Origin of the sequence: Streptomyces gamaensis, assembly GCF_042656465.1 — a bacterium.
In the GTDB taxonomy this organism is placed as follows: Bacteria; Actinomycetota; Actinomycetes; order Streptomycetales; family Streptomycetaceae; genus Streptomyces; species Streptomyces gamaensis.
The window spans coordinates 341,971-399,178 of the sequence record NZ_JBHSPB010000005.1; the positions used below are offsets into that span (position 1 = coordinate 341,971).

Sequence of the window (57,208 nt, forward strand, 5' to 3'; positions counted from 1 at the left end):
CCCCCGGCTGGTACCCCCTGTGGGGCCGCACCTACCTGCGGTTCTGGCTCTACGGCAAGGTCCTCGCGCTGTCACCCGCCGCCCTCCTCGCCGGCTCCCCGCTGCTCCCTCCCTACCTGCGGCTCCTCGGCGCCCGCATCGGACACGGCTGCCACCTCGCCGTCCCGCCCGCCGTACCCGCCCTGGTCGAACTCGGCGACGGCGCGAGCACCGGCTACGGCGCCCGCCTCCAGCCCTTCACCGTCGACAGCGGATGGCTGCGGCTGGCCACCGTCCGCCTCGGCGCCGGGAGTTACCTCGGCACCAACAGCCTTGTCCTGCCCGGCGCCCGGCTGGGCGACGGGGCCGCCGTCGGCGACCAGTCGCTCGTACCGGCCGACCGCACCGTCCCCGACGGCGCCTACTGGGCCGGCTCCCCCGCCGCCCCCGCCGGCGGCAGGCCCGCGCTGCTCACCGAGCTGGAGGCCGCACCCGACGAAGGCCGTTGGCCCGCCCACGTCCTGGCCGGCTACGCGCTCGGCGCGCTGTTCCTCACCCTCGCCCCCGCGCTCGTCCTCGTCCCCGGCACCGTCCTGACCGCCTGGGCCGCCGCGACCGGCGGACTGTGGTGGGCCGTCGCCGCGACCGCGGTGGCCGGACCGCTCGTCCCCTTGAGCACCTGCCTGCTCGTCCTCCTCGTCAAGCGCGCACTGCTGCCCCGCGCCCGCGCCGGCATCCACCGCGAACGCAGCGGCTTCGGCGCGGCCAAGTGGCTCGCCGACGGCATGATGACGCTCAGCCTGACCGTCACCCACGCGCTGTACTCGACCCTCTACCTCGTACCGTTCCTGCGCGCGCTCGGCGCCCGCACCGGCCGCTGGGCGGAAGTCGCCACCGTCAGCTTCGTCGACCCCGACCTGCTCGAAGTCGGCGAACGCAGCTTCCTCGCCGACATCTGCGTCGTCGCCCCCGCCGTCTTCCACCGCGGCCGCATCGCCCTGGCCACCGCCACCGTCGGCGCCCGCGGCTTCGTCGGCAACGGGGCACTCGTCCCCGGCTCCGCCCGGCTCGGCGACAACAGCCTCCTCGGCGTGCACTCCCTCGCCCCCGCCACGCCGATCGAGGCCGAGACCACCTGGCTCGGCTCACCCGCGCTGTTCCTGCCGCGCCGCGAGGAGAGCCGGGCGTTCCCCGCCAAGTACACCTTCGACCCGAGCCGCGGACTGATCGCCGCCCGGCTGGCCGTCGAGTACTTCCGCGTCACCCTGCCCGCGACGCTCGGCGGGCTCTCCCTGATCGCCCTGCTCTACGCGATGGCGAGCCTCGCCGAACGCGTGCCGCCCACCGCCGTGTTCGCGCTCGCGCCCGCGCTGCTGCTCGGCTCCGCGCTCGCTGCGACCCTCGTGGTCGTCGCCCTGAAGTGGCTCGTCATCGGCCGCTACCGGCCGCGCACCGAGCCACTGTGGGGGATCTGGGTGCGCCGCACCGAGCTCATCACCGGCCTCTTCGAGAACCTCGTCGTACCGTCGCTCCTCAACTCCCTCACCGGCACCCCGTGGATCGCCCCCGTACTGCGTCTGTTCGGCGCCCGGATCGGGAAGCGGACCTGGCTGTCGACCACGTACCTCACCGAGTTCGACCTGGTCGAGGTCGGCGACGACGCCGCCGTCGGCGAGGCCACCTCGCTGCAGACCCACCTGTTCGAGGACCGCGTCATGAAGATGTCCCGCGTCCGCGTCGAGGACCGGGCCACGGTCGGCACCCGCTGCGTCGTCCTCTACGACGCGCGCGTGGGCGCCGACGCCACGCTCGACGCGCTCTCCCTGGTCATGAAGGGGGAGGGACTGCCGCCCGGCAGCGACTGGCGGGGGATCCCGGCCCGCCCGGTGCGGTTGCGCTCGCCGCGCGGGTGAGGGGGTGCGGTGCGGCTGAGCCGCTTGTGGATGTGCGTTTCGGGCTCCCGCCCGTGCGGATCGGCCCGCGCCCCGCCCAGTTGCCCCGTGCCAAGCGCCCCCACGCCCGTACCCCTTCACCCATCAGAACACCAAGTACCGCCAACCGAAACGCAGGAGAGCGAGCCCCAATGAGCGCACAGACCATCACCCCCACCGTCCCCTCCTGGGCCTCGGCGCCTGTCGTCAGCGGTGAGCTGCCCGGGCCCCGGTCCGCCGCGTTGCTGGAGCGGCAGGAGCGCCGCGAGTCCAACGCCCGTACGTATCCGCGCCGTCTGCCCATCGCCATCGCCGAGGCCTCCGGGCCCTGGGTCCGTGACCTGGACGGCAACGTCTTCATCGACTTCCTCTCCGGCGCCGGCGTGCTCTCCCTGGGGCACAACCACCCCGCCCTCGTCGACGCCGTCACCCGGCAACTCGCCAGCCTCACCCACGGACTGGACTTCCCGACCCCCGCCAAGGACGCCTTCGTCGAAGCCCAGCTGTCGATGCTGCCGCCCTCCATGCGGGACCGCACGAAAGTGCACCTGTGCGGGCCCACCGGCGCCAACGCCGTCGACGCGGCCGTCAAACTCTGCAAGACCGCCACCGGACGCGGCGACATCGTCGCCTTCCAGGGCGCCTTCCACGGCAGCAGCCACGCCGCCATGGCCCTCACCGGGCTCGTCGCCCAGAAACAGCCGGTCCCGGGCGGCATGCCCGGCGTCCACTTCTTCCCCTACTCCTACTGCTCCCGCTGCCCGCTGGCCCTCACCCCCGAGACGTGCGAGACCAACTGCGTCGCGTTCCTCGAACGCGCCCTGCGCGACGGCAACGGCGGAGTGCCCCGGCCCGCCGCCGTCGTCCTCGAACTCGTCCAGGGCGAGGGCGGCGTCATCCCCGCCCGGCCCGCGTTCGTCACCCGCGTCCGCGAACTGACCCGGGAACTCGGCGTCCCGCTCGTCGTCGACGAGGTGCAGACCGGCTGCGGCCGCACCGGCACCTGGTTCGCCTTCGAGCAGTACGGCATCGAACCCGACGTCGTCGTCGCCTCCAAGGCGCTCAGCGGTATCGGCACCCCCGTCGCCATGATCTTCTACGACCGGCGGCTCGACGTCTGGGCCCCCGGCGCCCACACCGGCACCTTCCGCGGCAACCAACTCGCCTTCGCCGCCGGCACCGAGGCCGTGCGCCTCGTCCGCGACGAGGACGTCCTCGGCAACGTCCGGGCCCGCGCCGCCCAGATCGAGGACCGCCTCGCCGAGCTCAAGAACTTCCCCCACGTCCGCGAGGTACGCGGCCTCGGCATGATGTGGGGCGTCGAGCTCGCCGGCCCCGAGGACGGCCGGCCCGCCGCCGGACTCGCCCGCGCCGTCCAGTCCCACGCCCTGCGGCACGGCCTCATCGTCGAACTCGGCGGCCGCGAGGACTGCGTCGTACGCATGCTGCCGCCCCTGAACACCACCGCCGACGTCGTCGACGCCGCCTGCGGCATCCTCCTCGACGCCGTCGAGGCTGCCGAGGCCGCCGAGGCTGCCGAGACCGCCCGGATATCCTGAAGGAGCACACGTCACGTGACCCTCATCGTCCAGAAGTACGGCGGATCCTCCGTCGCCGACGCCGACCGCCTCCAGCGCGTCGCCGCCCGCGTCGCCGGCACCCGCGAGGACGGGCACGACGTCGTCGTCGTGGTCTCCGCGATGGGCCGTTCCACCGACGAACTCCTCGGCCTCGCCGCCCGGATCAGCCCCTCGCCCCCGGCCCGCGAGACCGACATGCTGCTCAGCGCCGGCGAACGCGTCTCCAGCGCCCTCCTCGCGATGGCCTTGGACGCGCTGGGCATCCCCGCCCGCTCCCTCACCGGGGCCCAGGCCGGGGTCCGTACGACACCCGAGTACGGCCGGGCCCGCGTCGTCGGCGTCACCCCCGACCGCGTCCGCGCCGCGCTCGCCGCCGGAGTCGTCCCCGTCGTCGCCGGATTCCAGGGGCGGGCCGGGGACGCCGAGATCACCACGCTCGGCCGGGGCGGCAGCGACACCACGGCCGTCGCCCTGGCCGCCGCGCTCGACGCCGACCTGTGCGAGATCTGCACCGACGTCGACGGCGTCTACACCGCCGACCCGCGCCTGGTCCCCGGCGCGCGTCGCTACGAGCGCATCGGCTACACGGCGATGCGCCGTCTCGCGGCCGGCGGCGCCCAGGTCCTCGCGGCCGGCTCCGTCGAGTACGCGCAGCGCCACCGGGTGCCCGTGCGCGTACGGGCCTCGCACGGTGCCGGGGACGGGACGCTGGTGTGCGACGACGCGGAGGCCGCGGTACGCGGCGTGCCGCGGGAGCCGGCGAGCCCGCCGGCCGTTAATTCGGTGGCCGGGGCTCCGGGCGCCGACTAGGGTGCCGATCATGCACTTTCTCCAGATCTACGGCTGACGGGCCGGGGACCTTCGCGTCCCCGCCTCCCGCGCGTGTGCGCTGCCCGCGACCGGCACCGGATGCCGTCGTGGCGGCCGTGCGCACCCGCGCGCCGTGCCCGTAACTCTCGCGCGGCCGCGTCCGGCCGCAGATCTGAAACGAGTCCGCTGTCATGACCGCACGCACCACCCGCCGCCGCCCCGCGCACATCGCGATGGTGGCCGGCCCCATCATCAGCCACGTCCTGCCGAGCCTGGAGATCATCCGCGAGCTCGTGGCACGCGGCCACCGGGTGACGTACGCCAACGCGCCCGCCATGGCCGACGTCGTCGAGGCGGCCGGCGCCGAACTCGTCCCGTACACCTCCGTGCTGCCCGCCGACAACATCTGGCCGGACGACCCCATCGCCGCGATGGACATCTTCCTCGACGACGCGATCCAGTCGCTGCCGCAGCTGCGCGCCGCCTACGACCGCGACCCCGCCGATCTGTACCTGTACGACATAGGCGGCTACGCGGCGCGCGCCCTCGCCGAGTCGCAGGGCCGCCCCGAGCTGCAGCTCTCCCCGACCTTCGTGCGCTGGGAGGGCGCCGAGAAGGAGTTCCTGGGGCAGCTGCTGGAGCTGCCCGGCGCCGACGCCCACCGCGCCAAGTTCGCCTCCTGGCTGGCCCGTTGCGGGGCGACCACGCTGGACGTGGACGACTTCAGCGGGCGGCCCCGGCGGGCCCTCGCCCTCATCCCCACCGCGATGCAGCCGCACGCCGACCGCGTCGACACCGACGCCGTCACCTTCGTCGGCCCGTGCCTGGGCGCGCGCACCGACCAGGGCGGCTGGAGCCGGCCCGCCGGCGCCGAGAAGGTGCTGCTCGTCTCCCTGGGCTCCGCCTACACCCGGCAGCCCGACTTCTACCGGCACTGCCTGGCCGCCTTCGGGGACCTGCCCGGCTGGCACGTCGTCCTCCAGATCGGCAGGCACGTCGACGCGAGCGAGCTCGGCGACATCCCGGCGAACGTCGAAGTGCGGTCCTGGGTGCCCCAGTTGGCGATCCTGGAACAGGCCGACGCCTTCGTCACCCACGCCGGCATGGGCGGCAGCAACGAGGGCCTGTACTGCGGCGTCCCCATGATCACCGTGCCGCAGGGTGCCGAGCAGTTCATGAACGCCGACCGGCTCGTCGAACTCGGCGTGGCCCGCCGCATCGACACGGACGAGGCGGACGCGCGGAATCTGCGGGCCGCGCTGCTGGAGCTCACCGGTGACCCCGAGGTCGCCCGGCGCTGCGCGCAACTGCGCGCGCAGGTAAGGGGGCTGGGCGGCACCGGGCGGGCCGTGGAGATCATCGAGAGTATGCTGCCGTCGTGCCGACGCCGTGCTGACGGGGCGCCGTAGCCCTTTCAGGCCTTTCAGGCCTTTCAGGCCTTTCAGTCCGTCGAGACGACGGCCCTGACGTCGGCCTTCATCTCCGGGTGAATGCTGCAGTGGTACGGGAAGACACCGACGGTCCCGAAACCGATCGGGGAGGAGGTCTGCCCCGGGTCGATGGGGCCGGTGTCCCACACCGGCGGGTTGGCGTCGGAGGTGGACGTGTGCGCGACGTCGTCCTGGTTCGTCCAGACGACGGTGTCGCCGACGTTGATGACCAGGTCGTTCGGGTTGAAGGCGAAGTTCTGGATCAGCACGGTGTGCTGGATTGACATGGCCGGCCCCTTTCGCCGAGTGCGATTACTTATGCCCGGAGTTGTTCGGGCAAACCCGGAATCACTCGAACCAGCTATCGGGCGGGGGGTGTTGAGCAGGGTGGGGTGAGGGAGGGGGACTGGTGGGCTGTCGGGTGCGGGTCCGGGACGCCTGCGGCGGGCTTCTTCCCCAGCCCCGCCCCTTCCCTCCCCCAGCTACCGCTGGGAGGTGCCCCCAGGGGGCTCCGCCCCCAGACCCCCGGTCCTCAATCGCCGGACGGGCTCATTTTTCTACCTCTGCGACTTCAGCGTTACCTCCGTGCTGGTGTCCGTCGGCAGCTTCTCGTTCGGGCAGGAGTCCAGGACGCGGCCCATGGCGTCCTTCTCCTCGGCCGTCACCCACAGCTTGTACTTCTTCTTCACCGCTATCTGCCGCGCCACATAAGGGCATTGGAAGCTCTTGTTCCCCGGCAGCCACTGGGAGGCGTCGCGGTCCGACTTCTGGCCGTTGGCCGGGCCGTCGGCCGCGATGAGGTTGAGCGGGTCGTTGGCCAGGGCCTCGCGGTCGCTCTGGCTCAGCTTCTGGGCGCCCGTCACCCACGCGTTGCCGAGGGCGATGACGTGGTCGATCTGCACGGCCGAGGACGTGCTGCGGCCGCGCTGGAAGTCGATGTCCTTGCCCGTGTACGGGTCCTTGAGCCTGCCGGAGCCGATGACGCAGGAGGAGGCCCCGTCGAAGTGCACGTCCTTGAGGTCACGGTTCAGGATGTCGTTGCGGGTGTCGCACTTGTTGCCGGAGCCGGGCGCGTTCGTGGAGTCCGACCACGCGCGCCCGAACTTCGCCTCCCGGTCGTACCCGTCCTTCGACGCCGCCTTCTTCACCGGCAGTTCGCCCAGCATCGCCCGGGCGGTGCCCGAAGCGGCCTTGCCGCCCTTGTCGGCCTTGTCGGAGGAGCCGCCCGAGGACGAGCCGGAGCAGCCGGTCAGTACGGCGGTGGCGGCGAGCAGCGTGGCAAGGACGGCGGTGCGGCGAGTGCGGGGCTTCAACGGGACCTCGGAGTGCTCGGGCTCGTACGTACGCGAAAGGGTACGGCCCTGCACGGCACCGCACCCGGACAAAGAACCGGCCCCGCACCGAAGTTCGGTGCGGGGCCGGTCCGTCTCGTGCGCCACCAGGGACTCGAACCCCGGACCTACTGATTAAGAGTCAGTCGCTCTGACCAACTGAGCTAGCGGCGCGGAAGGAATACTACCTGATCACGGCCGGTGCTCTCGTCCGGGGCGGCCCGCTTCCGGCCGCTACGGCGAGCCCCGCTCGTTCTGCAGCAGCCACAGTTCACGGAACAGGCCGGGCACCGCGACCAGTTCGTCGAAGCCGCCCTGCTGCACCACCCGCCCGTGGTCGAGCACGACGATACGGTCCGCGACGGCCACGTTCGCGAGCCGGTGCGTCACCAGCACCACGGCCCGGTCCCCGGCGAGCGTGCGCAGGCCCGCGAAGATGCGGTGCTCCGCCCGCGCGTCCAGGGCGCTCGTCGGCTCGTCCATGACCAGCAGCCCGGCCCGGCGGTAGAAGGCGCGGGCGATGGCGATCCGCTGCCACTGCCCGCCCGACAGATCCACCCCGCCGAACCACTCGCGGGCCAGCAGGGTGTCCAGGCCGTTGCGCAGCCGGGCCAGCACCTCGTCCGCGCCCGCCTGCGCTGCGGCCCGCAGGACCGGGCCGTCGCCCTGGCCGTGCGGGCGGCCGAGCGTGATGTTCTCGCGGGCCGACATCGGCCAGCGGGCGAACTCCTGCGGGACGACGGCCGTCCGCTGCCACATCGCGTACGGGTCGAGGTCGGCGGTGTCCACGCCGTTCCAGGTGACCGTGCCGTCCGTGGGCAGGTACAGGCCCGTCAGCAGCCTGCCGAGTGTGGTCTTGCCCGAGCCGTTCTCGCCCACCAGCGCCAGCACCTCCCCGCAGCGCACCTCCAGGCACACCTTCTCCAGCGCCGGCCGGTCCGCGCCCGGGTAGTGGTAGGTGAGCGCCTCCGCCTTCACCGTCAGTGGCGCGCGCGGTACGAGCCGGCCGCGCCGCAGCCCGTGCCCGCCCGCCTCCTCGATGAACTCCGCCCAGTCGTCCAGGTACAGGCCCGTGCGGAACATGCGCGTGCCGTAGCCGACGAAGCCGCGCAGCGAGGAGCCGACCGTGCGCAGCGCGAAGACCGCGGTGCCCGCCGAGGCCACCGACAGATGCCCCGTCGCCAGCAACATGACGAGCGCCGCCCACACCAGCCCCGAGGCCAGCCCGCCGGCCAGCGCGCCCAGCAGCCCGTAGCAGGCGACGCGGCGCACGGCCGCGTCCGTCGCCGTGTCGATGCGGTCGCCGATCGCCCGGTAACGGCCCAGCAGAAAAGCGGACATGGTGCCCGCGCGCAGCTGGTCGGCGTGCCCCTTGTCGGTCGCGTACCAGCGCAGATGGCTCAGCACCCGGCGGTCGGCGCTCAGCGCGCGCGAGGTCCGGTACTGCACCAGCGCGCCCTTCATGCTCGCGATGCCCTGCGGGAGCGTGGCCAGGACCAGCAGGGGCAGCAGCACCGGGTGCAGCAGTGCCACGACACCCGCCGCCGCGACGAGCGACGCCGCGCACGCCATCAGGTCCTGCGACTCCGTCAGCAGGTCCTGCGCGACGTCCGCGCCCCGGTCGGCGGCCTCGCGCTTGTCGTTGAACCCCGGGTGGTCGTAGGCCGCGAGCTCCGTGCCGAGCGCCGCCTGGAGCATGCGCACCTCGGCCTCCCGGGAGACGCGCGGCCCGAGCCGGCCGGTGATCGCGCGTACGGCGATGGCCAGCAGCGCCCGTACGCCCGCCGCGCCCGCGAGCAGCGCGATCGACGGCAGGGCTTCCAGCAGCCGGCCCTGGACCCGGCCCGAGGCGATCAGCGCGGTGATCGTACGCGTCGTCGCCAGCAGCCCGAACGCCTCGACAGCGCCTGCCAGCAGTTGGCACGTCAGGAGCGCCACGACGGCCCGCCGGTCCACACCCCAGGCCAGACCCAGCGCCTTGCGGACGAGCTGCGGCAGCCTCCTGCACATGCTGCGGGCGGTCAGCGGGGAACGGTCGAAGACGGTCAGGGAAGGGGAGCGGTAGCGTAATTCCTCGTCGGACGACTCCTTCGTCACGGCGGTCACAGGGGCATCAGCAGTCAACTCACACTCCTTCACACAGGGTTGAGGACGGCGCGGAATCGCAGGTGCCGGGGCCGCACGATGCTCCCCGGCCCGGACGGGCCGGCGGCGAACAGCACCGGACCACCCGGACGTGGGACGGCAGCGGGGTGCGCGATGCCCTACCGGTGCGCGGGAGGCGCCAGCGCGATGCGTACGAAGCGCGGGCGGTAGATGCTCGCGTCGCGGATGACGTCGTCCGGAGCGAGGCTGTTGACGTTGTACGAGACGACCAGCTCGCCGGGGCGGGCGAGTTCGGGGTGCTCGTGCGCGTTGTAGGCGAAGACGTTCCGGTCGCGGTACGAGCCGGTGGGGCCGGCCTCGGGCGCCCGGTACACCCCGACCGGGCGGGTGAAGGGACCGCCGGGCGCACGGGACCAGGCCAGTTGCAGCTCCGCGCTGAACGGCTCGTCCGCGCGCTGGGTGACCAGCGCGTACCAGCCGCCGTGCCGGACCACGCTCACCTCGTCCGCCGTGCGCAGCGCCCGCCCGTCGGCGCCCGTCAGCCGGGCCGCGCGGGACTCGTCCGGTGACCAGGAGCCGTCGGCGGTGCGGTACTGCCAGGCGGCGCGCAGGTCGATGCCGGTGACGCGGGCCAGCCGCAGGTAGTGGCCGCCGCCGGACGGGGCGGGTTCGGTGCCGTAGACGTACGTACCGCCCGGCCCCCGCTCCAGCCAGGCGCCCCAGGCGGTGCGCGTCGCCGAGGGCAGCGGCGTGAGCGACTCCGGGCGCGTGAAGTCCCCCCGCCGGAACCGGGCCAGGGCGTTGCCGCGCCGGACGACGTCCAGCGGGCCGGGGCCGGTACGGGCGTAGCGGGCGTAGACGACGTCCGTACCGCCGTCGGCGGGGCGGGGGAGGGCGGCACGGGCCCAGTACCAGTCACGGTCGTCGGTGACGACGGCGGTGGGGCGGCCGGAGGGGGAGCGGCCGGTGACGGTGCGGGGGCCGTGGCCTCGGGCTGCGCTCCAGAGGACAAAGCTGTTGTGGACGAAGGGGGTTGTGTCCCCGGTGCCGCCGCCCGTGACGGGGGCACGGGAGCCGTCGGGCCGTACCGTGCCGAGGAAGGTGTCCGAGAAGATCCACAGCTCTCCGGCGGGAGTCCGCGCGGAGTACGTACTGTCGCCGCCGGTCCAGTGACTCGCGGGGCCGCCGTGGCCGCCGTGGGCGGCGTACTCCGCGAAGTCCCCGGTGAGGGAAGGCAACGGGCGGACGGCGGTGACGCGTGGCGGGGCTTCCCGGTCGAAGGCCGCTGAGCCTTGGGGGAGGAGGACGGCTACGGCGGTGAGGGCGGCCAGTACGGCACGGATCGCCTGCGCGGCGGGCGGTCGGGTTCCGTGCCGGACCGGTTCCGGGCTGCTCGCGGCCGTCGTGTGCGTCCTCATGTCAGCCGGGGCAACGAGCTTCGGCGGCAAGGGTTGCGGTCCCGCCGGGACGCCGGGCGCGCCGATCGCCCCCGCGGTCAGGGCGAGACGAGCTTGTCCAGGTCGAGGTCGATCTCGAAGGGGACGGTCCGGTGGAGCGTGTTGCGGAAGATGCCCGTCGGCACGTACGCCCTGGTCGGCTCGTCCAGCTCGTAGACGTGGACGACGGGCGAGCCGTCCTCCTCTTCGATCCGCCAGTAGTGCGGGATGCCGGCCTCGGCGTACTTGCGCAGCTTGACCGTGCGGTCGCGGTGCGCGGACTCGGGGGAGACGACCTCGACGACGAGCCGGATGTCCTCGGCCGGGAACCAGGTGAGACCGGGGTCGTAGGGCGTCGTCGTCACCAGGACGTCGGGTTCGAGACGGTTGCGCTCGTCGAGCCGGACCGTCATGCGCTGCGCCACCTCGCAGTCACCGGGCGCGTGGCGTTCGAGGGCGGCGGTGAGCGCCGTGCCGAGGCGGCTGTGCCACGACGTCTGCGGCAGCAGCATGAACACCAGCGCGCCGTCGAGAAGTTCCGTGCGGCGCGGCGCCTCGGGCAAGTGGTCCAGGTCTTCCGCGTACCAGCCCTCGGGGCGGGGCGGGGTCATCCAGTCGGGCAGGGAGTCCACGGCGCCACCGTAGTGGTGGCGTGCGCGTGCCGCTGTCGCTCCGCGAAAATCCGTGGCCCCTTCCCACGCGCCGATGTCACACTTCCCGCCGGTACGACCCCGAGGAGCAGTGGGACCACTGGAACTGCACGAGTACGCGCGGCTGGACGCCGTGGGGCTGCGGGAATTGCTGCGGGCCGGAGACGTCGGTGCGGCCGAGGTCGAGGAAGTCGCGCGGCGGGCCTTGGTCAAGGCGCACGCCGAGCTCAACGCCCTGGCGCAGCCGGTGTTCGAGGAGGGGCTCGCGCACGATCCCGGCGGGGTCTTCGCGGGGGTGCCGTTCGTCGTCAAGGACAGCGGGCCGTTCGCGCGCGGGGTGACGTTCTCGCTGGGGAGCCGGGCCGTCAGGGGCGCGGTCGCGGGCGGGGACCACGAGCTGATGCGGCGGTTCCGGGCGGCCGGGCTCGTCGCGTTGGGGCAGAGTACCCAGCCGGAGCTGGGGCTGAGTTTCGCCACCGAGTCGCGGCGGTACGGGCCGACCCGTAATCCCTGGGATCCCGCGCGCGGTGCCGGCGGGTCCAGCGGGGGCGCGGCGGCGCTCGTCGCGGCGGGGGCGGTGCCGTTCGCGCACGGCAGTGACGCCGGCGGCTCGCTGCGGATCCCGGCCGCGTGCTGCGGGCTCGTCGGGCTCAAGCCGGGCCGGGGCCGTACGCCGTGCGGGCCGCTCGCCGGGGAGGTCGCGTTCGGGCAGTACGTGGACTTCGGGCTCACCCGGACCGTACGGGATGCCGCGCACCTCCTGGACGCCGTGTGCGCGCCCGCCGTGGGGGAGAAGTACCAGGCTCCGCCCCCGTCCCGCCCGTACGCGCGCGAACTGCGCGCCGACCCCGGCGCGTTGCGTATCGCGCTCACCACCCGGCCGTGGTCGGGCGTGCCCGTCGACCCGCAGGTCGCGGAGGTCACCGTCTCGGCCGGGAAGGTGCTGGAGTGGATCGGGCACACCGTCACCGAGGCGCGCCCCGCGATCGACGCGGAGGCGCTCGTCGAGGCGACGGCGCTGGTGTTCGCCGCGAGCGGGGGAGCCGTCCTCGCCGCGAACCGCCGTATCGACCGGTCGCTGCTGGAGGCCGTCTCCCGGCGGGTTCTCGCCGAGACCGAGGAGTGCACGGCGCTGGACCTCTTCGCCGGGATGGAGGCGCAGCACCGTGTGACGCGTTCCGTCGGGCTCTTCCTTGAGGAGTACGACCTGTTGGTCACGCCCACGCTCGCGCGGCTGCCCGCGCCGCACGGCACGCTCGACTACGACAATCCCTCTCACACGGTCCGTTCCTGGATCCGGCGCATCGACGCGTACGGGCCGTTCACCGGCGCGTTCAACATCTCGGGGAATCCCGCGATCAGTCTGCCGCTGGGGCAGAGCCGGGAGGGGCTGCCGGTCGGTGTGCAGCTCGTCGCCGCGCACGGCCGGGAGGATCTGCTGATCCGGGTCGCCGCGCAGCTGGAGCAGGCGGTGCCGTGGGCGGACCGGGAGCCGCCGGTCCACGTCGGCTGACATTTGCATGGCGGGCCGGTGACGGGTTACGGGACGCTGTCAACTTGTTGTCGAAAGCGACGAGTTGGAGGCGTCACCATGACCGATCCGGACTTCGACGCGCAGCCCGTCCCCGTGCCCGGTGTCTACCGCGTCGACCCGCAGGCGTCCACGGTCCGCTTCGCGATACGGGCCTTCTGGCTGTTCCCCGTCCGTGGCACCTTCGCGGTCGACAACGGCGAGATCGTGATCGCGGAGGACGTCGCCGAGTCCTCGGTGACCGCCGTGCTCCGCGCGGACAGCTTCGTCAGCGGGCACGCGCGCCGCGACGAGCACGTCCGCTCCGCGGACTACCTCGACGTCGCCGCCTATCCGGAGATCGGCTTCCACAGCCACCGCGTCGAGCAGCCGGCGGACGGACCGGCCGTGGTCCACGGCGAGTTGACGGTGCACGGCGCGACCCGGCCTGCCACGCTGCACCTCGACACCGTCGTGGCCGAGGAGCGGCGGCTGGTGGTACGGGCCACGGCGGCCGTCGACCGCTACGCCTTCGGCGTCACCCACGCCAAGGGGTTCACCGGGCGGCGGCTCGCGGTCGTCCTCGACGTGGTCGCCACGCGCTGAGCGGTCGCGGATCGTCAACATCTGGTCGCTGTACGCACACGTACCGAAGCTTTGCGCTCACGCCCGGTCAAATAGTTCGGACACCGACGTAATCTGGAGGCGATGGATCCGGACCCCCGCAGTCGACCACGCGGCACCCGGGAGGCAGCATGACCGGCCCCGCGACCACCCCCGTACGGCGCCACCGCTGGCCCGCCGCCCTCACCAGGGAGCGGCCCCGCCCCGACCTCGTACGCGGCCATCCCCGCGCCTGGTGGCTCGCGGTCGCCACGGTGTGCTTCGGCGCGTTCATGGGACAGCTCGACGCGAGCATCGTGACCCTGACCTACGGCAGCCTGCGCACCGGCTTCGCCGCCTCCCTCGCCGCCGTCGAGTGGGTCTCGCTCGCCTACCTCCTCGCGCTCGTCGCGCTGCTCGTGCCCGTCGGCAGACTCTCCGACACCTACGGGCGCAAGCTGTTCTACCTCTACGGGTTCGTCGTCTTCACCGTCGCGTCGGCGGCCTGCGGGCTCGCCTTCTCCCTCGCCGTACTGATCGTCTTCCGGGTCGTACAGGCCGCCGGAGCCGCGATGATGCAGGCCAACAGCGTGGCCCTGGTGGCCACCAGCGCACCCCGCGCCAAACTGCGCGTCGCCCTCGGCGTCCAGGCCGCCGCCCAGGCACTCGGCCTGGCCCTGGGACCCACGGTCGGCGGCGCCCTCGTGGAAACCCTCGGCTGGCGCTGGGTGTTCGGCATCAACGTCCCCATAGGCGTCCTCGCCCTCGTCGCCGGGCACTACCTGCTGCCGCGCACCCGCAGCCGTACCCCCGCCGCCGGCTTCGACTGGCCGGGCCTGGCCCTGCTCACCACCGCGACCACCGGACTCCTGCTGGCCCTCTCCGCCGCCTCCGGACTGCACGTCCCCCTGTGGAGCGCTGGCGCGCTCCTCGCGGTCGCTGCCGCCGCCGGCTGGTGCTTCGTGCGCCGGCAGCGCCGCGCCGCGCACCCGCTCGTCGACCTGACGCTGCTGCGCGTACGGCCCGTACCCCAGGGGCTGTTGGGAGCGCTGTGCGGCTACCTCGTCCTGTTCGGACCGCTCGTGCTCGTCCCCCTCGTCCTCACCCTGCGCGGGGCGTCCACGCTCACCGCCGGGCTCGTCCTGACCGCCCTGCCCGCCGGGTTCGCGCTCGCCGCGACCTGCGAGGACAAGGTGCTGCCCCGCGCGCTGCCCGAACGCGCCCGCTGTCTGGCCGGGGCCCTCGGCTGCGCCGGGGCGCTCGCCGCGATGCTCGCCGCACCGCTCACCGCCGCCTGGACCGCCCCGCTGCTGGCGCTCCTCGGCCTGGGGCTGGGCCTGTTCACCCCCGCCAACAACGCCCTGGTCATGGGCGCGATGCCGGCCGGCGCCGCCGGCACCGGAGGCAGCCTCGTCAACATGGCCCGCGGCCTGGGCACCGCGCTCGGCGTCGCCCTCGTCGCTCTCGCCCTCTACCTGGGCGGCGCGCACGGCGACCGGCTCGCGGTGCTCACGCTGCTGGGCGCGGCGCTCCTGGCGGCGGGTACGACCCTGCGGCGGCCGGGACGACGGGCCGCGCGTACCCGTACCTGACGTACCTGACGCACCGGACGCACCTGACGGCCGGCGCGGCGCTCAGCACGCGCCGTCCGGCGCCCCCGTCTCCAGCAGCCGGCCCTCGGCGAGACGGAGCCTGCGGTCCACCCCGATCTCCCGGAGGAAGCGCTCGTCGTGGCTGACGACGACGAACGCCCCCTGATAGGCGTTGAGAGCACTCTCCAACTGGCCGACGCTCGTCAGATCCAGGTTGTTGGTCGGCTCGTCCAGCAGCAGCAACTGCGGCGCGGGCTCCACGGACAGCACGCACGCCAGCGTGGCCCGCAGCCGCTCCCCGCCCGACAGCGCCCGCACGGGCAACCGCGTCCGCTCCCCGCGGAAGAGGAACCGGGCCAGCAGGTTCATCCGCTCCTCCCGCGGCAGGTGCGGGGCGAACGCCGCCAGGTTCTCCGCCACGGTGCGGTCCGTCTCCAGCAGGTCCAGCCGCTGTGAGAGGTACGCGACGCGGCCGTCGGCCCGCCTGACCACTCCGCCGTCCGGCTCGGCCTGCCCGCACACCACCCGCAACAGCGTGGACTTGCCCGCCCCGTTGGGGCCGGTCAGCGCGACGCGCTGCGGACCGCGCACCAGCAGATCGACACCCTCGCCCGCGAACAGCGGCCGCCCGCCGTGGCGCACCTGGATCCCCTCGCCGAGGAACAGGGTGCGCCCGGCCGGAACAGCCGTCTCCGGCAACGTCAGCGCGATCCGGTCGTCGTCCCGCAGGGCACGGCTCGCCGCGTCGAGCCTGGCCCTGGCCTCACCGACCCGCTTGCCGTGCGTGTCGTCGGCACGGCCCGCCGACTCCTGGGCACGCCGCTTGAGCGTACCCATCACGATCTTGGGCAGGCCCGCGTCCTTCGCGTTGCGGGCAGCGGTCCCGGCGCGCCGGGCCGCGCGCTCGCGGGCCTGCTGCATCTCCCGCTTCTCACGCTTGACCTCCTGCTCGGCCGTGCGCACGTTCTTCTCGGCGACCTCGCGCGCGGCACGCGCCGCCTCCTCGTAACTGGTGAAGTTCCCGCCGTGGAAGCGGACTTCCCCCCGGTCGAGCTCCGCGATGCGGTCCATACGGTCGAGCAGGGCCCGGTCGTGGCTGACCACCAGCAGGGCGCCCTTGAAGGTGTCCAGCGCCTCGTGGAGCCTCTGGCGCGCGTCCAGGTCGAGATTGTTGGTGGGCTCGTCCAGCAGCAGCACATCGGGCTCCTTGAGCAACTGCGCGGCGAGCCCCAGGGTCACGGCCTGGCCGCCGCTGCAGGTGCCCAGCCGCCGGTCCAGGGCGACATCCCCCAGGCCGAGCCGCTCCAGCTGCGCGCGGGTGCGCTCCTCGATGTCCCAGTCGTTGCCGACCGCGGCGAAGTGCTCCTCGCTCGTGTCACCGGACTCGATGGCGTCCAGCGCGCGGATGACCGGCGCGACGCCGAGCACCTCGGCGACCGTCAGGTCCGCGGCCAGCGGCAGACTCTGCGGCAGATGACCGAGCACCCCCTCGACGGACACCGAGCCCGCCCGGGGCCGGAGTTCACCGGTGATCAGCTTGAGCAGGGTGGACTTCCCGGCACCGTTCGGCGCCACCAGACCGGTGCGGCCGCCGGGCACGGTGAAGGACAGGTCCGCGAAGACAGGGGTGTCGTCGGGCCAGGAGAAGGACAGATGGGAACAGACAACGAACACATCGGACATACGGTGATCCTCAAGAGTGAGCGGGCATGCCCGAGGCAGCCCGGCAGGACAAAGGGGAAACGGATACGACGCCCTGCCACGGCGGCGGCGCTGCCCGGGGGCAGCGGACCGCGACGGCTCCGGCCCGGGATCACCCGGGGACGTCGTCGTCACCTCTCACATGTGTCCGGGGCCCCCTCGTGCGCTTCACTCATTCGTGTCCTGTGCAACTGACTCTACCGGCTGTGCTCTTGGGGGCAAGGGAATTAATGCCTCCCCCGGGCCGCTAGGCTGCCGCCATGTCCAGCCGGCCCGGTACCCCGCCCCCCGCACGGCCCTCCGGCGGGCCGCCCCCCACCGACGCCCAGCGGCTCACCGACGCCGTCACCCGGCTGCGCCGTGCCCTGCGCGCCTCCATCCGCACCGACTATCCATGGGAGCAACTGCCCATGGCCCAGGTAGAGTTGCTGCAAGTACTCGCCGAACACCCGCCCGCCCGTATCGGCGACCTCGCCGCCCGGCAGCGCCTCGCCACCAGCACCGTCAGCGGCCTCGTCGCCCAGCTCACCGCCGCCGGACTCGTCGCCCGCGACGTCGACCCCGACGACCGGCGCGCCTCCGTCGTCACCCTCACCGACGCCGGCCGGGAACAGCTCGCCGCCTGGGGCCGGGCCCACGAACGCCGCCTGGACACGGCACTCGCGGCCCTCGACGGGACCGAACGCGCGGCGGTACGGGCCGCGTTGCCGGCGCTGTTCCGGCTGGCGGAGGAGCTGGATGATGCGGGGCGTGTAGCGGAGGGGGTACGGCGGGCGCAGCCGGTCAATGAGTGACGGGAGCGGCGTCACCGCGTCGTCGCGGTCGAGGGTGTGGACCCGTCCGCTGGGCATCGTCCATGCGCACGTCACGATCGGCCAGGAGCTCGGGGAGCCGCGCCGACGCGACACGTGCGACAGCGGCATGCGGTGCGGGGAAGGTCGGATCCGGGCGCTCGGTCAGCTCTTCCCCGTCGGGCGGTTCGGCCGTCGGGGTGCCCATGCGGCAGTTCTTCCCATGACGCGCTCTGTTCACGCCACGCAGCACACGTCGTCCGGCCCCACGAAGCACGCGAGGCCCGAAGGGCATTCCGTGGCCAGGACGGTGGCGCCCACCGGGCAGGGTACGGAGCGGGGCGGCGTGCCGCTGTCCGGCCGGTCCGGGCTGTCCGTGGGCGTTCCGGGGAGGGCCTCCCAGCCGGCCGTCGGCCGGGGTGCTGCCCGGAACAGGCCGCCCGGGCGGCCGACGAGCGTTTCGAAGGACTGCACCGTACCCCCTGCGATCGGTGAGGTCGCCAACCAGACGACCGTAGAGGGTGTTTGTGGGGACGGTCCACGTTGTTGTGAATCCCCACCTCAGCGCCCTGTTCGTCCTCAGGTGACCGCATCGTGGGATGCCGCGTCCCGCATGTCGGCAGACGTGCGGCGGCCGCGCCGGGACAGCAGGGCGCCGGCGCTGACGGCGCAGGTGGCCGCCGCGTAGTAGGCGGGGATGCCGGCGTCGCCGGTCCGGTCCACGAGGCCGGTGACGAGCAGACCGGCGCAGCCGGAGAAGACCGCGTTGGACAGCGCGTAGGCCAGGCCGAGCCCGGTGCAGCGCACCCGGGCCGGGAACAGTTCGGCGAGCAGCGCCGGGCCCGGGCCCGCCATCAGTCCGACGGCCGCCCCGGCGGCGAGTACGGCGAGCGCCTTGCCGGCCGTGGGGGCGCCGCCGCTGCGTACGGTCCACAGGACCGGTACGGCGAGCAGCGCGCTCAGTACCGCGCCCGCCGCCATGACGGGCCGCCGGCTGACGCGGTCGCTCAGGGCTCCGGCGGGCAGGACGGCGGCCGCGAACCCGAGGTTGGCCAACGCGGTGGCTCCGGCGGCCTGTTGGAGGCCGAGGCCGAGGGTGTGCTGGAGATACGTGGGGAGGACGACGAGGAAGGTGTAGCCGGCGGCGGACCAGCCCATGAGGCAGGCGATGGCATGGGCGACGGCGCGCGGGGCCGGGACGGCGGCGGGAGCGGGGGCGGCTTCGGGCGGGCCGTCGCGTCCCGCACCCGGCCCGCTCGTCTCCGTGAGCCCGAGCCGTAGCCACAGCCCCGTGAGCCCCAGCGGCAGCGCGAGCAGGAAGGGGACGCGCCAGCCCCAGTCGCGCAGGGCGTCCGGGCCCAGCGCGGCCGCCAGGGCGGCGGTCAGCCCCGCCCCGGCCAGCAGGCCCAGCGCGACGGTGAAGGACTGCCAGGCCCCGTGGAGCCCGCGGCGTCGCGGAGGGGCGGATTCCGTGAGGAGGGCGACCGCGCCCCCGAACTCGCCGCCGGCGGAGAGCCCTTGGACGACGCGGGCGAGGGTCAGCAGCCAGGGCGCGGCGGCGCCGAGCACGGCCCGGGTGGGCAGCAGACCGATCGCCGTGGTCGCGCCCGTCATGGTCAGGATCGCGAGGATCACCGCGGGCCGGCGGCCGAAACGGTCGCCGACCCGCCCGAGCAGGGCCGCCCCGACGGGCCGGAAGAAGAAGGCCAGCGCGAAGGACGCGTAGGTCTTGAGCAGACTCTCGGTGTCGCCGGCACCGCCGTGACCGTCACCGCCGAAGAACTGCGCGGCGATGACGGTCGTCAGGTATCCGTACGCGCCGAAGTCGTACCACTCGATGAAGTTGCCGACCGCCCCCGCGAGGAGCGTACGGCGGCGCGCGCGGGTCAGGAGCGCTTGGCCTTCGCCTTGGCGCGGGCGATCGTCCCAAGGCTCTGGTACGCCTTCTCCGCGGTGTGGGTGGGCACGAAGCCGATGCTGACAGGAACCCGCCGGGGCGGACAGGGGGCGGGAGGGGTTCCGGCCACCGGGAGTGGGGCCGGCTGTGGCCGGAGCAGGTGGGCGCGGCATCGGATGCTCGAAATGTGCGCGAAACAGACGCCGGGTAGCGTCCGCCGCCGGAGTGCCAGAAGTGCCAAGAGTGCCGGAAGTGCCAGGAAGGGAGCGAAGAGAGCAGTGATGCGCGACAGCCAGACGGACACCCGTACCGGGGTACGGGCGGACATACGGGTCCGTCCCGGGGTGGAGGCCGACCTCGCCCGGCTCACCGAGATCTACAACCACTATGTGGTCCACACCCCGATCACCTTCGACATCGCGCCGCTGACTCCCGAGGACCGCCGCGCGTGGCTGGAGGAGCACCCGCCCACGGGCCGGCACCGGCTGCTGGTCGCCGTGGAGCGCGCCGAGGCGGGGGAGACGGTGCTCGGCTACGCCACGAGCAGCGCGTTCCGGCCGAAGCAGGCGTACGAGACCTCGGTGGAGACGAGCGTGTACCTCGCTCCCGAGCACACCGGCCGCGGGGTCGGCGGTCTGCTGTACACGGCCCTGTTCGAGGCGCTGGCCGGCGAGGACGTGCACCGCGCGTACGCGGGGATCACCCAGCCCAACGCGGCCTCGATGAAGCTGCACGAGCGCTTCGGGTTCCGCCCGGCGGGGGTGCTGGAGCAAGTGGGCCGGAAGTTCGGCGCGTTCTGGGATGTGGCGTGGCTGGAGCGGCCGCTGGACCGCGCGTGAGCGGCCCCGGCCCCGCCACGGCCGGGCTCGGGGCCGGGGCCGCCGCGCGTCAGCCGGCGCCGACGAACTCCTCCGCGCCGTAGCGCAAGGTCACGTTCTTCCACCGCACCCCGAGCCGGGCCGTGAACTTACGGGCCAGGGCGAGGTCCTTGCGGGGCGCTATCAGGACGAGCCTGCCGCTGTCGACGGTGACCGAGCCGCCGCCGAGCCGCCGCCGGGCGGCGGGGTCGGCGGCCAGGGCGGCGCGCAGCCCGCGCGCGGTCACTCCGGGCGCCTCGATATCGACGGCGTTCGCCTGCGGCGAGGAGCGCGGCAGGCGGCGGAAGGTCAGGACGGACTCCTGGTGGTACCGCTTGGCCAGGACGGCGGCGATGTGGCGCAGCCCCGCCGGGCTCACCGCGCCGACGTCGAACTCCCGCGAGCGCTCGTACGTCGTCGTGCGGTGCTCCGTCGACCAGTACACGCCGTCCAGCAGGGTCGAGCGGCCCGCGTGCGCGCCGTTGGCCCGGATGACGCCCCGGACCTCGCGGTCGAAGCGGGTGAGCCGGGTGCGCAGCCGGGGGTCGGCGGGGTCCGTGATGGTCGCGGTGCTGTTGGTGGCGAAGATCTCCGCGGTGGCGGGGGGACGGCCGTCCGCCGCGCCGGGGACGCCGCCGGGGAGGCTGCCGGAGGGGGCGGCCTGCGCCGGGCCGGCCGCCGTCGCGGCCAGGACGCCGGCGGTCGCGAGTACGGTCCCGAACTGTCGTCTCATCCATCAACTCCGTGTGAATGCAGGCATGTTGGTGGGTGTGCCGGGCTCACGGTAGCGGGTCGCGGTCGCGGTATTCCGGGGGTTCTCGGGTTCGTCCCGGTTCGACCGGTAGCGGCCCGGGAACCAGCAGTGCAGCGCCGGAGCGCGGCGGCCCGTACCCGCTCCGTCTTCCGCGCGCGCTCCCGTGGACGCGACGGATCGCCGAGGCGGGCGCCCTGTTCGGTTCAGGCCAGTGTCCGCTACAACTTACGTCGCACCGACCACCGTTGGACCGGTGCTCCGCCGTGGAAGGGGGCGTTCCATGACCATTCCGGGCAAGAGCTGCTTCGACGACGTGTACGACCAACGCGATCCCCGTCCGTACTTCCGCAGACTCGCGCCACTGGAGTACCGGATCCCGCACCACGCCCAGGAGGTCTTCCGGCGCGTGCACGCGCAGCGCACCTCGCTCAACGGCGCCCACGGACCGGTCGCGGTGCTCGACCTGTGCTGCTCGTACGGGATCAACGCCGCTCTGCTCAACCACCATCTGACCCTGGACGAGCTGTACGCGCACTACACCGCTCCCGAGGTCCAGGAGTGCACGACCGAGGAACTGATCGCCGGGGACCGGGAGTTCTACGCCGCGCGCCGCCGCGCCGACGCGGTCCCCGTCCTCGGTCTGGACGCCTCGTCCCACGCGATCCGCTACGCCCGCGAGGTCGGCCTGGTGACGGACGGGTTCGCCGAGAACCTGGAGGCGGCCGAGCCGAGCCCGCGCCTGCGGCAGGCCCTCGCGGACACCGGCCTGATCACGGTGACGGGCGGGGTCGGGTACATCACGCAGCGCACGTTCGGGGCGCTGCTGGCGCACGTCCGCAGCCCCGTATGGGTGGCGGCGTTCGTCCTGCGCGCGGTGCCGTACGAGCCGATCGCGGCCTGCCTGGCCGAATACGGACTGATCACGGAGCGGGACGCGACACGGACGTACCCGCAGCGGCTGTTCACCGACCCGGCGGAGCAGCGCAGCGCGCTGCGGGCGGTCCAGGCGGTGGGTGAGGACCCGGCCGGCAAGGAGGCGGACGGGTACTACCACACCAACCTGTATCTCTCCCGCAGGGATTGAGGGAGGCGGGCGCGTGGTGCGCCCCCGGCGCTCGCGGGCATCGGGGGCGCACAGTCCCGGCCGTGCCCCGCCCGCCCCGCGTACCCGGTGCTTCACCCGCCCCCTTCCCCACCCGAAAGGGCTATATGCCCCGAGGGGACCGCGGAGGATGTTGAACAAACAGCAATCTCCGGAACACGACGTCCGCGATACGCGGGGCTGGAGTGGGTGGGGAGGCCGCAGTGGAGTCCGTCGTCCTCATCAGCGGCGCGCCGGCCGACCCGCGCCGTCTCTTCGCCCCGCTGCGCCGGGGCCTCGGGCCCGGCCACGACGTGCAGACGCTGGGCTGGGCCGCCGCGTACCAGGCGGATCCCGGGAGCACGTACCGGCTGATGGACGAACTGCGGCACGTGCGGGCGGCCGCCGGGCGGGCCCGGCGCGAGCGCGTCCACCTCCTCGGCGCGTCGGGCGGCTGCACCGCTGCCCTGCTGTTCGCACTGCACCACCCGGACCGTACGGCGAGCCTGACGCTGGTCGAACCGGTGTGGCTGGGCGGCATGTCGTGGTGGGAGCACGAGCCGGCCTTCGCCGCCGAGTACGACCGTGTCGTGGAACTGCCCGACCACCAGGTGCTCGCCGCCTACACCGCGCTGGTCACCGGCCGCCACCCGACGGCCGTACGCCGGCCGCGCCACGCGTCACGCGCCGTCGCGGAGCTGCGCGCCACCTGGGCGAGCTGGCGCCGGCACCGCCTCGACCCGGCGGGCCTGGCCCGGCTGCCCGGGCCGCTGTATCTGCCCGTGGGCCAGTTCAGCCCGCAGCGCTCGTTCGCCGCGGCCGCCTTTCTCGCGGACCTGGCCCCGGACGCCGTCGTCGAGACCGTTGCGGGCCGCCGCCCGGACGATGTCCTGCGGGCGCCGGAAGTGACGGGCGGGGTACGGGGGTTGATCGAGGGGGCGGGGCAGCCCCCGCCGACACCCTCCGGCCCCGGGCCCCGGCCCCCAGCCGTCCCGCCGTCGCCCGTGACGCGCGCCGCAGAACCGGAGTATCCACCGCTCCCGGCCGACGCACCCCGTCCTCCGGGCGCGGACCGCCCGTCCGGCGTGCCGGGCAGGCATCCTCCGTATCCCTCCAGGAGCGATCATGCCGACCACCTCCGACACCCATGGCCATACCCTCGGCGCCGACCGCGCCCATGACCGCGTCCGTGACCGCGCCGACGGCCACGGTCCGGCCACGGTCGTCGTCAGCCCGGCCGCCGGGCCGGCCCACTCGCTGTGGGCCTACGAGCTGCGGCTCGACGCCGCCGAACTGCAAGCGCGCGCGGCACTGGCCGCCGGCCCCCGCCGGCACGCGCGCCTGCTGGCCCAACTGGCCGCCGTACGAAGGCTCCTGGCGGCCGCGGTCGCCTCGCAGCGCGCCGGCCTCAACTGAAGCGCCCGCGCGGCACAGCCCCCGCACGCCCTCGGGCGCTGCCCGGACCGCGCCGGACTCCGTCAACCCCCCTCGGTCTCCGCCTCGACCCGCACCCCCAGCTGCGCCGCGAAGGCAGGGGCGAGATCGAGCAGCTGGGACGGGCTGATCACCGCTCCGGAGAGCCGGTCGATACCGCGCGCGATGTCCAGCTCGGCGGCCGCCCGCAGGTCCACGTCCGTCAGCCGGGCCCCGCTGAGCTCGGCACGCCGCAGCACGCAGTCCCGGAACGCCACCCGCTCCAGCACCGCCCCGCTGAAGTCCGGTTCGACGAGCACGCACTCCTCGAAGACCACGTCCCTCAGCCCGGCCTGGCGCAGATTCAAAAAGTCGATCTTGCCGCCGCGCACGACGACCCGCTCCAGCGCCGCGGCGGACAGCTGGAGCCCGCCGAACCGGGCGTCGAGCACTTCCACGTCCCGCAGAGACGCCTCGGCGAGGTCGGTGCCGACGCCGCGCACGCCCGTCAGACGGCAGTCGGCGAACCGCGCCCTGCGCAGCGAGGTCTCGTCCAGCGCGCACCGGGCCAGGGCGCAGTCCAGGAAGTAGGCGCCGCGCCCGTTCTGCCCGGACAGGTCGAGATCCGTGAACTCCAGCCCGTCGTAGTCCGCGTCGACCGCCAGCCCGCCGCCCGGGTACGGCCGCAGTGGGGGCAGCCGCACCTCGGGGAGCCGGGCCCGGCGGATTCCGTTCGTCTTCGATGCCATGAGGGTCACTGTGCCGCAAGGGTCTGACAGTGCCCTGCGCCGAGCCCGCTCAGAGGCGCATCCGTGCCCAGGCGTTGTTGGCGTAGCCCTTGGGGTTCCACAGCGCCGCCGCGCACTGTGGCTGCGGGGTGCCGTCGCAGTCCCAGGCCCGCGCGACGAGCTCCGTGCCGGCCGTCGTCGGTACGGCGGCACGCCAGTGCTGCCAGGCCCAGGGGCCGGGCGGCGCGTCGAGTTCGGCCCGGGTCCAGGTGTGCCCGCCGTCCGCCGACACCTCGACGCGGGCGACCCCGCGCCCGTCCCCGGCGTACGCGTAGCCGACGGCCTCGCCGCGGCCGGCCCGCAGGATCCCGCAGTTGACGGCCACGGCCTCCAGCGGCATGCTGCCGCTTCCCGACGGGAGCCGGTAGGCGGTGGCCTGGAAGTAGTTCGTGGACGGCTCCGCCCGCGCGGTCACCCGGCGCACCCATTTGACGCTGCGCGCCCCGATCCAGCCCGGCACGACCACCCGCAGTGGCGCCCCGTGCACCGGGGGCAGGGGCCGGCCGTTCATCGCCCAGGCCAGCAGCACCTCGCCGGACCTCGCCTTGGCGACCGGCACGGAGGCGCCGTACGGCTGCGGCGGCAGGGCGTCCTTGGCGACGTCGGGTGCCTCGAAGGCGATGTGCGCGGCCCCGTCCTCGATGCCCGCGCGCTCCAGCACGTCCGCGAGGCGGACCCCCGTCCACCGGGCGGTGGAGATGGCACCGGAACCCCAGCGGATCTCGCCGGGGATGTCCCGCACGTCCATCAGCCCGGCCCGGTGGTTCCCCGCGCACTGCAGTGTCGCCACGACCTCGCAGCGCGCGAACCCGCCCCGCAGCGCGTCCAGCGACAGCCGCAACTCCTGCCGCACCAGCCCGTCCACGACCAGGCGCCACTCCTCGGGCCCCTCCTCCGGCACGGTTCCGTGATTGCGGCAGTAGAACCCGTCGACCTCGGTCACCACCCCTGCCGCGAGCGCGGCCGCGGGAGCCTCCGCGTTGAACGGCTCCCCCTCGTGCACCACCATGTCGTCCCGTTTGTCCCAGGGCTTCATGGGTGTCCGATACCCGTGACGGCGGGTCCGCAGACCACGACATCCGGTCGCGTCGGATGCCGTCGATTGCCGTCGACCGCCGGGCGCGCTCCTCCCGCGCGCCGATTCCCACGATCGGGTGGAGCGCTCCGTGCACCGGCCACCGAAGGTGCAACTCTCCCTAGAGTCAGGACAGTCGGGACAATAGACGCAGAAAGGGACCCGCGTGAAGAGTTCCCCGGCGGACGCCGCCGTCCTGGCCGCCATCGCCGTCGTCCTGGTCGCCGGTGTCGCGATCACCCCGCTGCGGGCCCGGCTGCGGCAGCCCGCCGTCGTGGGGGAGATCGCCGTCGGAGTCCTGCTCGGGCCGAGCGTGCTGGGACTGCTGCCCGGGGACTGGCCCGGGCAGCTGTTCCCGCCAGGGGTGCGCGAGCACCTGTCGGTGGTGGCGCAGGTGGGCATCGCGCTGTTCATGTTCGTGGCGGGCTGGGAGCTCGACCTCACACCCCTGCGCGGCCGGGCCCGGGCCGTACTGGCCGTCACGGGAGCCTCGGTGCTGCTCCCGTTCACGCTCGCGCTCGGGCTGGCGGCCGCGCTGCTGGCCGCACGGCCGGGCATCGTCCGCCCGGGGGTCTCCCCCGTGCTGTTCGCGGTCTTCCTCGGGCTGGTGCTGTCGCTGAGCGCGCTGTCGGTACTGGTGCGGATCGTGGGCGAGAACGGGCTGCAGCGCAGCCGGGCCGGGGTGATGGCGACCGCCTGCGGGGCGCTCACCGAGGTCGTGGCGTGGTGCGCGGTGGTGGGCGTACTGACCGCGGTGCGGGGCCCGGTCGACGACCGGCTGCCGATGACCTTCGCGCTCATCGCGGGCTACGCGCTGGTCATGGTGGCGGTGGTGCGTCCGGCGCTGCGCGCGCTGCTGTGCCGGCCCGCCCGCCGGCAGGGGCGGCCGGCCCCGCTCGTCCTCCTCGTCGGCAGCGGAGTCCTGCTGTCCTCCTGGTGCACCTCCTTGCTCGGCGTGCACGCCGTGATCGGCGCGTTCGCGTTCGGGCTGGTGATGCCGCGCGAGGTCGAACCCGTACTGCGCGAGACCGTCGAGGGCCCGCTGCGGCAGGCCGGGACGCTGCTCGTGCCCGTCTTCTTCGCGCTCGCCGGACTCTCCGTCGACCTGGGGACGCTCGGCCCGGGCGGCGCACTGGAGTTGACCGCGTGCCTGGCGGTGGCGTGGGGCGGGAAGTTCGCGGGCGCGGCCGTGACCGGGTGGCTGCTGAACCTGCCCTGGCGGGAGGCCGCGACCCTGGGCGTGCTCGTCACCAGCAAGGGGCTCAGCGAAGTCGTCATCCTGGCCATGGGCCGCGAGGCGGGCCTGATCGACGAACGCGCCTTCACGGTGCTGCTCCTCGCCGCGCTGGCGGCGACGGCCTCCGTCAACCCGCTCGTCCGCCGTCTGCTCCCGGCACCGCCCCGGCCACCGGACATCGTGGAGACCGTGGCCCTCACCCCGGCCGCGCCCGCGTACGTCCCCGCGCAGCAACTGCCCGTACGACCACAGCCGACGGCCCTTCCGGCGGGCGACGAGGGGGGCGGCTGAGGTCTGTCGCATCGCGTAGGAGGTGCTCCCGGACCGGTCGGGCGCCACAGGTCACGATTCCGGGGGACGTATGTCAGTAGAGCTGGACGCGGGTCAGTACGCAATGCGGCTGGTCGGTGTCGGCGACGACGACGTATTCGGCCACACCGAGTGACCCGTCGACGCCGAGCGGAAGGCGGCGTTGTTGGTCGAGGAGGAGAGCCTGGACGTCGTGGGAGACGTGGCAGGGCCGGCCTTCGGGCTCGTGTTCAGTCGACGGGCAGTCCCAGTTCCCGTCGGTGCGAGACGACCTCGTCCAGGGTGGCTGTCGGCAGGCTGCCGTCGAGGGCGGCCCGGGTGATGCGATCGGCGTCCGGGTCGGTGTCCAGCATCGCTTCGCACCACCACCGGCGCAGCACCGCCTCCGCGTCCTCCGGGGCGGCGGCGAGAAGCTGGCGGTAGAACTCCATCCGCCGTTCTCCGGACAGCGCTGCCGCGATGCCTTCGGCGTTGCGCGGTACGCGATCCGGCTGGTGCGGCCGGCCTGGCTGTGCGCTCATCGGTCGTTCCTTCCTGTCGGTACCGAGTCTGCACCGCCCGATGTACTTGCGGCGAGCAGTACCGCAATGCCGCCACCCTGCGCCACGGCCCGCTACGGACAGGTGCGCCCGCCGGCCGGCCGCGCCCGTACCCACGTCCCGTCCTCCGTCAGATACGTCTCCACCCCCAGCCCCGCCTCCCGCAAGGAGGTCTCGAACTGCTCCTTGTCCAGCGGGCAGGAGCGGAACGTCTGTGTCCAGCGGGCGTCCGCGAAGACGTACTCCGCGCGTACCTCGTCCACGCCCGGGGCGACGGGGTCGGAGGAGAGGATGCGTACGACGCCGCCGGGGATGTTCCGTTCACGGGGGACGTTGTCGTGCGCGTCGTGCGGTTCGCGCTGGATCAGGACGCAGCCGTCGTCCTCGACGTGGCGGCGGCAGGTGTCCAGGAGCGCCCGGCGCACCGGCGGCTCCCCGTGCACCAGGAACGACGCGAGCAGGACCACGTCGAACCGTTCGTCGAGCCGCAGTGCCTCGATGGAGCTGCGGACCGTCCGGGCTCCCCGGACCCGTTCCAGCATCTCGGCGGACTCGTCGACGGCCGTGACGGTGAAGCCGCGGCGCAGCAGCGGGCGCGTCATGCGGCCGGTGCCGCAGCCGAGTTCGAGCAGTGACGCCCCGGCGGGCACGGCACGCTCGATCACCTCGGGTTCGTCGCCCACCGGCAGCCGCTCGTAGAGTTCGACGGCACAGCCGTCGGGGGTGATCGCCCCGGGTCCCGTTCCCTCGTATCCCTGACGCATGGTCACATCCGAGCACAGGACGGCGCCCGGCGGAAGACCCGGGCGCCGCCCCTTGAGCTCTCTCAACCGTGCCGTTTCTTCTTCACGCACTCCACGAGCACCGCCGCCTGGCTGTACTCCACGTCCCGCGTCGCCGTCAGCAGCGTCAGCGGACCGGAGGCGGCGAGTTCGCGCAGGTGGTCCAGGGCCCGGGCGCGGTCCGGTGCGCGGAGTTCCGTCAGATAGCGTGCGCGGAACTCCGCCCGGCGGGACGGGTCGTGGCCGTACCACTGGCGCAGCTCCGTCGAGGGGGCGACGTCGCGGAGCCACTCGTCGAGGTGCGCGTCCTCCTTGCGCAGGCCGCGTGGCCAGACGCGGTCGACGAGGACGCGCCGCCCGTCCTCGGGGGTGGGGGAGTCGTAGATCCTGCGGACGGTGACGGGGTGGGTGCTGCGGTGGGTCATGCCGCAGATCCTCGCGGGGTCAGGCGCCGCCGTGTGCCACCCACGTGCTGTAGGGCGTGGCGAAGCCGTCCGTGTTCGTCCTGGCGTAGGCGTGGAACGAGCGCAGGAACTCCTTGCGGGCCAGGGCCTGGCCGCCCTCCGTGTCGTCGGCGCCGAGCAGGTCCGTACCGCCCAGGAGCTGCTGACGGCGCAGGATGTCCTCGTAGCCGACGCGTTGGGCGTTGCGCATCATGTCGTACATCGCCATGAAGGTCGTGGTACGGCCCTTGCCGCCCCGGCAGTGGAAGTACAGCCACGTGTCGGGCGACTGCTTGCGGACGAAGGCGACGAAGCGGTCCACCTCCTCGTCCTGCGGACGGTGGTGGTCGGGGACCGTCAGCCGCAGATAGCCCAGGCCCGCCGCCCTCGCCGTCTCCTCCTCGCTCTGGACGCGTTTCGGGTCGCGCACCGGCCCGTCCTGCCGCACGGACTTCTTCGGGATGTCGGCGAAGGTGATCGAACTCTCGTGGGCGAGAAGGGCCTTGGCCTTGTCCTCCGCCGTCAGCACGGCGGCGTGGCCCAGGTCGAGGTTGGCGTTGTTGTCGCGGCCGAACCAGCTGACGCCCATGCCGTTGACGAACAGGTGCGTCTCCTGGCGCAGGTCCACATCGACGGTGCGGCCCGGGAGCCGGTGCGCGACGGCCACGAGGCCCTGCGCGGAAGGGGCCGCGCTGCCGGCCGCGCGCAGACCGTCCAGGCCGGTGAGGTCCGGGAGTTTGCCGTCGCCCCGCGGAGCGCCGGGTTTCTCCGCCGAGGTACGGAACCGCTTCGGCAGCCCTGCCGCGTCCGCGACGTCCACGACGAGCTGGGCCGGGCGGGACGTCACCCCGGAGGTGACCGCCTCCGCCCCTTTGCCGTCGGCCACCGGGTCCGACTCGTCGGCCGTGCCGCCGCAGGCCGTCGCTCCCGCGATGACGAGCGCGAGCACGGCCAGTGCGCCACCGGCGCGCCTGCGTATGGTTGCGGTCCCCACCGTCGCTGCCTCCCTCTTCTCAACGGTCCACTGCCCCGTACCCGCAGTACAGCGCACCCCGGCCCGGGCCGGAACAGGCAAACACCAGTCAACTACTGTTGTTCTCGGCCCGGTTACCTGACACTTGCTCCTCGTGATGCTTACCGGAAGAACGAGACCGAGCACTCTTCGCGCGGCCGTTGTTGCGGCCGTGGCCGTCACCGTCACCGGGCTGCTCGCCCCCGCGGCCCCCGCGTCCCCAGCCGCCTCTGCCCCCGCGGCCACTGTCGGCCGACTGCGTGGACCGGCCGCCCCGGCCGAGTACAGCTATCTGCAGAAGGCCGTCCCCGGACAGCCGCTGCCGCGCCACGCCTACGCCGACGCGGCCGCCCAGGCCGCCGCCCTGCCCGAGGCGCCCGGCCAGTGGCAGCCCCTCGGCCCCGCCAACATCGGCGGCCGCGTCGTCTCCCTCGCGCTCGACCCGCAACGGCCCGACACCCTCTACGCGGCCGCCGCCAGCGGCGGACTGTGGCGTTCCGCCGACGCCGGCCGCACCTTCGAGCCCGCCTGGCCCGACAGCGCGACCCAGGCCATGGGAGCCGTCGCCGTCGCCCCCGACGGTACGCTCTACGTCGGCACCGGCGAACCCAACCCCGGTGGCGGCAGCCTCACTTACGAGGGCACCGGCGTCTACCGCTCCACCGACCGCGGCACGCACTGGGAGCCCGTCGGACTGCGCGACTCCGGCACCGTCGGGGCGATAGCCGTCGACCCGCGCGACCCGGCCCGCGTCCTCGTCGCGGCCGCCGGCTCGCTGTACACCCCGGGCGGCGACCGGGGCGTCTACCTCAGCACCGACGCCGGCGGCAGCTGGCGGCGCGTCCTGGACGTACCGGGCGAGTTCACCGGCGCCGTCGACGTGAGTCACGACCCCGCCGACCCCGACCGCCTCTACGCCGTCCTCTGGGACCGCCGCCGCGAACCCGACAAACGCACCTACGGCGGGCCCGGTTCCGGCCTCTACCGCTCCGACGACTCCGGCACCACCTGGCACCGCCTCGATCTGCCCGCCCCCGCGCCGGGCACGGCCCTCGGACGCATCGGCCTCGGCGCCGCCGCCTCCGAACCCGGCCGCCTCTACGCCATCACCGGCGACGCCGACGGCGCCTTCACCTCCTTCCGCACCTCCGCCGACGCCGGCGACAGCTGGACCGCCCTCCCCGACGACCCCGCCCTCAAACAGTCGCAGGGCGGCTACGCGTGGTGGTTCGGCAAGGTCTGGGTCGACCCCGAACGCGCCGACCACCTGCACGTCGCCGGAGTCTCCCTGCTCACCTCCGGCGACGGCGGCACGAGCTGGCGCGCGGAGGGCGACGCCGTGCACGCCGACCAGCACGCCATGGTCTGGGACCCGCGCCGGCCCGGCCGCGTCTACCTCGGCAACGACGGCGGCGTCTACCGCTCCGACGCGCGCGGCGACAGCGGCTGGACCAAGGCCGTGTACGAGCCGTGGACCCAGCTCTACAGCGTCGCCACCACCCCGCAGGATCCCGGGCGGATCTCCGGCGGTGCCCAGGACAACGGCTCCGTACGCTCCTGGGGCGGCGCCCGCTTCAACACCTACCTCGGCGGGGACGGACTGCAGAACCTCATCGACCCGAAGGACAAGAACCGCGTCTACGCCTGCTACCAGTACGGCGAATGCTCCCGCTCCACCGACGGCGGCGACACCATGACCTCCTTCACCGCCGCCACGACGGCCGACCGCCGCAACTGGTTCACCCCCGTCCAACTCGACCCCGCGCGGCCCGGGATCCTCTACTACGGCGGCAACCGCCTCAACCGCTCCACCGACGCCGGCCGCACCTGGCAGACCATCAGCCCCGACCTGACCGGCGGCCCCGGACGCGACACCTACCCCTACGGCACCATCAGCACGGTGGCCGCCGGGGGCGACGGCCGCACGCTGTGGGCGGGCACCGACGACGGCCGCGTCTGGACGAGCCCCGACCTCGGCGCGCACTGGACCCAAGTCCTCGGCGGACAGCCCTGGGTGACCCGCGTCGCCGTCGACCCCGCCGACGCGGCCCACGCCTACGTCGCCCTCTCCGGCTACCGCTCCGGCTCCCCCCAACCCCACCTGCTCACCACCCGCGACGCGGGCCGCACCTGGACCGACCTCTCCCCGGGCCTCCCCCAGGCCCCCGTCAACGCGGTCGTCCCCACCCCCGACGGCACGCTCTACGCCGCCACGGACCAGGGCGTCTTCACCAACACCGGCACCACCTGGCAACGCCTGGGCTCCGGCCTCCCCCTCGTCCCCGTCACCGACCTCTCCTACGACCCGGCGAACCACCGCCTGGCGGCAGCCACGTTCGGGAGGGGGTTCTACGGGGTGGCGGTGCGGTAGCGGTCGCGATTCCGGGCGGACCTTGCCGCCGCTGCGCGGTCCGGTGGCGGCGGCAGGGTCACCGGGACGGGGTGCTGCCGATCATCAGCATGGTGACAGCCACGTTCCTGCCGTCGACTCCGTACAGAGCCCGGTACGGGCCGACGCGGAGCCGGTAGTTCTCTGTACCGCCCATGCGGGTCGCACCAGTGGGCCGGGGGTCACGGGCCAGGTCGTTGATGGCGTCGGCAAGCGGCTTGACGGCCTGCTCACCGTCGCGTTGCCGTAACTCGCGCAGCTTGCGGGCCGTGTTGTTGGCCCAGATCAGCGTGAACCTCACGACGCCTGTGCCCGCTCGACAACGGCCATGGCCTCCGCGTGCGTGAGGGCGCTGCCGTCGGACTCCTCGCTCGCCCAGGCGATGAGCTGCAGGTCGGCGGCGTCCTCAAGCGCGGCCCGCTTGGTCGTGTCATTCCCCGCGGTGTCGATGACAGCCTGGCGCCACCAGTCGTCGAGCAGCATGCCGGCGGACACGTCGTCATGGATGGCGCGCACGGCTTCCCAGAACTGATCGTGCAGCTCGGGGCGGAGCCATCGGGCGATCCCGCCGATCGTGCGAGGGACATCTGGAAGCGGGACAGGCGATGCGGTCATGGAACCTCCAGTCGCAGGCACCCCAGAATACCGAGCACGGGCCTGCCCCGCAGACGTTCGGGCACCCAACTGCTCCGGCTCGCTGAGGCGGCTGCCGGGCTTCCACAGCCGACACCCGAGTCTCCCGGGGAGGCCCCGGCCCCCGCCGGACAACGATGGGGCGGCTGACTACAGTTGACCCCGTATCGAGGGTGACCCGGCCCGGCCACGACTGGGCCGCACGGCCGCGCACCCCACGGGGGACAGGAGACGTACATGACCACATTCGTCCTGATACCCGGCGCCCACACCGGTGCGTGGGTCTGGGAGGCAGTGGCCCAGCGGCTGCGGGAGGCCGGGGCCGGGGCGGAGGCCGTGGAGCTCACCGGGGTGGGGGACCGTGGCCAGTACAGCGAGTCCGCAGTCGACTTGCAGACGCACGTCCAGGATGTCGTGCGCGCCGTCGACGCTATCGCGGACGGCGACGTCGTGCTCGTCGGCCACTGCTACGGCGTCCACCCCATGCTCGCCGCCGCGGGGCTCCGGCCCGAGCGGGTCGTACGGGTCGTCGCCGTGGACACCGCCCTGCCGCAGGACGGCGTCCCGGCGCTCGCGCTCGTGCCGGACCAGGAGTTCCGCGAGCGGCTCGCGCGGGGAGGCGACGGGCCGGTCGCTCCTCCCACCGCGGAGGAGTGGCCGCGCTGGGGCAGCCTCGACGGTGTTCCCGAGGAGGCCCGGGAGCAGCTCGCCCGGCGGGCCGTGCCGCAGCCACTGCGGACGTTCACCCAGCCGCTCCCGCTCCCCCCAGCCGCCGCCGACGTCCCCGTGACCGGCATCCTGTGCGGCGGCAACGGGTCGAGCATCGCCCTCGTCGAGAATCTGCTCGGCCTCGGCGAACCGGGCGTGCAGGCCCTCACCCACCCCCGGTTCCGTTTCTTCGAACTCGGCACCGGACACTGGCCGATGCTCGCCGCCCCCAAGGAACTCGCCGACATTCTGCTGCGGGCCGCCGCCGGGGAAGGGCGGCGGCTGTCCCCGAGGCGTGAGGAACCCGCGCATCTGCGGCGGTTCCTGCTGGACGTGCCGGAGCGGCCGAGGGAGCGGAAGGGCCGGGTCGATCTGTACGTCCCCGATGCGGACGGCCCCCGTCCGGCGATCGTGTTCGTGCACGGCGGGCCGGTACCGGCCGAAGCCCGGCCCACGCCCCGCGACTGGCCGACGTTCGTCGGCTACGGACAGTACGTCGCGAGCCAGGGCCTCGTCGGCGTGACCCTCGACCACCGGCTGCACGCCCTCACCGACCACGCGCGCGCCGCCGAGGACATCGCGGCGGCCGTCGAACTCGTACGGGCCGACCCGCGCGTGGACGCGGAGCGCGTCGCGCTGTGGTTCTTCTCGGGCGGCGGACTGCTGTCCGCGGACTGGCTCGCGGCGCCCCCGCCGTGGCTGCGCTGCGTGGCGGCCACCTATCCGGTGCTCGCGCCGCTGCCGGGCTGGGGGATGGCCGCGTCCCGCTTCCGCCCCGCCGCCGTGCTGGGCGGCGCCGGGAAGCTGCCCTTCGTCCTGATCCGCGTGGGACAGGAAATGCCCGAAATCGCCGCGATGGTCGAGGAGTTCCTCCAGGCCGCCGAGGACTGCGACGCCGCCGTCGAAGTGATCGACGTACCGGAGGCGCACCACGGCTTCGAGACCCTCGACCACACCGAGGAGACCCGCGCCGCCGTCCGGCACGCGGTGCGGGTCGTAGGGGAACACCTGCGGGGCTGAGGGGCGGGCCGCGAGGGCGGGCGGCCCCGTCACCCGAGCCGTGACGGGGCCGCCCGTCCCACCGCCTCCGCGTACTCCCTGCCGCCCGTACCGCTCGCCCCGTCCGCCGTCTCGCGGGCCCACAGCAGGAACGACACCACGGCCAGCCCCGCCCCCAGTGCGCACACCATGGGCCAGGAGCCGTACGCCCACACCGCCGACGCCAGTGCCGAGCCTGTCGCCCCGCCGATGAAGTAGCAGGTCATGAAGGCCGAGTTGACGCGGTTGCGGGCTTCGGGGCGGAGGGCGTAGACGACTGTCTGGCTGCTGTTGAGCACGGACTGCAGGGCCGCGTTCATCGCGACGACGCCCACGACCAGCCACACCAGGGAGGAGCCGGCGGGCAGGAGCAGCAGCCAGCCCGCCGCCATCAGTGCCGTGCCGGCGCCGGTCACGGCGCGGGCGCGTCCCCGGTCCCCCAGCCGGGCCACCAGGGGTGTCGTCGCCACCCCGACCACGCCGACGAGGCCGAACAGGCCGATGGCGGCCTCGGACCAGCCGTACGGCGGCCGCGCCAGGAGGAAGGTCAGCGAGGTCAGCTGCACGCTGTACGAGCTGAACGTGAGCGCGGCCAGCAGGGAGCGCCGCCGCAACACCCGTTCCTGGCCCAGCAGTCGCACGGTGGAGGCCAGCAGCGCCGGATAGCGCAGTCCGGCCGTCGCCGTGCGCAGCCTGGGCAGGAAGCGGTGCAGCAGAACGGCCATGACGGCCATCAGCACCGAGCCCGTCCAGTACACCGTGCGCCAGTCGGCCGCGGAGGCGAGCCCGCCGGAGACGGTGCGGGCCAGCAGCCCGCCCAGGAGGATGCCGGACATCACGAAGCCGACGGTACGGGCGCGTTCCGCCGGGGAGGCGAGGGAGGCCGCGAGCGGTACGACGACCTGGGCGCCGGTCGAGGCGAGCGCGGTGAGCACGGTGCCCGCCAGCAGTACCGGGCCCGTCGGCGCCGCGGCCGTCACCGCCAGGAACAGCGCGGTGGCCGTGAACAGGCCGACGGTCAGCCGCCGCCGGTCGACGACGTCGCCGAGCGGCACCAGCAGGATCAGGCCGAGCGCGTAACCGGCCTGCCCGGCCGTGACGACCAGGGCGGCGAGCCCGGTGCCGATACCGAGATCCCGGCTGACGAGCTCCAGGAGGGGCTGTGCGAAGTAGTTGCCGGAGACCGACAGACCGGTCGCGACCGCCATGAGCGTCAGCAGGGAGCGGCGGGGGCGGCCGGAGGCCGGTGGCGGGGAGGTGTCGGGCGCCGGCCGCGCCGGCGACAGAGGCTGGTTCGTCATGGATCCAGGCTCCCGGCCGGTGATCGATGAGTCCAACACATGGTTGTCATGCCAGCGATCGCGATACGCGATGGATCCGCGTAGGGTCGGGGCATGGAGTTGCAGCAGATGCGCTACGTCGTCGCGGTCGCGGAGACGGCGAACTTCACGCGCGCCGCCGAGCGCTGCCACGTCGTGCAGTCCGCGCTCAGCCATCAGATAGCCCGCCTGGAGGGCGAGTTGGGCTCCCGGCTCTTCGAACGGACCAGCCGCAGGGTGCGGCTGACCGCCGCCGGTGAGGCGTTCCTGCCCGCCGCCCGGCAGGCGCTCGAAGCCGCCGAACGGGCCCGCGCCGAGGTCGCCGCGGCCGCCGGGGAGCTCCGGGGCCGGCTCGCCATCGGCGCCATCACCACCGTCGCCGCCGTCGATCTGCCGGGCGCGCTCGGCGAGTTCCGCCGGCACCACCCGCGCGTGCACATCACCCTGCGCTCCACGACGAGCGAACAGCTCGTCGAGCAGGTCCGCGACGGCGTCCTCGACCTCGCCTTCCTCGGCGTCCTGCCGGGCTTCCGCCCCAGGGGCGTACGCGACCACGAGCTCGCCCAGGACGAACTCGTCGCCGTCGTCGCCCCCGGCCACCCCCTCGCGGACGAGGAGCGGGTGGACCTGCGCCGTCTCTCCCGGGAGGTCTTCGTCGACTTCGCCGCCGGTACGCTCGCCCGCGCCCAGTCCGAGGAGGCCTTCGCCGCCGCCGGCCTGAGGCGCGAAGTGGCCTTCGAGGTCAGCGCGGTCGAGCTGCTCGCCCGCGTCGTCCGCAACGGACTGGGCATCGCCATGCTGCCCGCCGCCTACGCGCGCGACCTGCCCGGAGTGCGCGTCCTGCCCGTACGGGACGCGCCGCTGCGCGTGGAGCGCCTGGTGTGGAGCCGCTCACGCCCCTCACCGGCCGCGGCGGCCTTCCTCACGAGCCTGGGCCTCGACCCGGAAGCCGGGTGAGGGGCCGGGCGCGGGCCGAACCCGCCCGCCGCGCAGGCGAGTCGGGGGCCGGCGTGCGGGCCGGCCCCCGACGGGATGCCCGGAACGGCCCCGACGGGAACGGGGACAAGGGGAGAACCTGTCCGCCCCGGCCCGGGGGCCGCCGAGCCCCCCGGTGTCGCGGCTCAGAGCGTCACCGGGGAGTCCGTGCGGGGACATCCTCGCAGGAGGACGGCCCCGTCGAGACCACTATGCCGTGACAAGTTGCCGTGACAAGTACGGCTGAACCCGGGTCACTTCCAGCAGTTGTGCTTGACGTCCCACTTCTGCCAGTGGCCGTGGCACATCCGCTTCCAGCAGTGCTCGTGCTCGTCCCAGTGCGCCCAGCCGCGCGAGTCGGCGTCCCAGCGCGTCCAGCACTTCTTCTTCGCGTCCCAGTGGTCGTGCTTCTTGTCCAGGCCCTTGCCCCAATCGCCGTGCGGGGCCTGCTTCTTGCCCTTGTCGCAGTCGTCCTTCTTCTGCTGGCCCTCGTGCTTGCCGTGGTCGCCCTTGACGCCGGGCTCCCCCTTGTGCTTGCCGGAGTCGTGGCCCGCGTTGTGCAGCAGGTGGCCGGCAGGGCCGTGGCCCTGCTCCGCGGCGAACGCCGTACCCCCGGCAGCGGCGACCCCGGACGCCAGGGCGGCCGAGGCCGCCACGACCGCGCAACGACGCATCCACACAGTGGACATGAGTGTGCTCCTTGATCAGGGCTCCCACGCGCCATCACGTCCCGGGAGCCGTGCTCTCGATACAGAGCGAAATCTTTGCGCCATCGCGGCCGCCGTGGCGGAAACCCGGCCCCGATTAGAGCTATCGGATGATCGGCGGGCACGCCCGTAGGATTTCGGAGCTGTGAACGGACTGTGAAACAAGGGCACTTGGGAACACGCCGGGGCCGTACGGCCCCCCGAAGAGTCCGTACGGCCCCTCGGGCCGGGCCCCCGGGCGGGCCGACGCTGGAGCCGGCGACAAAGCCGTGATTCCGGGAAGCCGACCCGGTCCCCGCGACCGCACGGCCGGGTCTCCCGAACGAAGGAGGAGCCGATGCCCGCCGCGACACGAACCCTGCCCCAGGACGCGCCGACCGGTACCCCCGGCCGCGGCCGGGTCCTGGTCGGCTACGACGGCTCCGCGCCCGCCGACCGCGCCCTCGACCTGGCGGTCCGGGAGGCCGAACGGCGCCGCACCGGGCTGGAGATCCTGTGCGGGCTGCCATGGGGACGCCCACTGGTCCCCGAGTGCGCCCTGGACGGCGGCAGCGCCGAAGCGCTGCACGCCACGGCCCGCGCGACCCTCGACCGGGCCGCCCGCCACGTGCGCGAGACGGCCCCCGGGACCGAGGCCGTCACCACGCTGACCGCCGAACCCGTGGTCCCCGCCCTCGTCCACGCGGGACGCACCGCCGTGCTGACCGTCCTCGGCACCCGCGGCCACGGCGGATTCTCCGGACTGCTGCTGGGCTCGGTGACCCTGCGCGTGGCCGCCCACACCGTCAGCCCCCTGCTCGTCGTACGCGGGGACGCGGGCGAACAGCACGGCACCGTGCTCGTCGGCTACTCCAGCGACAACGACGCCGCCGCCCTGCGCTACGGCTTCGAGGAGGCCCGGCGCCGCGGGGCCGTGCTGAAGGTCGTGCACGCCTGGCACTTCCCGGGCGCGGCCGACGTGAACCCGGCACGCCTGCGCTGGGAGGACGTCCGGCTGCTGGAGAAGTCCGCCGACGCCGTACCGGAGTTCGCGGTCTCGCTCCTGCGCGACGAGTACGCGGACGTGTCCGTGACCACCGCCGCCGTGTGCCTGGGCGCGGCCCGGGCCCTGACCGGGGAGAGCGCCGCGGCGGACGTCGTGGTCGTCTCGGCCCATCGCCGCCGGCACGGTTTCGGCCTGCAACTCGGGGCCGTCACGCACGGGCTGCTCCACCACGCGCGCTGCCCGGTCCTCCTCGTGCCGGCGCCCTGAGCCGGCCGACGGACCCGCGCCCGGATCCGGCCCCCGCATCCGATTCCCGTACCCGAACCCCGCACCGTGACAAGCGTGACAAGGAGGACAACAGCCATGCGGCACAGGCTGATCGAGGAGGTGATGACCCGCGACGTCGTCACCGTCGGCACCGGCACCCCTCGGGCCCGGCGGGCGGTCCCCGAGGAGTGGCTGCGCGGACTGTGACCCCGGCGTCCGGCCCCGGCGTCCGAGCCCGGCGTTCCTCGCCACCCCCGTTGCGGGCGAGGAACCCCGGGACCCCTGCGGGGCAGCCGGGAAGAGGCCGTCCGGACCGTACGGTTTCATGGTGCGGCGGTGAGCCCCGGCAATCGACGTGATTCGGTGTCGCCCGAAGAACGGCACAGCCGGACAATGGGACATGTGGTACTGCGCATGCACTTCACCGCCGAGGACCTCGCCCGTACCCGCGTAGCGGACACGCCCCGCCCGCTGCTGGAAGCCGGCATGGTGGCCTGGCTGCTTGCCCAGTCCCCGGGCACCCGCCCCATGGAGCCGTGGCAACGCAAGCTCTACCAAAGGCTGTTGCCCCGCGTACGGCATCTGATCGGCGAGGTCCCGCAGATGAACGGAGGCCCCGGCTTCCTCGTCTCGCCCACGGACGCCGGCACACCGCGCGAGGCCATCGAGCGCGTTCTCGCCACGCCCGTGCCGTGGGTCCGGGAGCAAGTGGCCACGCTGGCCGGGGAGAACGAGGCCCTGGTGGAGTGGGCCCGGCGCATCGACAGCGGCGGCCAGGGACTGCTGCGGCAGACCCTCGGGGTGCTGGAGTGGGTCCACGAGGAGGTCATCACCCCGCAGTGGGCCCGTATCGACACCCTGGCCTCCGCCGACCGGGCCGTACGCGTCCAGAGCCTGGCCGCCGGCGGCGTCGGGGCGCTCCTCGCCTGCCTCGACCCCTTACGGGTACGGTGGCGGCCGCCCGTACTGGAGGTCGCCCACCCCGGCGAGGTCGACGTCGGCCTGGGCGGGCGCGGACTCCTGCTGATCCCCTCGCCGTTCAGCGGGCAGCCGCTCGCCGGGGCGGACCTTCCCTTCGACACCGGGGGCGACGAACCGCAGCGCTGGCTGGCCTTCCCCGCGCACAGCGCGGGCACGTCCATCGTGAGCACCCGCCCCGCCGCACCCCCGCCCCGCACGGTGCCGCGCCGGCTCACCGCCCTCCTGGGCCGCACCCGCGCCACGGTGCTGTGCACCATCGCGGAACACCCCGGCTCGACCACCACCCAGCTCGCCGCCCGCGCGGGCATCGCCCCCGCGAGTGCCAGCGAACACGCCACCGTCCTGCGCCAGGCCGGTCTGACCGCCTCCGCCCGGCACCGCAACATGGTCCTGCACACGCCGACGGCCGCCGGTATCTCCCTGCTCAACGCGGTGGCGGACGGGGCGGCTTGAGGGGGAGCGGGGTGCCGTAAACCTTCGGCGTGACGAGTCAACCCGGGCCGACGGAAGGACGCCGTTCCCACCTCTAGGGTCGGAGCGCCAGGCAGCGCACTCCGGTTGTGCACCCGTGATCACCCAGGATCACCCATGCCCCGTGCCGACGAAGGGGACCGCCCCAGCATGGAACACGAGCCCGTCAAACCCATCCTGAAGAACTCCGCCGCGAAGGGTGGGCAGGCGAAGAAGCAGGGCACCGGGAACAAGCACGTCCGGTTCTCGCTCCCCCCGGACACGACGGAGGACCGGAGCCCCGGGAAGCCCTCCAGACGGGAACAGCAGGCCCGGTACCGCGAGGCGTGGCGGGACGCGGGGCTCCCCGGTGAGCCCCTGGGGCTGAACGGCATGATGAGCCCCAAAGCCGTGGACCGGCTCGTGGGCGCCGAGTTGCGACGCATGGAACAGCAGTGGGCGGAGAACACGCGCCTGGCCGAGACGGACAGTGACGCGCCGCCGGCCGGCCCGGCTCCGACGCCGCTGGACGCCCGGCACGAGGTCGTCCAGAACATCGACATGGTGTGGCAGTACGCCACGGGCCGGACCGGTCCCTCCCCCAACGTCCCGCACGAGGCACGGCCACGCAGCCAGTGGGGCGTCCACCACTGGGCCACCTGGCTCCTGCACGCGTGGGACAGTTCTCACCTGCTGCCCGCGGTCGCCCACGCGACGGGCTACAAGCCCGCCCTCGGCGCGATGACCGAGAAGGCCCGCCAGGACCTCGAACTGCGCGGGCGTCTGGAACGGGCGGCGGTCATGGACAACGCGCGCCGTGCGGAACAGTCGCGCGCCAAGGCAGCGGCCTACCGCGAGAAGGCACGCATACAGACCGAGCAGGCCGAGGCCCAGGGCAACACCCCCGCCCAGCGCAAGGAGTTCGACAAGAGCGTCGCCAAGCTCACAAGCCTGGCGGAGAAGTACAAGAGGGAAGCGGACCGGCTGTACCTGCCGGCGCCGGTGAAAACGCCGACGACGCGTACGGGGCCGGGGAAGCGTACGGAGCCGGAGAAGCGCCAGGAGACCGAACGGTCCGGAAGCCAGGGGGAGAACGACGATGTGCCGGCACCACCCGTGCGACTGGTCAAGGAGCCAGTGGCTCCCGGCGAGGAGGAAGCCGACCAGTACGCCACGGTGCACACGGTGGTGGACTCCGGCGACCACGTGGTGGTCCAGGAACCGGACGCGCCGCGGCCCGCACAGGAGGTGACCACGCGACCGGCCGTGAGGACCGGGGGCGTCGACGCGTGGGCCCGGGACTTCGAGCTGTGGCTGACCGGCCTGACCGGGACGACGCCCGCCGACAAGGGCGGGTTCCTCCCCGGGGCCGGGGCCGCGGAACGCTCACCGCACATCCGCGAGAACACCCTGGGCAAGGAGGAGATCGACGCCCTGACGGTCAGCGACCTCAAGGGGAAGTTCCACTCGGAGACCCTGACCCACCCCGACGGGTTCGAGTACACCGTCTACTTCGTCCATCCCAACATCGCGGTGGCGGACGTCGCGAACATCAACGACCTGATCCAGGCGAAGCTCTATTCCGACGACTTGAAGGGCGTGGCCGGCGAGGACGAGTTCTTCAAGGAATCGAAGCTCTCGGACGAGACCCTGCTGGACCACGTCAAGGACTACCTCCTCCTCTTCGACGCGATCAGACAGCACGGTTCGTCCAATCAACGGGAGCTGCTCGCCTTCATCGAGAGGGGCAGGGTCGTCGACCCCGACGACATCGATCCCGCCATGGGCCGGATCAAGTACCAGACGGACCTGAGCCCGGCCGTGCCGCACGATGCCGACGGCCGGGAGGTGGGCCTGGTCGTGCTGTCGCCGACGAAGAGCGTCAGCCCGAAGTCCTCCCACCCCGACGGGGTGTACTCGGAGCGCGCCAGAACGTTCGCCAAGGCACTCGGCAAGGCGAAGAAGGGCGACATCGGACAGGCGAACGTCACCCCCTCGAACCCGAGGCTGAACGCCGAAGGGTACGGAACCGGCAGCTATGTCCAGGTGACGGCCACCGAGTTCGACTTCGGAGTGCTGGACGGGAAACCGTTCGTGACCACGCCCGACGAGTCGGTCCTGCACGAGTTCGGCCACGTACGCCAGAACGCGCAGGGCTACGACGTCAAGACGGACAGCCGTCCGGTGACCATCACCCACAACGGGCAGACCTACGACATCACGACGAACATCAACGAACTCAGGACGCACGGAAACCCGGACGTCCTGCGTGCCCGGTACGGCCCCGGCAAGACCGTCGACGACATACAGAAGGAGCTCTACCGCACCGAGGTCGAGGACAAGTGGCAGAAGATCAAGACAGAGATCGAAGAGGAGATGCGCGACATCGGGGAGCGCATCACCAAGCTGAACAAGTCCCCCGGGAAGCAGGACCAGATAACCCGGCTCGAACAGCGGCTGGAAGCCCTGCGGAGAGCCCAGGACATCAACACTGAACGCCTGGACGATCCTCTCTCGGAAACCGTCCACGCCATCACCGACTGGAACTCGGTCCGGCAGCCCCACATCCGGCAGTTCTACTCCCCGCTCCCCGGCACCGACCACCAGATCGTGACGATGCCGCTGCACTCCGGGCGGCTGACAGCGGCCGTGACGGAACCGAAGAACTTCGCCGACTGGGTGGTCTCCCAGCAGAACAACAAGGGGAAGCTCGACGCGGCGCAGATCCGGAAGTGGGCCACCAGTTGCAGCCGGACCAAGCGTGGGCTGGGCAGCGGCTGCGCTCCGCTGCCGTCCGGCACCGACACCCTGCCCGAGGTCAAGAAGATCGCGGGCAGGATCAGGAAGGACATCAACGTCTTCTCGAAGACCAACGACATTCTCTCCGGCAAGACGCCGGTCCGGTCGGGGGGACGGCCGACCGTGGTGTACCGGGTGGACTCCCGCGCCCCCGAAGTCATCGCCGCGCAGCAGGGTTTCAAGGTGCCGGGACCCGGAACCGACAACGACGTCTTCAACCACATCTGGGACATCAGCACCCGCAAGGGCAGCGGGAACACGAACCTCGTCTCCACGAGCCAGGACATCAACCAGATGGTGGCGCAGCGGACGCAGATCCTCGGCGGCAAGGACGCCTGGGTCTATGTGATCGCGCCCGGTGAGAACTTCGTCAGCGTGCAGAGCGAACTCGAAAGGATCATCAACGATCCGAACGAGCCGGAGGGACGCAGGACGAAGGCCACGGAAGCGATCGCGCTCGGCGCCTACAAGGCCGAGTGGGACGCACGGGGCGGCGTCGACCTGGACAGCGTCCACCTGGCGTTCCGCATCGACGTGGACAGCACCGGCAACGTGGCCCCGGTCAGGAGCTCCGTCTGGTTCAACCGTGAAGGCTACGAGAAGAGCCGCAGCTCCCTGCTGTCGGTGTTCACTGCCTGCACCTCGTCCCGGCAGCGGCGGGACGCGCTGTGCGCCAGGTTCGACCTCGCCGAACTCCGTGAGCAGGCCGCGTACTACGGGATCGAGAACGAACCGGCGGTCAGGACGGTCCTGGGCCCGGACCAGGCCCCCCACGGCGGGGACCCGGCCCTCGCGACCCTGCGGTTCGCACCGGGGAAGAGCCGTGCCCTCACCGCGTCGGACCTCGACACCGTGGTCCGCGACGTGCTGGTCTCGAACCCCGTCCCCACGACCCTGCGCGACAACGGCGGCACGGGCCGGCGAGGCTTCCACAAGAGCGGCAAGGGCTTCTCCCGGCGCGTGGCCGGAGGGATCGACAGCGCCGCCGACCTCAAGGACCTCGCGCTCTATCTCAAGGGGTTCTACGACCTCGTGAAGTCCGGCGAGGCCACCGTGGGGGACTACCTCATGCACGGCGTCCAGATCGTGCCCGGGGTGGGGAACGCGTTCGGTCTGGTGGAGTCGGCGGAGAACGGCGAGTGGGACGGCATCGTCTACCACGGCGGTTCGCTGGCACTGCTTCCCTACGCCATGTCCAACCCCTACGCCGCGGTGTTCCTGGTCGCCGCCGCGGAGGTCTGGGACGAGTACCAGAACCACAAGAACTGGGTGCGCACCGAGGAGAACATCAAGAAGAGGAAGGAGGGTTTCCGGGCCTCGATGCAGAAGAACTGGGAGAGCTACCTCCGGCGCCGGCTGTCCGCGGTCCTCCAGCTCTCCGCCGAGGAACGCCAGGACCTGGCGACCTACCTCGTCCTCATGCGGGAGACGGCGGTGCAGCAGATCGAGCTGGACTACTGCCAGTTCAAGTTCTACAACACCCCACGGGAGGAAGTGGCCCGGATCGCGGCCCGGAAGGGACCCGACGGCATCTCCGCGTGCCTGCCCGAGATCCAGCCCGGGAAAAGGGTGCTGATCGTGAACGGGGTGAGCGGCGATCCCCGGTACCAGAAGGCACGCGAGGCCCGGCAGAAGATCGCCGAGGTGGACGAGCAGATCAGCAAGATCAGGTCCTTCTTCGCCATGAACGCGACCTCCCCCGAGACCGTCGACTTCAGCACCCTGAAGGCGGAGATCGACCGGACCCTGAAGACCGACTTCTCGAAGCTGGTCCGCCAGGGCGTGCACGGGCTCACGGAAGAACTCGCCGGCGCGCAGGACGGGAACTACCCGAACCTCATCAAGTTCGCCATGTGGCTGGCCGTCGACAACTCTCCCTCACCGTCCGACAAGCCGTACTCCAACTCTCCGGCGTTCGTCAACGGCCGCTGGCGGACCTACGGCATGGAGGAAGAAATCCTCCAGGAGATGGACCGGTTCATGAAGGAGACCATGACGCAGTGCGAGAACTGGGCCGAAGGAGAGACAACCGCGGCCCAGGACGGGCGACTTGCCGTGCTGCGGGTCTCGGTGTCCGGGAATTCCGGCGGTACCGCCGCGACCGGCACCGCGGAAATCGGCACACAGGATGCCACGGCAGCACACGGCGGGCCTTCCTGGAGCGTCGCCGGAATCCCGGCGACGGCTTTCCCGGACGCCGCGAAGAACGTCACCCTCACCCAGGATCCGACGCGTCTCTCCGCGGTTCTCGGGGCACCGGTCCGGCACGGACACCCGGCCCGGGTGACCTTGAAGGGCGGTGAGGACCGCACGGTGACGATGCACGTCAAGAAGACCCGGCGCGGGAAGACCCGCTACGCCATGGACGGGTCGTACGGCATGAAGCTCCACGTCGGCATGTCGGACGGCCGGAACAAGACCTTCTGCTTCACCCACCAGCAGAACGAGCACGCGTTCACCGCGCGCTCCGGAGTCTCTTTGGACGTCGTCATGGAGGACGTCGCCGACCGCTCGGTCTCCGTCCATCTGCCGAACTCGCGCTCCGGAGGCCGGCCCGACCTCTACACCGGTGCCGGAGAGCAGGCCGCGCACAGCTGGAACGGGCCGCAGCAGAACGAACTCTTCTACACGTTCGAGCAAGGGGGCGACGAGATGCAGCTGGGCTACCGCGACGGCGTGCGCCTCACCGCGACCTATCTGGGAGGGGGAAGGGTCCGCTACATCATCTGGAACGAGCCGTCCGACGCGAACGTGTATGTCCGTATCGGTGACGCCGCCCCGGTGAAGGTGGGAGCGGAGATGCATTTCGAGGAGCGGACGGTGACTCCGGTGACCCTGATACGGCCGTAGGGGGTTGTGTGACGGTGGCCGGGCTGCCTTCCGGCCCGCCCCGGCCACCGTGCCCGTACGGCACAACACCCCTCAGTCGCGGTCGCGTTCCGCGCCGTCCCTGCCGCCAGGCACCTCCTCCGGGGCCAGGACCCGGGTGTCGCCCGGGTACGGCCGCCGCCAGCCCGTGGCCTCGTACCAGGTGACGCGGTTCATCCGCGCCGGGTCGACCCGGTCCAGTTCCGGCTCGGTGCCGCCGGTCGACTGCCGCTCGCTCCACCGCTCCCACAGCTCGGCCAGCCGCTCCATTCCGTGCGGCACACCGCGCTGCCCGGGGCTCACGCCCGGCTTCTTCAGCCCGTAGTCCAGGGGCACTTGGTTCGGCAGCGCGCTGTAGGGCGTGAGGTCCGGGCGGTCGGTGAACGCGTCGAACATCGGCTCCGCGGCCCGGTCGAGCTGGTTCATCGGCTGGATGCCGAGGATCTGCTCGATGGTGCGGACCACATTGAGCTGCGAGTAGTACGTGCTGATCACGGCCCCGCGCCGGGCGTAGGGGCTGGCGATCCACAGCGGGCCCCGGTGCCCGTCGACGTGGTCGACGCCGTCCTGGGTGTCGTCCTCGACGACGAAGACCGCCGAGGACTTCCAGAACCGGCTGTGCGACAGGGCGTCCACGAGCCGCCCGAGCGCGAGGTCGTTGTCGGCGACCATGGCGGTCGGGTACGGGTCCTTGCCGCTGGTCCCGGCGGTGTGGTCCTGCGGCAGCGTCATCAGCGTCAGCGCGGGCAGCCTGCCCGTCCGTTCCGCCTCGCGGAAGTGCTGGAGCCAGATGTCGACGCGGTACTGGTCGGGGATGTCCGTGTCGAAGGTGGGGAACTCCGGCTTGGTGACGGCCGTCAGGGACGGGATGTCGGAGGTGCTGGGGTACTTGCCGGTGGGTACGGGCAGTCGGCCGCTCTCCTTGCCCTCCAGGATGCGCGAGGTCCGGTACCAGTCGGACCAGCTGGGCGCACCGCTCGACGGCAGCTGGAGGTTGACGTACTCGCCGTGGTTCTCCACGCTGCGCCCGGCCCGCCGTGCCGCGTCCCACAGGAAACCCGTGCGCTGGTAGGCGAGCGCGTCGGCGCCCTGGGAGGGGTAGCTGCGGTAGAAGGCGCCGAACTCCTTCTCGATGTAGTCGTTGGCGTCGGCCTGCATCAGCCAGTTGTGCCCGTCGGCGGAGAGCGTCGCCTCGTCGTAGAAGTTGTCGAAGAGGCCGAACCGCTCGGCGAGCGCGTGCTGGTTGGGGGTCACGCGGCGGCCGAACTGCGCGAGCGAGGGGTCGCCGTCGCCCTTGCCCATGTCGCCGAGCACCTGGTCGTAGGTGCGGTTCTCCTTGACGATCAGGAAGACGTGCTCGATCGCCGACGGCTCCCCCAGGTGCGCGGGCACGGGCCGCGGGCGGGCGAGCAGGTCGGCGCGATCGCCGCCGGCGAGCAGCTTCTCCCAGTCGTTGTCGACGAACACCTGGTGCGTGAGCCGGCCCAGCCGCCAGCGGGACGGCGGGGCGAACACGGTGAGGGTGCCGGTGTCGTCGTAGGTGTTGTGCCCGGTCGCGGGCGGGGTGTCGGGGCCGTCGTGGACGGTGGACAGCGGGCCGCGCGAGCCGATGCCGCGCGCGTTGGTGACCACGACTCTGCCCAGCGCCGCGTCGTACTGGACGCCGACCGGATACCAGTCCGTGGGGATCAGCCCCTCGTAGCGCACGGGCGTGCGCGGGCCGTCCCAGCGGTACTGCGCGACCGCGTTGTCGCGGCCCAGCGAGACCAGCACGTGGTGCGCGTCCGGCATCGTGATGCCGTTGGGGGCGCTGCCCGTCCTGGAGCCGGGCAGCGGGTTGGTGTTGAAGGTCTGGGTGACGCGTCGGCTACGGGTGTCGACGACGGACACCGAATCGCCATTGCTGTTCGCGACGAGCAGTGAACTGCCGTCGCGGTACAGGGCGGTGGGATGCAGACCGACCCCGATCGTGCCGGTCTCCTTGCCCAGGGCGAGGTCGACGACGGAGACGGTGCCGGTGGTCGCGGCGCCGGTCGTACGGTCGGCGACGAGCGGGGTGCCGTCGGAGAGGTTGGTGAAGTCACCGGGCCTGGCCGGGCGCCCGCCCTCGTTGGAGACGTACGCGTGGCCGCCGTCGAGGACGACCTGGCGCGGGGCGTTGCCGACCGGGATCTCCTGGACGAGCCGGTCGGTGGCGGTGTCGATCACACCGAGGGTGTTGCTGCCGTTGAGCGCCACGTAGAGCCGGGAGCCGTCGGGAGCCAGGGCCATCCCGCCCGGCAGCGCGGCACCGTGCGGGCCGGTGAGCGGGATGACGCGGGGCGCGGAGACCTTGCCGTCCGCGCCGACCGTGAAGCGGACGATGTCGCTCGCCTGCGGGAACCACAGGGTGCGGCCGTCGGGGGACCAGTACGGGCCGTCCGTGCCCGCCGAACCGTCCCCGATCCGCCGGTCCTTGCCCGATCCCGTCCCGACGCGCTGGACGACCTTGCCGGTGCGGGCGTCGAAGACGGTGAGGTACCCGGTGAAACTCTTCCACGTCAGCGCCGCGACCCGGGAGCCGTCCGGGCTGAGCGCGCTGGACAGCAGCCGGCCCTCGTCGACGCGGTAGCGCGAACCGAAGGGCGTGATGCGCTGGTTGGAGGGCAGGAGGATACCCCGGGGCGTCTCCTGCCCGGTGACCTTCTCCTTGCCGAAGCCGCCGTGCGGGCCTCCGGTGGCCCCGGTGGCGGCGGCGGTCGAGACGAGCGCGGCGGTGGCGGCGAGCGCCGCGACGGTGATGCCTGAGCGTCTGCGCCTTCTCATGGCGCGACCGTACGACCGGCATAGACATGGCGATAGAGGAACGGGTGGCGCCGAGGTGACGGGCGGGTGAAGCCCGCGGCGGACCGGGCGGGAAACCGGACGAACGTGGTTGGCGTGAATCGTACGGCCGTTGGCGGGTTCCGGTCGGCCTTTCCTCTTGCGAACGCGGTGGGGACGCGGTGGTGCGTTCGTACAACGACCCTTTCGATGGCTTTGAGTTACAGCCTGTTCTTGCTGAAGACCTTCCATGTCAAGGCCGCATCGCTTGATGATCTGGGAACTCTTCCCCGGTGGTGGCGTGAAGCGGCGCGCGTTCTCGCCGTCGCACGGCGGCGGTTGATAGGCAGGACGTTCACCCGAGACGAAGACGTTCACCCGAGACGAAGGAGGGCGAGTTCCCGTATGAGGTGGACCCGGTCGAGAGCGGCGCTCGTCGGCGGCAACCCACTGCCCTGGGTCATCCTGGCGCTGACGACGGTGAGCGGCATGCTGGACGCCATCAGCTTCCTGGGCCTCGGAAAGGTCTTCATCGGGATGATGACCGGCAACGTCATCGTCCTCGGCTTCGCCTTCGGCGGAGTGCCGGGCTACTCCGAGCCCGGCCCGCTGATCGCCATCGTCTGCTTCGTGACAGGCATCGTCCTCGCCGGACGCGGCGCGCGGCTGGCCGCGCTGCGCGGCCAACAGCCCTGGTTCCTGTGGGCGTTGCTGACCGAGACCGGCCTGCTGTTCGCGGCCACCGCGGTCGCCTGGCTCGTGCCGGACAGCTCACCGGCCGTCCGGGACGGCATCACGGCGCTGCTGTCGACGGCGATGGGCGTGCGCTGCGCGACCATCCGCAGGCTCGCCGTCCCGGACCTCGTCGTCACCTTCGGACTGACCGGCGCCCTCATCGCCCTCGTACAGGACTCCGGCACGGCCTGCGGCTGCCGCCGCGACGACAGCACCTGCCCGCAGGGCCGCCACACCACCGCCCCCCAGCAAGTCGCCCGCCGCCTCGGCGTCGTCCTCGCCCTCGGCGCGGGCGCGGCCCTGGGCGCCGCCCTCATGGACAACGCGGGCCTGCGGTGGTCCCTGCTGGTGGTCACGGTGTCGGTCGGGGTGATCACGGGGGTTGTGCAGGTGCGGCAGGGGGTGCGGAAGGCGTTGCCGGCGGCGGGGTGAGGGGGTGCCACCGAGGGGCGCCGCTGGTGTCCGGCACGCGGAGGCAGGCCGTCAGCAGTAGCGGTACGCGTCGCGCTGGACACGACGAGACCCCGCCGCTGACTGAAGCCGCGTCGGCGGGGCCTCGGACGAAAGTGCGCTGGTTACGCGGCCAAGAGCACGCGTGCGCGTTCGTTGAAGTCCGCCACGAGGGGATGATTCCCGAAGGGGACCATGCGCCGCTGCACGTCGTGGAGCGCTTCCACACATCGCGAGGACTTCACGCGGCGAGCAAGGTCGAGCGTCTTCACACCGGCTGAGTGGGCGGACTCAAGGTCCCGTCGCTGGAGGTGGGACACGGCAAGGGCTGCTTGCGACATGGCCCCACGGCGGGCTCGGTTCTGGGCTCGTGCATGGGTGATCGACTGTCGGGCATGCTCGGCGGCGTCGTCCGCCTGGTCCAGGTCCCGGAAGGCGTTGGCGTACTCACCATGGAGGTATGCCCCGTCGATGAACTTTGCCCACTCGGGCTCACTCGCCCGGTCGACTCGCGAGAACGCGAGCTCGGACTCGTTCACGGCCCTGGCTGTCCCTGTACCGTCCCCGAGCACCGCCAAGGCCCTTGCTTCCAGGGCCCACAGGTCAGCGAGGCAGGCGGGGGCGTTGGCTCGGGCGAGCCCGTGGCGGCCTGCCTGTGCAAGCCTCTGTCCCTCTTGCGGGTTTCCGGTCAGCGTGGCCTGGTCTGCCATGCCTGCCAGGACGTGAGCGCCCAGTGGAGCATCCTCGGATTCCTCGGCGAGGCGCAGCGCTTGGATCAAGTACCGCTGTGCAGTGCCGTGTTCGCCGTCGTCGAAGGCCATCCACCCCAGCAGGTAGGTCTGCTCCGAGGCCGCTGCGCACAGGGCTCGCCGCACGTTCTCGGAGTACGTACGGCGCAGCAGAGGGTAGACGTGCTGGTTCATGTACTCGGTGAGCACCAGCCGCCCCGAACCCCCGCCCTGCATGACGTCGATCTCCTGGAACGCTCCGAACATGTTCCGGACGCTCATCACGTCTTCAAGTCGAACACGCCGACCCGGCTCGGGTTCCTGGTCAAGGGTGTTCAGCAGCCAGTCCCGCGACGGCCCGATACCCGCGGCTGCTGCGAACGGCGCTGCCGCGAGGAATTTCCTACGATCCATGTCCGCTCTCCCAAGCTCGGTCACCGATTCGACCGTCACTGCCCACGATGGGCTGTACGTCAGGGGGCGGTCAAGATCCGGCTCGTCCCCCAAGCCGAGGTCGTACGTGGTGATCCGCCGACCGAAGTGCCCCGAGAACACATCAGCGATGAGGGTGGGCAACGGCGTACGTACCTCCTGCCCCGCGAGCCATCGTCGTACGGCCGTGGCGTCGGGGTTGATGTGCCGGTGTCCGTACGCGAGTGCCCGTGCGCGAACACGGCGGGCAAGCTCGCCCTTGCTCATGCAATTGCCAGCAGTTTTCTTGTCATTGATTCACCACGGTGAAGGGGCATCGGTCGAGTCGGGCGACACCACGGTGGTCACGCAGTACCTCCACGGCTGGGCGCGGCATCGGCGTGATGTGCACGCGGAGCACACGCCCCGGAAGGAGGCATTGAGCGAACGCGTGGCAGCCGCCAACGCGCTGAGCCGGCAGGCGGCGAACCTGCGGTGACCGCCGCCGATACCAGGACCCGCGACAGACTGGCCTGTATCGAGGCCGAGTTGGCGAAATACCAGCAGGAGGCGCATCGATGACTGCAGCATGCCCGCACAGCGCGGTCGTACCCGTGCCGCACACGTCCGGTCCGAGCGTCATCGTCCCTGGTGACACGGACTGCATTGAGTGCATCCGGCTCACCCAGGCCCGGTACGCGGACACGGCGCGTGGCGATTGGACGGCAGAGGTCCGGCACCGTGAGCAGATGCACGCGCACTGGACGGCTGCACACGGAAGGTGGCGCTCGTGAGCTCGTCTCGTTCTCGGCCGCCGTCATTCCCCGGCTCGTCATGGTCCTCTGGGTGAGGGACAAAGAGCCGGCCGCGGAGCTGCCCGCCCCGCGGCCGACGGAGATCGGCTCGGTGGCCGCGCGGTCTCTCGTCACGCGGCCCGGGCCGAGGCGTCGTCCTCCGAGGACTCCGACTCGTACGGCGTCCCGCCCGCGAAGTCCGACGTGAACGTGGACTCGATGCCCTTGAGCACCCCGGAGTCCCCGACGATCAGCCCGAGTTCGCGGTTGTTGTTCAGGGAGTTGTTGGAGAAGTTCTCCGAGCCGGCGAAGACCTTCGCGCCGTCCGTGCCGTAGTCGGCGACGATGGCCTTGGCGTGGATGTACAGGCCCTCGGTGGAGGAGTACGTGACGACCTTGCCGCCGGCCGCCTTGACCTGGTCGAATTTTTTCGCGTACTTGCCGGGGTTCATGCCCACGACGCGCACGTCGACGCCCCGGTTCTGGGCCGCGACCACCGCGTCCACGAGCGTGGAGTCGCCGAACTCCAACTGCTCCAGGTCCAGTGAGCGCTTGGCGCCGTTGATGAGGGCGAGCAGCCGTTCCTCGGAGTCGGTGGGCGACCACACGAGGCTGGTGCCGTCGGAGGGGGTGACGGAGGTCTTCGCGTAGTCGGCCTCGAAGACCTGCTCCACGGCGGCGACGTCGGCGGGGTCGGTGTCGACGACGCCGAAGTCGCGGTCGTTCGCGTAGTACTTCTCGTCCAGGTTGCCGGTCATGACGAGGGACTTGGCGGCGTCGACGGTGACGCTCTTCTGGTGGGTGTAGACGAAGTCGGAGGAGGACCAGGTCACGCCCGCGCCCGCGTCCTTGAGCTTGTTGTAGGCGGCGTCGTTGACCTTGGTGTGCTTGGCGTCGAGGATCACGCGGACCTTCACCCCGGCCTGCTGCCGCTGTACGAGCGCGTCGACCGCTCTGCTGTCGCGCAGCTCGTACATGGTCACGTCCACCGACTTCTTCGCCGAGGCGATGAGGTCGTAGACGCCGGTGCGGTCCTGGTCGGGGAAGACCAGCAGGGAGTACGTGCCGGGCGCGGCGGCCTGCGCGGCGGCCTGCGCGGCGCCGGCGGTGGCGAGGGCGGAGGCGGGGACGGAGACGAGCAGCAGGGCGCCGGCGGCGACTGCCGCTCGGCGGGGTAAGCGGGCGGATATGTGGGGGGATATGTGGGGAGAGGCGTGGGGGGTTGTGTGGGGGGACCGCATTGCCGAACTCCAGTCGGTGGTCGGTGGGTTGGGGGGTGCGGGCGCATGGCGCGCGTCCTCGGTTCATCGTGCGGCCGCCCGGGTTTACGCGGGTAGACACCGGAGGTGAATTTTTGACGCTGTCACGACAAACGACGGTGCGGGGGTCACGGGGGAACCAGGGACCTCACCCGTACGGGTCACCGTGGCGGCGCAGCCGTCCCGCGCGGTGCCAGGGTGGCGGTATGGCCATGCCCCCGCCGTCCCCGCCCCCGTCTCCCCCCGCCCCGCCCGTACCGCCGGCGCCGCCCACACCGCCGCCCGCCGGTATGCGCCCCGGACTGTGGCTGCGCTGTCTGCTCGGCGGGATCGCGCTGTGGGTGCTGGCCGTCGTCGTCACCTACGCCACCCAGAACTCCAACCTGCTGCCCACGATCATCCTGCTCGGCAGCTTCCTGGTGCCCTTCGTCTTCGCGCTGTGGGCCTACGAGCGGCACGTGGAGGACTTCGGCATCGAGCTGCTGCTGGGCTGCTTCGTCGTCGGCGGCGTCCTCGGGGTCCTGGGCGCCTCCGTGCTGGAGTACTACCTCCTGCACCCCTCCGTCTGGCTGTTCCTCGGCGTCGGGCTGATCGAGGAGGCCGTCAAGGGCCTCGCGCTCGTCCTGCTGCTGCGCCGCCACCACGAGATCCGCGGGGTGCGCGCGGGCCTCGTCCTGGGCGCGGCGGTCGGCTTCGGCTTCGCCGCCTTCGAGAGCTCCGGCTACGCGTTCAACGCGCTGTTCACCGAGCGCGGCAGCATCTCCCTGCGGGACCTCGTCGAGACCGAGGTGCTGCGCGGCATCCTCGCCCCGTTCGGGCACGGCCTGTGGACCGCGCTGCTCGGCGGCGCGCTGCTCGGTGCCCGCAAGGACGGCCGCTTCCATCTGACGGGCGGCGTGCTCGCCACGTACCTCGGGGTCTCCGTACTGCACGCGCTGTGGGACTCGATGAACGGCATCGCCGTGTGGCTGGTCTTCGCGCTCACGGCCAGCAGTGAGCAGCGCGCCCTCTTCGAGTACGGCTACATCCCGCGCCCCACGGTGGAACAGAAGCACCTCTTCACGCTGTTCTCGGACGGCGGGCTGGTGGTCGTCACGCTCGTCGGGCTGTGCTGGCTGTGGTCGATGGCCGCCCAGGAGAGGGCCCGGCAGGCCGCGCACCCGCCGAGGTGGCGCACGTAGCCGCGCCGTGCCCCCGGGCCGTGCGCCCGTCCCGCTTCCGGGCGCGGGGCGGGCGCGGCCCTGTTCCGGCCCCCGAGCGGGCAGCCTTCCAGCAGACCAGCAGACAACGCCAGCAGACACACGACCGCGCAGTCAGTCACGGAACGGCCAGTTCCGTCCCCAGAAATCCAGTCGCAGGCAAAGCATTCGGCATCAAGGGTCAAACAGTCTTGTCCTGCCCATGACGTGCCGGGTGAGATCACGTCACCTGTCGTGGTGCCGGCATCCGCGCGGCCCTGTCCCCTTCGAGGAGACCCATGTCGATATCCAGCCCCCGGCTGTGTGCCGTCGCCACGAGTGCCGTACTCGTCGCGGCCGCGGTGACGGCGGCCCCGCAGGCCGTGGCCGCCGCCCGTACCGTCCCGCACACCGCCGCCCGTCCCGCCGTCGCCGGCCACCAGCTGATACGCGCCGTGGGCAGCCCGCTGTCCACCGCCGAGTGCCGGGCGAAGTTCAAGCTCGCCTGCTACAACCCGCTGCAGTACCGCCGCGCGTACAACCTCGACCCGCTGTACAAGGCGGGCATCACCGGCAAGGGCCGCACGATCGTCATCGTCGACTCCTTCGGCTCGCCGACGATCCAGCACGATCTCGACGTCTACAGCAAGCAGTTCGGGCTGCCCAGCACCAAGGTGCAGGTCGTCAAGTGGGGCAACGTCCCGCAGTTCGACCCCAAGAACAAGGACATGAGCGGCTGGGCCGGGGAGACCACCCTGGACGTGGAGATGGCCCACGCCGTCGCCCCCGACGCGAAGATCGTGCTGGTCGAGACGGCCGTCGCCGAGACCGAGGGCACCACCGGCCTGCCCGAGATGATGGACGCCGAGAAGTACCTGATCGACCACGGCGTCGGTGACGTCATCACCCAGAGCTTCGGCGCCACGGAGAACACCTTCCCCGGCTTCGACAAGGGCGACTTCTCCAGCATCAAGAACCTGCGCTACGCCTTCCAGGCCGCCGCGCAGCGCGGCGTGACCGTCCTCGCCTCCTCCGGCGACGGCGGTGCCACCGACAACACCGCCGACGGCAAGGGCTTCTACAAGGAGCGCGTCAACTCCTGGCCCTCCTCCGACCCGCTGGTCACCTCCATCGGCGGCACCCAGCTGCACCTGGACGAGCAGGGCGACCGCACCGCCCCCGAGAGCGTCTACAACGACCACGGCGCGGGCGGCGGCGGCCAGTCGCACGTCTTCGAACGGCCGCGGTTCCAGAACGTGGTGCGCGATGTCGTCGGCGAGCGGCGCGGCACCCCGGACGTCTCCATGGCCGCGGCGGTGGACGGCGGCGCCTGGGTGTACTCCAGCTACGACCCGGACGCCACCGGCTGGGACGTCTCCGGCGGCACGAGCGAGGCCGGCCCGCTGTTCTCCGGCATCGTGGCCCTGGCCGACCAGGCCGCCGGACACCGCCTCGGCACCATCAACGACGCCCTGTACGCGCTGTACGCGCAGTCGGCGTGCGACCCGTGCACCGGCATCGTCGACGTCAAGGACGGCACGAACAACAGCTACATGGGCGTCACCGGCTACACCGCCGTCCCGGGCTACGACATGGCCACCGGCGTCGGCACCGTGGACGCCGCCCGCTTCGTGCCCGCCCTCGCACGGGAGAGCCGCCGTCACTGAGCGCCCCGCGAGAGACTTCCGGCACCGCTGTCCGTAGAGCGCCGGCCGCGGTGCCGGAAGACCCACGAACGCCCTTGCCCGGGCCGCACTGCCCGGGCAAGGGCATGCGCGCTGTCGGGGCCGGTGCCCCCGCCCGTAGTCAGCCGTCCGGGTTGGCCTCCATGCACGTCAACTCGACGCTGTCGACGACCGCTTCGTACGTCTGCCCCGTCAGCTGCGCCACGTTCTCCATGCCGACGGCCATCCAGCCGGCCAGGCTCATGATGAGCACCCGCAGCCCGTCCGTGCCGTGCTCCGCGAGCACCTTGTCGGCGACCCGCTGGGCCTCCTCCGGTACGCGCTCCGCCGGTTCCAGGCCGATCACCGTGCGCATCAGCCCGATCGTGACGCGGGTGATCTCGGGGGCGATCGCCCGGAGCCGCCGGCCTTCTTCCTCGTCCACGCCTTCCCCATTTCTCCCGCTGCCACGGGCTGTCGTACCGGCACCGTAGAGCAGCGCCCCCGCCCCGCGCCAAGCTTTGGCCTGGGATGTCACCGCAGGGGTGAACAGGGTTTCGCGGGACGGGAGTTGGGGTCTGCGTCAGATGTGCGGAGAGGCGCTCCCCGTCACCAGGTCACCGGAATCCCCGCCGGCATGATCGCCATCCGGTTCGGGTGCCAGGGGACCTCCTGCGGCGCGACCGCGAGCCGCAGCTTCGGGAAGCGGTCGAGCAGGACGCGGAAGGCGGTGTCGGAGTGCCGGCGCACCAGATGGGCGCCGGGGCAGTGGTGGCGGCCGTAGCCGAAGCGCAGGTGCGGGTTGGGGGAGCGGGACGCGTCGAAGGCGTCCGGGTCGGTGAAGGCCGCCGGGTCGTAGTTGGTGGCGTCCAGGGAGAGCAGGATCAGCTCGCCCTGCTTGACCTCCGCTCCGCCGAGCTCCGCGTCCTTCGTGACGAAGCGCGGGATCGCGTTGCCCAGCACGACGCTGCAGCGCAGCAGTTCCTCCACGCACTGCGGCATCGTCTCCGGGCGCTCCCGGAGCGCGTCCATCACCTCCGGCCGCTGCAGCAGGTTCAGCGCGCCCACGCCCAGGAAGCTCGCCAGGTCCTCGTAGCCGCTGACGAAGAGGACGGAGACGATGTTCGACAACTGCTTCTCGGTCAGGCCCTGCCGGTCCTCGTTGAGGTCGGCCAGCCGGTCGATCAGGCCGCGCGGCTCGCCCGGGCGCCGCGCCGCCATGTGCGCGGCCATGTAGGCGCGGATCTCCTCCCAGTTGCGGGCGAGCTCCTCGTTCGTGGGCGTCACCATGGTCAGGTCGAGGTCGGCCCGGGCCGCGAGCCACTCCCGGTCCGCGAAGGGCAGGCCCAGCAGCCGGCACATGCACTTCGCGGAGACCCACTCCGCGAAGTTGCGCTGCAGATCGCCCGGTTCGCCCTCTGCGGCCATGCG

Annotated in this window: 47 protein-coding genes and 1 tRNA gene (2 of these 48 running past the window's edge); 23 read left to right on the forward strand and 25 right to left on the reverse strand. The window is 72.5% G+C overall.

The genetic code is table 11. From position 1 onward, the window contains the following. The 4 genes from ACFP1Z_RS10940 to ACFP1Z_RS10955 all read left to right on the forward strand — a co-directional run. Positions 1-1,892, forward strand: partial view of a Pls/PosA family non-ribosomal peptide synthetase gene (locus tag ACFP1Z_RS10940; RefSeq protein ID WP_390315836.1) — the end only. It extends 2,185 nt beyond the left edge of the window; the window shows 1,892 of its 4,077 coding nt (coding positions 2,186-4,077); the start codon falls outside the window, past its left edge; it ends in the stop codon at positions 1,890-1,892. A 170-nt stretch (positions 1,893-2,062) separates the two neighbouring features. Further along, complete coding sequence (locus ACFP1Z_RS10945; protein WP_390315837.1) at positions 2,063-3,469, forward strand: aspartate aminotransferase family protein; 1,407 nt, start codon at positions 2,063-2,065, stop codon at positions 3,467-3,469. Between the two features lie 15 nt (positions 3,470-3,484). Continuing rightward, positions 3,485-4,300, forward strand: coding sequence for an aspartate kinase (locus tag ACFP1Z_RS10950; RefSeq protein ID WP_390315838.1), 816 nt, complete (start codon positions 3,485-3,487; stop codon positions 4,298-4,300). A gap of 191 nt (positions 4,301-4,491) precedes the next feature. Further along, positions 4,492-5,709: a macrolide family glycosyltransferase gene (locus tag ACFP1Z_RS10955; RefSeq protein WP_390315839.1), complete on the forward strand. Its 1,218-nt coding sequence runs from the start codon at positions 4,492-4,494 to the stop codon at positions 5,707-5,709. Positions 5,710-5,741: 32 nt separating this feature from the next. Here the strand turns inward: ACFP1Z_RS10955 and ACFP1Z_RS10960 are convergent, their stop codons facing one another. The 6 genes from ACFP1Z_RS10960 to ACFP1Z_RS10985 all read right to left on the reverse strand — a co-directional run bounded on the left by ACFP1Z_RS10960 (position 5,742) and on the right by ACFP1Z_RS10985 (position 11,235). After that, complete coding sequence (locus ACFP1Z_RS10960; RefSeq protein ID WP_390315840.1) at positions 5,742-6,017, reverse strand: cupredoxin domain-containing protein; 276 nt, start codon at positions 6,015-6,017, stop codon at positions 5,742-5,744. A gap of 270 nt (positions 6,018-6,287) precedes the next feature. Then, positions 6,288-7,097: an HNH endonuclease family protein gene (locus ACFP1Z_RS10965; protein WP_465269268.1), complete on the reverse strand. Its 810-nt coding sequence runs from the start codon at positions 7,095-7,097 to the stop codon at positions 6,288-6,290. 64 nt (positions 7,098-7,161) lie between these two features. After that, a tRNA-Lys gene (locus tag ACFP1Z_RS10970) sits at positions 7,162-7,235 on the reverse strand. A gap of 60 nt (positions 7,236-7,295) precedes the next feature. Further along, positions 7,296-9,185 carry an ABC transporter ATP-binding protein gene (locus ACFP1Z_RS10975; RefSeq protein ID WP_390315841.1) on the reverse strand — a complete coding sequence of 630 codons (1,890 nt, stop codon included), beginning with the start codon at positions 9,183-9,185 and terminating at the stop codon, positions 7,296-7,298. A gap of 140 nt (positions 9,186-9,325) precedes the next feature. Further along, a complete protein-coding gene (locus ACFP1Z_RS10980) occupies positions 9,326-10,585 on the reverse strand; it encodes a hypothetical protein (RefSeq protein ID WP_390315842.1) in 1,260 nt (419 codons plus the stop codon). A gap of 77 nt (positions 10,586-10,662) precedes the next feature. Continuing rightward, positions 10,663-11,235, reverse strand: a complete 573-nt coding sequence (locus ACFP1Z_RS10985; protein WP_390315843.1) for a Uma2 family endonuclease — start codon at positions 11,233-11,235, stop codon at positions 10,663-10,665. A 109-nt stretch (positions 11,236-11,344) separates the two neighbouring features. Here ACFP1Z_RS10985 and ACFP1Z_RS10990 point away from each other — a divergent pair, with 109 nt between their 5' ends. The 3 genes from ACFP1Z_RS10990 (at position 11,345) to ACFP1Z_RS11000 (ending at position 14,958) form a co-directional block, all read left to right on the forward strand. Then, on the forward strand, positions 11,345-12,766 hold the full coding sequence (locus ACFP1Z_RS10990; RefSeq protein WP_390315844.1) for an amidase: 1,422 nt from the start codon (positions 11,345-11,347) through the stop codon (positions 12,764-12,766). A gap of 78 nt (positions 12,767-12,844) precedes the next feature. Next, entirely contained in the window at positions 12,845-13,369 is a 525-nt protein-coding gene (locus ACFP1Z_RS10995) for a YceI family protein (protein ID WP_390315846.1), read from the forward strand. Positions 13,370-13,518: 149 nt separating this feature from the next. Beyond that, positions 13,519-14,958, forward strand: coding sequence for an MFS transporter (locus ACFP1Z_RS11000; RefSeq protein WP_390315847.1), 1,440 nt, complete (start codon positions 13,519-13,521; stop codon positions 14,956-14,958). A gap of 42 nt (positions 14,959-15,000) precedes the next feature. Here the strand turns inward: ACFP1Z_RS11000 and ACFP1Z_RS11005 are convergent, their stop codons facing one another. Beyond that, entirely contained in the window at positions 15,001-16,641 is a 1,641-nt protein-coding gene (locus ACFP1Z_RS11005) for an ABC-F family ATP-binding cassette domain-containing protein (RefSeq protein WP_390315848.1), read from the reverse strand. A 278-nt stretch (positions 16,642-16,919) separates the two neighbouring features. On the opposite strand from ACFP1Z_RS11005, the gene ACFP1Z_RS11010 reads away from it, so the two are divergent. After that, on the forward strand, positions 16,920-17,453 hold the full coding sequence (locus ACFP1Z_RS11010; RefSeq protein ID WP_390315849.1) for a MarR family winged helix-turn-helix transcriptional regulator: 534 nt from the start codon (positions 16,920-16,922) through the stop codon (positions 17,451-17,453). Positions 17,454-17,687: 234 nt separating this feature from the next. Here the strand turns inward: ACFP1Z_RS11010 and ACFP1Z_RS11015 are convergent, their stop codons facing one another. Further along, on the reverse strand, positions 17,688-17,954 hold the full coding sequence (locus tag ACFP1Z_RS11015; protein WP_390315850.1) for a hypothetical protein: 267 nt from the start codon (positions 17,952-17,954) through the stop codon (positions 17,688-17,690). Positions 17,955-18,029: 75 nt separating this feature from the next. After that, a complete protein-coding gene (locus ACFP1Z_RS11020; protein WP_390315852.1) occupies positions 18,030-19,520 on the reverse strand; it encodes an MFS transporter in 1,491 nt (496 codons plus the stop codon). 108 nt (positions 19,521-19,628) lie between these two features. Between ACFP1Z_RS11020 and ACFP1Z_RS11025 the strand changes: the two genes are divergently transcribed. Continuing rightward, positions 19,629-20,186 carry a GNAT family N-acetyltransferase gene (locus ACFP1Z_RS11025; protein ID WP_390315854.1) on the forward strand — a complete coding sequence of 186 codons (558 nt, stop codon included), beginning with the start codon at positions 19,629-19,631 and terminating at the stop codon, positions 20,184-20,186. A gap of 49 nt (positions 20,187-20,235) precedes the next feature. On the opposite strand, the gene ACFP1Z_RS11030 is transcribed toward ACFP1Z_RS11025, so the two are convergent. After that, positions 20,236-20,937 carry a hypothetical protein gene (locus ACFP1Z_RS11030; protein WP_390315855.1) on the reverse strand — a complete coding sequence of 234 codons (702 nt, stop codon included), beginning with the start codon at positions 20,935-20,937 and terminating at the stop codon, positions 20,236-20,238. A gap of 301 nt (positions 20,938-21,238) precedes the next feature. Between ACFP1Z_RS11030 and ACFP1Z_RS11035 the strand changes: the two genes are divergently transcribed. The 3 genes from ACFP1Z_RS11035 to ACFP1Z_RS11045 all read left to right on the forward strand — a co-directional run bounded on the left by ACFP1Z_RS11035 (position 21,239) and on the right by ACFP1Z_RS11045 (position 23,455). Next, positions 21,239-22,042, forward strand: a complete 804-nt coding sequence (locus ACFP1Z_RS11035) for a hypothetical protein (protein ID WP_390315856.1) — start codon at positions 21,239-21,241, stop codon at positions 22,040-22,042. A gap of 221 nt (positions 22,043-22,263) precedes the next feature. Next, the gene (locus ACFP1Z_RS11040) at positions 22,264-23,220 is read left to right on the forward strand and encodes an alpha/beta fold hydrolase (protein WP_390315857.1); all 957 of its coding nucleotides are present in this window, start codon (positions 22,264-22,266) and stop codon (positions 23,218-23,220) included. Beyond that, positions 23,165-23,455: a hypothetical protein gene (locus ACFP1Z_RS11045; RefSeq protein ID WP_390315858.1), complete on the forward strand. Its 291-nt coding sequence runs from the start codon at positions 23,165-23,167 to the stop codon at positions 23,453-23,455. The genes ACFP1Z_RS11040 and ACFP1Z_RS11045 overlap by 56 nt, the downstream gene beginning before the upstream one ends. A gap of 62 nt (positions 23,456-23,517) precedes the next feature. On the opposite strand, the gene ACFP1Z_RS11050 is transcribed toward ACFP1Z_RS11045, so the two are convergent. Both ACFP1Z_RS11050 and ACFP1Z_RS11055 read right to left on the reverse strand, forming a co-directional pair. Next, positions 23,518-24,201, reverse strand: coding sequence for a pentapeptide repeat-containing protein (locus ACFP1Z_RS11050; protein ID WP_390315859.1), 684 nt, complete (start codon positions 24,199-24,201; stop codon positions 23,518-23,520). Positions 24,202-24,250: 49 nt separating this feature from the next. Continuing rightward, positions 24,251-25,276, reverse strand: coding sequence for a sulfite oxidase (locus tag ACFP1Z_RS11055; RefSeq protein WP_390315860.1), 1,026 nt, complete (start codon positions 25,274-25,276; stop codon positions 24,251-24,253). A gap of 205 nt (positions 25,277-25,481) precedes the next feature. Here ACFP1Z_RS11055 and ACFP1Z_RS11060 point away from each other — a divergent pair, with 205 nt between their 5' ends. Beyond that, positions 25,482-26,843 (forward strand): cation:proton antiporter, encoded by a 1,362-nt coding sequence (locus ACFP1Z_RS11060; RefSeq protein WP_390315861.1) that lies wholly within the window; start codon positions 25,482-25,484, stop codon positions 26,841-26,843. A gap of 248 nt (positions 26,844-27,091) precedes the next feature. Here ACFP1Z_RS11060 and ACFP1Z_RS11065 read toward each other — a convergent pair whose 3' ends face one another. From ACFP1Z_RS11065 to ACFP1Z_RS11080, 4 genes are all read right to left on the reverse strand, one after another. After that, positions 27,092-27,382 carry a hypothetical protein gene (locus tag ACFP1Z_RS11065; protein ID WP_390315862.1) on the reverse strand — a complete coding sequence of 97 codons (291 nt, stop codon included), beginning with the start codon at positions 27,380-27,382 and terminating at the stop codon, positions 27,092-27,094. Between the two features lie 92 nt (positions 27,383-27,474). Then, positions 27,475-28,164: a class I SAM-dependent methyltransferase gene (locus tag ACFP1Z_RS11070; RefSeq protein WP_390315863.1), complete on the reverse strand. Its 690-nt coding sequence runs from the start codon at positions 28,162-28,164 to the stop codon at positions 27,475-27,477. A 62-nt stretch (positions 28,165-28,226) separates the two neighbouring features. Then, on the reverse strand, positions 28,227-28,607 hold the full coding sequence (locus ACFP1Z_RS11075; protein ID WP_390315864.1) for a DUF488 domain-containing protein: 381 nt from the start codon (positions 28,605-28,607) through the stop codon (positions 28,227-28,229). Between the two features lie 19 nt (positions 28,608-28,626). After that, entirely contained in the window at positions 28,627-29,619 is a 993-nt protein-coding gene (locus ACFP1Z_RS11080) for a phosphatase domain-containing protein (RefSeq protein WP_390315865.1), read from the reverse strand. Positions 29,620-29,809: 190 nt separating this feature from the next. Here ACFP1Z_RS11080 and ACFP1Z_RS11085 point away from each other — a divergent pair, with 190 nt between their 5' ends. Further along, positions 29,810-32,008: a VPS10 domain-containing protein gene (locus tag ACFP1Z_RS11085; RefSeq protein WP_390315866.1), complete on the forward strand. Its 2,199-nt coding sequence runs from the start codon at positions 29,810-29,812 to the stop codon at positions 32,006-32,008. Between the two features lie 58 nt (positions 32,009-32,066). On the opposite strand, the gene ACFP1Z_RS11090 is transcribed toward ACFP1Z_RS11085, so the two are convergent. Continuing rightward, a complete protein-coding gene (locus ACFP1Z_RS11090; protein ID WP_390315867.1) occupies positions 32,067-32,327 on the reverse strand; it encodes a type II toxin-antitoxin system RelE family toxin in 261 nt (86 codons plus the stop codon). Beyond that, complete coding sequence (locus ACFP1Z_RS11095; RefSeq protein ID WP_390315868.1) at positions 32,324-32,641, reverse strand: hypothetical protein; 318 nt, start codon at positions 32,639-32,641, stop codon at positions 32,324-32,326. Before ACFP1Z_RS11095 ends, ACFP1Z_RS11090 begins: the two co-directional genes overlap by 4 nt. 255 nt (positions 32,642-32,896) lie before the next feature. On the opposite strand from ACFP1Z_RS11095, the gene ACFP1Z_RS11100 reads away from it, so the two are divergent. After that, on the forward strand, positions 32,897-34,387 hold the full coding sequence (locus tag ACFP1Z_RS11100; RefSeq protein WP_390315869.1) for an alpha/beta hydrolase: 1,491 nt from the start codon (positions 32,897-32,899) through the stop codon (positions 34,385-34,387). A gap of 29 nt (positions 34,388-34,416) precedes the next feature. On the opposite strand, the gene ACFP1Z_RS11105 is transcribed toward ACFP1Z_RS11100, so the two are convergent. Further along, positions 34,417-35,706: an MFS transporter gene (locus tag ACFP1Z_RS11105; RefSeq protein ID WP_390315870.1), complete on the reverse strand. Its 1,290-nt coding sequence runs from the start codon at positions 35,704-35,706 to the stop codon at positions 34,417-34,419. A 93-nt stretch (positions 35,707-35,799) separates the two neighbouring features. Here ACFP1Z_RS11105 and ACFP1Z_RS11110 point away from each other — a divergent pair, with 93 nt between their 5' ends. Next, positions 35,800-36,681 carry a LysR family transcriptional regulator gene (locus ACFP1Z_RS11110; protein WP_390315871.1) on the forward strand — a complete coding sequence of 294 codons (882 nt, stop codon included), beginning with the start codon at positions 35,800-35,802 and terminating at the stop codon, positions 36,679-36,681. Positions 36,682-36,953: 272 nt separating this feature from the next. On the opposite strand, the gene ACFP1Z_RS11115 is transcribed toward ACFP1Z_RS11110, so the two are convergent. After that, on the reverse strand, positions 36,954-37,388 hold the full coding sequence (locus ACFP1Z_RS11115) for a hypothetical protein (protein ID WP_390315872.1): 435 nt from the start codon (positions 37,386-37,388) through the stop codon (positions 36,954-36,956). Positions 37,389-37,743: 355 nt separating this feature from the next. Between ACFP1Z_RS11115 and ACFP1Z_RS11120 the strand changes: the two genes are divergently transcribed. From ACFP1Z_RS11120 to ACFP1Z_RS11130, 3 genes are all read left to right on the forward strand, one after another. Beyond that, a complete protein-coding gene (locus ACFP1Z_RS11120) occupies positions 37,744-38,658 on the forward strand; it encodes a universal stress protein (protein ID WP_390315873.1) in 915 nt (304 codons plus the stop codon). A gap of 393 nt (positions 38,659-39,051) precedes the next feature. Next, a complete protein-coding gene (locus ACFP1Z_RS11125) occupies positions 39,052-40,092 on the forward strand; it encodes an ArsR/SmtB family transcription factor (protein WP_390315874.1) in 1,041 nt (346 codons plus the stop codon). Positions 40,093-40,260: 168 nt separating this feature from the next. Continuing rightward, complete coding sequence (locus tag ACFP1Z_RS11130) at positions 40,261-45,738, forward strand: enterotoxin A family protein (protein ID WP_390315875.1); 5,478 nt, start codon at positions 40,261-40,263, stop codon at positions 45,736-45,738. 72 nt (positions 45,739-45,810) lie between these two features. On the opposite strand, the gene ACFP1Z_RS11135 is transcribed toward ACFP1Z_RS11130, so the two are convergent. Next, a complete protein-coding gene (locus ACFP1Z_RS11135) occupies positions 45,811-48,561 on the reverse strand; it encodes a bifunctional YncE family protein/alkaline phosphatase family protein (protein WP_390315876.1) in 2,751 nt (916 codons plus the stop codon). A gap of 402 nt (positions 48,562-48,963) precedes the next feature. On the opposite strand from ACFP1Z_RS11135, the gene ACFP1Z_RS11140 reads away from it, so the two are divergent. Further along, entirely contained in the window at positions 48,964-49,725 is a 762-nt protein-coding gene (locus ACFP1Z_RS11140) for a YoaK family protein (protein WP_390315877.1), read from the forward strand. Positions 49,726-49,868: 143 nt separating this feature from the next. On the opposite strand, the gene ACFP1Z_RS11145 is transcribed toward ACFP1Z_RS11140, so the two are convergent. After that, the gene (locus tag ACFP1Z_RS11145) at positions 49,869-51,170 is read right to left on the reverse strand and encodes a transcriptional regulator (RefSeq protein WP_390315878.1); all 1,302 of its coding nucleotides are present in this window, start codon (positions 51,168-51,170) and stop codon (positions 49,869-49,871) included. Between ACFP1Z_RS11145 and ACFP1Z_RS11150 the strand changes: the two genes are divergently transcribed. Continuing rightward, positions 51,169-51,381, forward strand: a complete 213-nt coding sequence (locus ACFP1Z_RS11150) for a hypothetical protein (protein WP_390315879.1) — start codon at positions 51,169-51,171, stop codon at positions 51,379-51,381. The two genes, ACFP1Z_RS11145 and ACFP1Z_RS11150, sit on opposite strands and share 2 nt — an antisense overlap. A gap of 426 nt (positions 51,382-51,807) precedes the next feature. Here ACFP1Z_RS11150 and ACFP1Z_RS11155 read toward each other — a convergent pair whose 3' ends face one another. Continuing rightward, the gene (locus ACFP1Z_RS11155; protein ID WP_390315880.1) at positions 51,808-52,917 is read right to left on the reverse strand and encodes a phospholipase D-like domain-containing protein; all 1,110 of its coding nucleotides are present in this window, start codon (positions 52,915-52,917) and stop codon (positions 51,808-51,810) included. Between the two features lie 224 nt (positions 52,918-53,141). Here ACFP1Z_RS11155 and ACFP1Z_RS11160 point away from each other — a divergent pair, with 224 nt between their 5' ends. Then, entirely contained in the window at positions 53,142-54,116 is a 975-nt protein-coding gene (locus tag ACFP1Z_RS11160; protein WP_390315881.1) for a PrsW family intramembrane metalloprotease, read from the forward strand. A 296-nt stretch (positions 54,117-54,412) separates the two neighbouring features. Next, complete coding sequence (locus ACFP1Z_RS11165; protein ID WP_390315882.1) at positions 54,413-55,780, forward strand: S53 family peptidase; 1,368 nt, start codon at positions 54,413-54,415, stop codon at positions 55,778-55,780. Positions 55,781-55,919: 139 nt separating this feature from the next. On the opposite strand, the gene ACFP1Z_RS11170 is transcribed toward ACFP1Z_RS11165, so the two are convergent. Both ACFP1Z_RS11170 and ACFP1Z_RS11175 read right to left on the reverse strand, forming a co-directional pair. Beyond that, a complete protein-coding gene (locus ACFP1Z_RS11170) occupies positions 55,920-56,222 on the reverse strand; it encodes a hypothetical protein (protein WP_390315884.1) in 303 nt (100 codons plus the stop codon). A 164-nt stretch (positions 56,223-56,386) separates the two neighbouring features. Continuing rightward, a protein-coding gene (locus tag ACFP1Z_RS11175; RefSeq protein WP_390315885.1) for a cytochrome P450 crosses the window boundary here: on the reverse strand, positions 56,387-57,208 show its 3' portion. 405 nt of this gene lie beyond the right edge of the window; only the last 822 of its 1,227 coding nucleotides appear in the window; the start codon falls outside the window, past its right edge — the gene reads right to left on this strand; the stop codon is at positions 56,387-56,389.

Coding starts and splice junctions, on each gene's coding strand:
- ACFP1Z_RS10945 (WP_390315837.1), top strand. CDS start 2,063: ATGAGCGCACAGACCATCACCCCCACCGTCCCCTCCTGGGCCTCGGCG.
- ACFP1Z_RS10955 (WP_390315839.1), top strand. CDS start 4,492: ATGACCGCACGCACCACCCGCCGCCGCCCCGCGCACATCGCGATGGTG.
- ACFP1Z_RS10960 (WP_390315840.1), bottom strand. CDS start 6,017: ATGTCAATCCAGCACACCGTGCTGATCCAGAACTTCGCCTTCAACCCG.
- ACFP1Z_RS10980 (WP_390315842.1), bottom strand. CDS start 10,585: ATGAGGACGCACACGACGGCCGCGAGCAGCCCGGAACCGGTCCGGCAC.
- ACFP1Z_RS10995 (WP_390315846.1), top strand. CDS start 12,845: ATGACCGATCCGGACTTCGACGCGCAGCCCGTCCCCGTGCCCGGTGTC.
- ACFP1Z_RS11000 (WP_390315847.1), top strand. CDS start 13,519: ATGACCGGCCCCGCGACCACCCCCGTACGGCGCCACCGCTGGCCCGCC.
- ACFP1Z_RS11005 (WP_390315848.1), bottom strand. CDS start 16,641: ATGTCCGATGTGTTCGTTGTCTGTTCCCATCTGTCCTTCTCCTGGCCC.
- ACFP1Z_RS11010 (WP_390315849.1), top strand. CDS start 16,920: ATGTCCAGCCGGCCCGGTACCCCGCCCCCCGCACGGCCCTCCGGCGGG.
- ACFP1Z_RS11020 (WP_390315852.1), bottom strand. CDS start 19,520: ATGCCGCGCCCACCTGCTCCGGCCACAGCCGGCCCCACTCCCGGTGGC.
- ACFP1Z_RS11025 (WP_390315854.1), top strand. CDS start 19,629: ATGCGCGACAGCCAGACGGACACCCGTACCGGGGTACGGGCGGACATA.
- ACFP1Z_RS11030 (WP_390315855.1), bottom strand. CDS start 20,937: ATGAGACGACAGTTCGGGACCGTACTCGCGACCGCCGGCGTCCTGGCC.
- ACFP1Z_RS11035 (WP_390315856.1), top strand. CDS start 21,239: ATGACCATTCCGGGCAAGAGCTGCTTCGACGACGTGTACGACCAACGC.
- ACFP1Z_RS11045 (WP_390315858.1), top strand. CDS start 23,165: ATGCCGACCACCTCCGACACCCATGGCCATACCCTCGGCGCCGACCGC.
- ACFP1Z_RS11050 (WP_390315859.1), bottom strand. CDS start 24,201: ATGGCATCGAAGACGAACGGAATCCGCCGGGCCCGGCTCCCCGAGGTG.
- ACFP1Z_RS11055 (WP_390315860.1), bottom strand. CDS start 25,276: ATGAAGCCCTGGGACAAACGGGACGACATGGTGGTGCACGAGGGGGAG.
- ACFP1Z_RS11065 (WP_390315862.1), bottom strand. CDS start 27,382: ATGAGCGCACAGCCAGGCCGGCCGCACCAGCCGGATCGCGTACCGCGC.
- ACFP1Z_RS11070 (WP_390315863.1), bottom strand. CDS start 28,164: ATGCGTCAGGGATACGAGGGAACGGGACCCGGGGCGATCACCCCCGAC.
- ACFP1Z_RS11075 (WP_390315864.1), bottom strand. CDS start 28,607: ATGACCCACCGCAGCACCCACCCCGTCACCGTCCGCAGGATCTACGAC.
- ACFP1Z_RS11095 (WP_390315868.1), bottom strand. CDS start 32,641: ATGACCGCATCGCCTGTCCCGCTTCCAGATGTCCCTCGCACGATCGGC.
- ACFP1Z_RS11100 (WP_390315869.1), top strand. CDS start 32,897: ATGACCACATTCGTCCTGATACCCGGCGCCCACACCGGTGCGTGGGTC.
- ACFP1Z_RS11105 (WP_390315870.1), bottom strand. CDS start 35,706: ATGACGAACCAGCCTCTGTCGCCGGCGCGGCCGGCGCCCGACACCTCC.
- ACFP1Z_RS11110 (WP_390315871.1), top strand. CDS start 35,800: ATGGAGTTGCAGCAGATGCGCTACGTCGTCGCGGTCGCGGAGACGGCG.
- ACFP1Z_RS11115 (WP_390315872.1), bottom strand. CDS start 37,388: ATGTCCACTGTGTGGATGCGTCGTTGCGCGGTCGTGGCGGCCTCGGCC.
- ACFP1Z_RS11120 (WP_390315873.1), top strand. CDS start 37,744: ATGCCCGCCGCGACACGAACCCTGCCCCAGGACGCGCCGACCGGTACC.
- ACFP1Z_RS11125 (WP_390315874.1), top strand. CDS start 39,052: ATGGGACATGTGGTACTGCGCATGCACTTCACCGCCGAGGACCTCGCC.
- ACFP1Z_RS11130 (WP_390315875.1), top strand. CDS start 40,261: ATGGAACACGAGCCCGTCAAACCCATCCTGAAGAACTCCGCCGCGAAG.
- ACFP1Z_RS11135 (WP_390315876.1), bottom strand. CDS start 48,561: ATGAGAAGGCGCAGACGCTCAGGCATCACCGTCGCGGCGCTCGCCGCC.
- ACFP1Z_RS11140 (WP_390315877.1), top strand. CDS start 48,964: ATGAGGTGGACCCGGTCGAGAGCGGCGCTCGTCGGCGGCAACCCACTG.
- ACFP1Z_RS11150 (WP_390315879.1), top strand. CDS start 51,169: ATGCAATTGCCAGCAGTTTTCTTGTCATTGATTCACCACGGTGAAGGG.
- ACFP1Z_RS11145 (WP_390315878.1), bottom strand. CDS start 51,170: ATGAGCAAGGGCGAGCTTGCCCGCCGTGTTCGCGCACGGGCACTCGCG.
- ACFP1Z_RS11155 (WP_390315880.1), bottom strand. CDS start 52,917: ATGCGGTCCCCCCACACAACCCCCCACGCCTCTCCCCACATATCCCCC.
- ACFP1Z_RS11160 (WP_390315881.1), top strand. CDS start 53,142: ATGGCCATGCCCCCGCCGTCCCCGCCCCCGTCTCCCCCCGCCCCGCCC.
- ACFP1Z_RS11165 (WP_390315882.1), top strand. CDS start 54,413: ATGTCGATATCCAGCCCCCGGCTGTGTGCCGTCGCCACGAGTGCCGTA.